This is a genomic window from Nitrobacter sp. CN101 (genome assembly GCF_055390255.1).
The window spans coordinates 3372227-3428578 of sequence record NZ_AP038833.1; the positions used below are offsets into that span (position 1 = coordinate 3372227).

Annotated in this window: 47 protein-coding genes, 11 pseudogenes and 3 other annotated features (2 of these 61 only partly in view); of the genes and pseudogenes, 27 read left to right on the forward strand and 31 right to left on the reverse strand. The window is 57.3% G+C overall.

The genetic code is table 11. The annotated features are described in order from the left end of the window. From murD to rsmH, 7 genes are all read right to left on the reverse strand, one after another. Positions 1–337, reverse strand: partial view of a UDP-N-acetylmuramoyl-L-alanine--D-glutamate ligase gene (gene murD / locus ACZ5IL_RS16900; protein ID WP_464593294.1) — the start only. Its footprint begins 1064 nt before the window's first position; the window shows 337 of its 1401 coding nt (coding positions 1–337); its start codon is at positions 335–337; the stop codon falls past the left edge of the window. Positions 338–416: 79 nt separating this feature from the next. Beyond that, complete coding sequence (gene mraY / locus ACZ5IL_RS16905) at positions 417–1523, reverse strand: phospho-N-acetylmuramoyl-pentapeptide-transferase (protein ID WP_464593296.1); 1107 nt, start codon at positions 1521–1523, stop codon at positions 417–419. 11 nt (positions 1524–1534) lie between these two features. After that, positions 1535–2974: a UDP-N-acetylmuramoylalanyl-D-glutamyl-2,6-diaminopimelate--D-alanyl-D-alanine ligase gene (locus ACZ5IL_RS16910; RefSeq protein ID WP_464593298.1), complete on the reverse strand. Its 1440-nt coding sequence runs from the start codon at positions 2972–2974 to the stop codon at positions 1535–1537. Further along, positions 2971–4428 carry a UDP-N-acetylmuramoyl-L-alanyl-D-glutamate--2,6-diaminopimelate ligase gene (locus ACZ5IL_RS16915; RefSeq protein WP_464596927.1) on the reverse strand — a complete coding sequence of 486 codons (1458 nt, stop codon included), beginning with the start codon at positions 4426–4428 and terminating at the stop codon, positions 2971–2973. Before ACZ5IL_RS16915 ends, ACZ5IL_RS16910 begins: the two co-directional genes overlap by 4 nt. A 188-nt stretch (positions 4429–4616) precedes the next feature. After that, complete coding sequence (locus tag ACZ5IL_RS16920) at positions 4617–6356, reverse strand: peptidoglycan D,D-transpeptidase FtsI family protein (RefSeq protein WP_464593300.1); 1740 nt, start codon at positions 6354–6356, stop codon at positions 4617–4619. Then, positions 6353–6733, reverse strand: coding sequence for a cell division protein FtsL (gene ftsL, locus ACZ5IL_RS16925; protein WP_425908696.1), 381 nt, complete (start codon positions 6731–6733; stop codon positions 6353–6355). The genes ACZ5IL_RS16920 and ftsL overlap by 4 nt, the downstream gene beginning before the upstream one ends. A 3-nt stretch (positions 6734–6736) precedes the next feature. Continuing rightward, positions 6737–7735 carry a 16S rRNA (cytosine(1402)-N(4))-methyltransferase RsmH gene (gene rsmH / locus ACZ5IL_RS16930; protein WP_464593303.1) on the reverse strand — a complete coding sequence of 333 codons (999 nt, stop codon included), beginning with the start codon at positions 7733–7735 and terminating at the stop codon, positions 6737–6739. Positions 7736–8256: 521 nt separating this feature from the next. Between rsmH and ACZ5IL_RS16935 the strand changes: the two genes are divergently transcribed. Then, positions 8257–9105, forward strand: coding sequence for an N-acetylmuramoyl-L-alanine amidase (locus tag ACZ5IL_RS16935; RefSeq protein ID WP_464593305.1), 849 nt, complete (start codon positions 8257–8259; stop codon positions 9103–9105). Between the two features lie 352 nt (positions 9106–9457). Here ACZ5IL_RS16935 and ACZ5IL_RS16940 read toward each other — a convergent pair whose 3' ends face one another. Beyond that, a complete protein-coding gene (locus ACZ5IL_RS16940) occupies positions 9458–10018 on the reverse strand; it encodes a hypothetical protein (RefSeq protein WP_464593307.1) in 561 nt (186 codons plus the stop codon). A 479-nt stretch (positions 10019–10497) separates the two neighbouring features. Here ACZ5IL_RS16940 and ACZ5IL_RS16945 point away from each other — a divergent pair, with 479 nt between their 5' ends. Beyond that, positions 10498–10740 (forward strand): CsbD family protein, encoded by a 243-nt coding sequence (locus ACZ5IL_RS16945; protein ID WP_079446179.1) that lies wholly within the window; start codon positions 10498–10500, stop codon positions 10738–10740. A 282-nt stretch (positions 10741–11022) separates the two neighbouring features. Here the strand turns inward: ACZ5IL_RS16945 and ACZ5IL_RS16950 are convergent, their stop codons facing one another. Beyond that, the gene (locus ACZ5IL_RS16950; protein WP_464593309.1) at positions 11023–11223 is read right to left on the reverse strand and encodes a hypothetical protein; all 201 of its coding nucleotides are present in this window, start codon (positions 11221–11223) and stop codon (positions 11023–11025) included. A 331-nt stretch (positions 11224–11554) separates the two neighbouring features. On the opposite strand from ACZ5IL_RS16950, the gene ACZ5IL_RS16955 reads away from it, so the two are divergent. From ACZ5IL_RS16955 to ACZ5IL_RS16965, 3 genes are all read left to right on the forward strand, one after another. Beyond that, on the forward strand, positions 11555–11944 hold the full coding sequence (locus ACZ5IL_RS16955) for a hypothetical protein (protein WP_464593311.1): 390 nt from the start codon (positions 11555–11557) through the stop codon (positions 11942–11944). 728 nt (positions 11945–12672) lie between these two features. Continuing rightward, complete coding sequence (locus ACZ5IL_RS16960) at positions 12673–12894, forward strand: hypothetical protein (protein ID WP_464596928.1); 222 nt, start codon at positions 12673–12675, stop codon at positions 12892–12894. Between the two features lie 451 nt (positions 12895–13345). Then, positions 13346–15268 carry an ABC transporter ATP-binding protein/permease gene (locus ACZ5IL_RS16965; protein ID WP_464593313.1) on the forward strand — a complete coding sequence of 641 codons (1923 nt, stop codon included), beginning with the start codon at positions 13346–13348 and terminating at the stop codon, positions 15266–15268. A gap of 131 nt (positions 15269–15399) precedes the next feature. Here ACZ5IL_RS16965 and ACZ5IL_RS16970 read toward each other — a convergent pair whose 3' ends face one another. Further along, positions 15400–15525: a hypothetical protein gene (locus ACZ5IL_RS16970; RefSeq protein WP_464593315.1), complete on the reverse strand. Its 126-nt coding sequence runs from the start codon at positions 15523–15525 to the stop codon at positions 15400–15402. 185 nt (positions 15526–15710) lie between these two features. Here ACZ5IL_RS16970 and ACZ5IL_RS16975 point away from each other — a divergent pair, with 185 nt between their 5' ends. Further along, entirely contained in the window at positions 15711–15863 is a 153-nt protein-coding gene (locus ACZ5IL_RS16975; protein ID WP_464593317.1) for an aa3-type cytochrome c oxidase subunit IV, read from the forward strand. A gap of 509 nt (positions 15864–16372) precedes the next feature. Here the strand turns inward: ACZ5IL_RS16975 and ACZ5IL_RS16980 are convergent. The 4 genes and pseudogenes from ACZ5IL_RS16980 to ACZ5IL_RS16995 form a co-directional block, all read right to left on the reverse strand. Continuing rightward, a protein-coding gene (locus ACZ5IL_RS16980) for an IS3 family transposase (RefSeq protein WP_464593319.1) occupies positions 16373–17541 on the reverse strand; the annotation gives its coding sequence in 2 pieces (ribosomal slippage) (positions 16373–17277 and positions 17277–17541; 1170 coding nt in all). A gap of 54 nt (positions 17542–17595) precedes the next feature. After that, positions 17596–18308: pseudogene (locus ACZ5IL_RS16985) on the reverse strand (IS3 family transposase); the annotation flags it as partial. Next, positions 17911–18027: a sequence feature (AL1L pseudoknot), on the reverse strand. It overlaps the preceding pseudogene by 117 nt. 543 nt (positions 18309–18851) lie before the next feature. Next, entirely contained in the window at positions 18852–19271 is a 420-nt protein-coding gene (locus tag ACZ5IL_RS16990) for a hypothetical protein (protein WP_464593321.1), read from the reverse strand. 31 nt (positions 19272–19302) lie between these two features. Next, positions 19303–20076 (reverse strand): hypothetical protein, encoded by a 774-nt coding sequence (locus ACZ5IL_RS16995; RefSeq protein WP_464593322.1) that lies wholly within the window; start codon positions 20074–20076, stop codon positions 19303–19305. A 521-nt stretch (positions 20077–20597) separates the two neighbouring features. Here ACZ5IL_RS16995 and ACZ5IL_RS17000 point away from each other — a divergent pair. The 3 genes and pseudogenes from ACZ5IL_RS17000 to ACZ5IL_RS17010 all read left to right on the forward strand — a co-directional run. Then, positions 20598–22883 carry a P-loop NTPase gene (locus ACZ5IL_RS17000; protein WP_464593323.1) on the forward strand — a complete coding sequence of 762 codons (2286 nt, stop codon included), beginning with the start codon at positions 20598–20600 and terminating at the stop codon, positions 22881–22883. A gap of 123 nt (positions 22884–23006) precedes the next feature. Continuing rightward, the gene (locus tag ACZ5IL_RS17005; RefSeq protein WP_464593324.1) at positions 23007–24200 is read left to right on the forward strand and encodes a polysaccharide biosynthesis/export family protein; all 1194 of its coding nucleotides are present in this window, start codon (positions 23007–23009) and stop codon (positions 24198–24200) included. Between the two features lie 157 nt (positions 24201–24357). Further along, a pseudogene (locus ACZ5IL_RS17010) lies at positions 24358–24489 on the forward strand (IS3 family transposase); the annotation flags it as partial. Between the two features lie 43 nt (positions 24490–24532). On the opposite strand, the pseudogene ACZ5IL_RS17015 reads toward ACZ5IL_RS17010, so the two are convergent. Continuing rightward, positions 24533–25758 (reverse strand): annotated as a pseudogene (locus tag ACZ5IL_RS17015) (IS3 family transposase). Further along, positions 25361–25477 (reverse strand) — a sequence feature (AL1L pseudoknot). Its footprint overlaps the pseudogene before it by 117 nt. A 116-nt stretch (positions 25759–25874) precedes the next feature. Here ACZ5IL_RS17015 and ACZ5IL_RS17020 point away from each other — a divergent pair. Next, positions 25875–26652 (forward strand): annotated as a pseudogene (locus ACZ5IL_RS17020) (IS3 family transposase); the annotation flags it as partial. Here the strand turns inward: ACZ5IL_RS17020 and ACZ5IL_RS17025 are convergent. Beyond that, a pseudogene (locus ACZ5IL_RS17025) lies at positions 26637–27657 on the reverse strand (IS3 family transposase); the annotation flags it as partial. The pseudogenes ACZ5IL_RS17020 and ACZ5IL_RS17025 overlap by 16 nt on opposite strands. A gap of 81 nt (positions 27658–27738) precedes the next feature. Between ACZ5IL_RS17025 and ACZ5IL_RS17030 the strand changes: the two are divergent. Both ACZ5IL_RS17030 and ACZ5IL_RS17035 read left to right on the forward strand, forming a co-directional pair. Beyond that, positions 27739–27891 (forward strand): annotated as a pseudogene (locus tag ACZ5IL_RS17030) (IS630 family transposase); the annotation flags it as partial. A gap of 15 nt (positions 27892–27906) precedes the next feature. Then, a pseudogene (locus tag ACZ5IL_RS17035) lies at positions 27907–28332 on the forward strand (DUF1269 domain-containing protein). 16 nt (positions 28333–28348) lie between these two features. On the opposite strand, the gene ACZ5IL_RS17040 reads toward ACZ5IL_RS17035, so the two are convergent. Next, on the reverse strand, positions 28349–28873 hold the full coding sequence (locus ACZ5IL_RS17040) for a Bax inhibitor-1/YccA family protein (protein WP_464596929.1): 525 nt from the start codon (positions 28871–28873) through the stop codon (positions 28349–28351). Positions 28874–28910: 37 nt separating this feature from the next. Then, a pseudogene (locus tag ACZ5IL_RS17045) lies at positions 28911–29618 on the reverse strand (helix-turn-helix domain-containing protein); the annotation flags it as partial. Positions 29619–29726: 108 nt separating this feature from the next. Between ACZ5IL_RS17045 and ACZ5IL_RS17050 the strand changes: the two are divergent. The 3 genes and pseudogenes from ACZ5IL_RS17050 to ACZ5IL_RS17060 form a co-directional block, all read left to right on the forward strand. Then, positions 29727–29900 (forward strand): annotated as a pseudogene (locus tag ACZ5IL_RS17050) (helix-turn-helix transcriptional regulator); the annotation flags it as partial. Between the two features lie 129 nt (positions 29901–30029). Further along, the gene (locus ACZ5IL_RS17055; protein WP_464596980.1) at positions 30030–30860 is read left to right on the forward strand and encodes an ImmA/IrrE family metallo-endopeptidase; all 831 of its coding nucleotides are present in this window, start codon (positions 30030–30032) and stop codon (positions 30858–30860) included. A 3-nt stretch (positions 30861–30863) separates the two neighbouring features. Continuing rightward, positions 30864–31355 carry a hypothetical protein gene (locus tag ACZ5IL_RS17060; RefSeq protein ID WP_464592539.1) on the forward strand — a complete coding sequence of 164 codons (492 nt, stop codon included), beginning with the start codon at positions 30864–30866 and terminating at the stop codon, positions 31353–31355. Here ACZ5IL_RS17060 and ACZ5IL_RS17065 read toward each other — a convergent pair. Further along, complete coding sequence (locus ACZ5IL_RS17065; protein ID WP_464592537.1) at positions 31352–31573, reverse strand: hypothetical protein; 222 nt, start codon at positions 31571–31573, stop codon at positions 31352–31354. The genes ACZ5IL_RS17060 and ACZ5IL_RS17065 overlap by 4 nt on opposite strands. 125 nt (positions 31574–31698) lie before the next feature. Here ACZ5IL_RS17065 and ACZ5IL_RS17070 point away from each other — a divergent pair, with 125 nt between their 5' ends. Continuing rightward, positions 31699–33267, forward strand: coding sequence for an undecaprenyl-phosphate glucose phosphotransferase (locus ACZ5IL_RS17070; protein WP_464593326.1), 1569 nt, complete (start codon positions 31699–31701; stop codon positions 33265–33267). 16 nt (positions 33268–33283) lie between these two features. Here the strand turns inward: ACZ5IL_RS17070 and ACZ5IL_RS17075 are convergent. From ACZ5IL_RS17075 to ACZ5IL_RS17090, 4 genes and pseudogenes are all read right to left on the reverse strand, one after another. Then, positions 33284–34038, reverse strand: a protein-coding gene (locus tag ACZ5IL_RS17075) for an IS5 family transposase (protein WP_464592345.1) whose coding sequence is annotated in 2 segments (ribosomal slippage) — positions 33284–33720 and positions 33720–34038 — 756 coding nt in all. Because the reading frame shifts where the segments join, the coding sequence is not laid out codon by codon here. Positions 34039–34298: 260 nt separating this feature from the next. Further along, positions 34299–34679, reverse strand: a complete 381-nt coding sequence (locus ACZ5IL_RS17080; protein WP_464596930.1) for an H-NS histone family protein — start codon at positions 34677–34679, stop codon at positions 34299–34301. A 287-nt stretch (positions 34680–34966) separates the two neighbouring features. Next, positions 34967–36135, reverse strand: a protein-coding gene (locus ACZ5IL_RS17085) for an IS3 family transposase (protein WP_464593328.1) whose coding sequence is annotated in 2 segments (ribosomal slippage) — positions 34967–35871 and positions 35871–36135 — 1170 coding nt in all. Because the reading frame shifts where the segments join, the coding sequence is not laid out codon by codon here. 550 nt (positions 36136–36685) lie between these two features. After that, positions 36686–37723 (reverse strand): annotated as a pseudogene (locus tag ACZ5IL_RS17090) (IS3 family transposase); the annotation flags it as partial. Between the two features lie 65 nt (positions 37724–37788). Here ACZ5IL_RS17090 and ACZ5IL_RS17095 point away from each other — a divergent pair. Beyond that, on the forward strand, positions 37789–38811 hold the full coding sequence (locus tag ACZ5IL_RS17095; protein WP_464591995.1) for an IS110 family RNA-guided transposase: 1023 nt from the start codon (positions 37789–37791) through the stop codon (positions 38809–38811). Between the two features lie 360 nt (positions 38812–39171). On the opposite strand, the pseudogene ACZ5IL_RS17100 reads toward ACZ5IL_RS17095, so the two are convergent. From ACZ5IL_RS17100 to rfbA, 3 genes and pseudogenes are all read right to left on the reverse strand, one after another. Next, a pseudogene (locus tag ACZ5IL_RS17100) lies at positions 39172–40397 on the reverse strand (IS3 family transposase). Continuing rightward, positions 40000–40116 (reverse strand) — a sequence feature (AL1L pseudoknot). Its footprint overlaps the pseudogene before it by 117 nt. Before the next feature lie 170 nt (positions 40398–40567). After that, positions 40568–41635, reverse strand: coding sequence for a dTDP-glucose 4,6-dehydratase (rfbB, locus tag ACZ5IL_RS17105; RefSeq protein WP_464593330.1), 1068 nt, complete (start codon positions 41633–41635; stop codon positions 40568–40570). 12 nt (positions 41636–41647) lie between these two features. After that, positions 41648–42532, reverse strand: a complete 885-nt coding sequence (gene rfbA, locus ACZ5IL_RS17110) for a glucose-1-phosphate thymidylyltransferase RfbA (protein ID WP_464593332.1) — start codon at positions 42530–42532, stop codon at positions 41648–41650. Between the two features lie 106 nt (positions 42533–42638). Here rfbA and rfbC point away from each other — a divergent pair, with 106 nt between their 5' ends. Together rfbC and rfbD are read left to right on the forward strand one after the other, a co-directional pair. Next, complete coding sequence (rfbC, locus tag ACZ5IL_RS17115) at positions 42639–43193, forward strand: dTDP-4-dehydrorhamnose 3,5-epimerase (RefSeq protein WP_464593334.1); 555 nt, start codon at positions 42639–42641, stop codon at positions 43191–43193. A gap of 141 nt (positions 43194–43334) precedes the next feature. Next, a complete protein-coding gene (gene rfbD, locus ACZ5IL_RS17120; RefSeq protein ID WP_464593336.1) occupies positions 43335–44297 on the forward strand; it encodes a dTDP-4-dehydrorhamnose reductase in 963 nt (320 codons plus the stop codon). A 246-nt stretch (positions 44298–44543) separates the two neighbouring features. Here rfbD and ACZ5IL_RS17125 read toward each other — a convergent pair whose 3' ends face one another. Together ACZ5IL_RS17125 and ACZ5IL_RS17130 are read right to left on the reverse strand one after the other, a co-directional pair. Then, complete coding sequence (locus tag ACZ5IL_RS17125; RefSeq protein WP_464593338.1) at positions 44544–44930, reverse strand: hypothetical protein; 387 nt, start codon at positions 44928–44930, stop codon at positions 44544–44546. Positions 44931–45271: 341 nt separating this feature from the next. Beyond that, on the reverse strand, positions 45272–45523 hold the full coding sequence (locus ACZ5IL_RS17130; RefSeq protein ID WP_464593340.1) for a hypothetical protein: 252 nt from the start codon (positions 45521–45523) through the stop codon (positions 45272–45274). A gap of 907 nt (positions 45524–46430) precedes the next feature. Between ACZ5IL_RS17130 and ACZ5IL_RS17135 the strand changes: the two genes are divergently transcribed. From ACZ5IL_RS17135 to ACZ5IL_RS17150, 4 genes are all read left to right on the forward strand, one after another. Next, a protein-coding gene (locus ACZ5IL_RS17135; protein WP_464593342.1) for an IS3 family transposase occupies positions 46431–47599 on the forward strand; the annotation gives its coding sequence in 2 pieces (ribosomal slippage) (positions 46431–46695 and positions 46695–47599; 1170 coding nt in all). 197 nt (positions 47600–47796) lie between these two features. Then, positions 47797–47961 carry a helix-turn-helix transcriptional regulator gene (locus tag ACZ5IL_RS17140; protein ID WP_464596931.1) on the forward strand — a complete coding sequence of 55 codons (165 nt, stop codon included), beginning with the start codon at positions 47797–47799 and terminating at the stop codon, positions 47959–47961. A gap of 170 nt (positions 47962–48131) precedes the next feature. Then, the gene (locus ACZ5IL_RS17145; protein ID WP_464593344.1) at positions 48132–48425 is read left to right on the forward strand and encodes a hypothetical protein; all 294 of its coding nucleotides are present in this window, start codon (positions 48132–48134) and stop codon (positions 48423–48425) included. Then, a complete protein-coding gene (locus tag ACZ5IL_RS17150) occupies positions 48415–50601 on the forward strand; it encodes an AAA family ATPase (protein WP_464593346.1) in 2187 nt (728 codons plus the stop codon). The genes ACZ5IL_RS17145 and ACZ5IL_RS17150 overlap by 11 nt, the downstream gene beginning before the upstream one ends. Before the next feature lie 143 nt (positions 50602–50744). Here the strand turns inward: ACZ5IL_RS17150 and ACZ5IL_RS17155 are convergent, their stop codons facing one another. Continuing rightward, complete coding sequence (locus tag ACZ5IL_RS17155; RefSeq protein ID WP_464593348.1) at positions 50745–51140, reverse strand: H-NS histone family protein; 396 nt, start codon at positions 51138–51140, stop codon at positions 50745–50747. 1651 nt (positions 51141–52791) lie between these two features. Between ACZ5IL_RS17155 and ACZ5IL_RS17160 the strand changes: the two genes are divergently transcribed. The 4 genes from ACZ5IL_RS17160 (at position 52792) to ACZ5IL_RS17175 (ending at position 54873) form a co-directional block, all read left to right on the forward strand. After that, positions 52792–53352, forward strand: a complete 561-nt coding sequence (locus ACZ5IL_RS17160; protein ID WP_464593350.1) for a hypothetical protein — start codon at positions 52792–52794, stop codon at positions 53350–53352. A gap of 151 nt (positions 53353–53503) precedes the next feature. Then, complete coding sequence (locus tag ACZ5IL_RS17165) at positions 53504–53689, forward strand: helix-turn-helix domain-containing protein (protein ID WP_464593352.1); 186 nt, start codon at positions 53504–53506, stop codon at positions 53687–53689. After that, positions 53686–54165, forward strand: a complete 480-nt coding sequence (locus ACZ5IL_RS17170) for a hypothetical protein (protein WP_464593354.1) — start codon at positions 53686–53688, stop codon at positions 54163–54165. The genes ACZ5IL_RS17165 and ACZ5IL_RS17170 overlap by 4 nt, the downstream gene beginning before the upstream one ends. Before the next feature lie 117 nt (positions 54166–54282). Beyond that, a complete protein-coding gene (locus tag ACZ5IL_RS17175) occupies positions 54283–54873 on the forward strand; it encodes a hypothetical protein (protein WP_464593356.1) in 591 nt (196 codons plus the stop codon). 441 nt (positions 54874–55314) lie between these two features. Here the strand turns inward: ACZ5IL_RS17175 and ACZ5IL_RS17180 are convergent, their stop codons facing one another. Continuing rightward, on the reverse strand, positions 55315–55755 hold the full coding sequence (locus ACZ5IL_RS17180; protein WP_464593358.1) for a universal stress protein: 441 nt from the start codon (positions 55753–55755) through the stop codon (positions 55315–55317). Between the two features lie 536 nt (positions 55756–56291). Next, a protein-coding gene (locus ACZ5IL_RS17185) for a hypothetical protein (RefSeq protein ID WP_464593360.1) crosses the window boundary here: on the reverse strand, positions 56292–56352 show its 3' end. Its footprint extends 203 nt past the window's final position; the window shows 61 of its 264 coding nt (coding positions 204–264); its start codon lies off the right edge, out of view; its stop codon occupies positions 56292–56294.

Consider the following 56352-nt stretch of genomic DNA (forward strand, 5'->3'; position numbering starts at 1 on the left):
CAGGGGCATGGCGCTTCCGCTCACGGCAGAACAGTTCGATGTCGCCGATCACCTCGACACCCGCCTGTCGCGCCGCAAGCACGCTCCAGTGCGGCGCCGGATGGGTCAGCGGCACGCCGGGCGCAAGCACCAGCGCGGCAAAATTCGTCCACAATACGTTTCGCAGATCCGCGGTGACGAAACCAGCCTTTGCCGCCTTCGCAAGATTGTCGACGTTGTCGTCGCTCGCAATCACTTCAGCGCCGCCGGCCTTCAGCGCGTGGCAGCTTGCAAGACCCGAGCCGCCGAGGCCAAACACCGCGACCGTCTTGCCGGCAAAGAAAGTGATGGGGATCATGGCGAGGCGCTCCACACACCGCATACCTGTTCCCTCCCCCCTTGTCGGGTCGAGACGAGCGAAGCGCGCATATCCATCATCACCGCAGCTTGAGCGTCGAAAGGCCGGCAAGCGCCAGCATCACCGAGATGATCCAGAACCGGATCACGATCTGCGGCTCGGTCCAGCCGAGCTGCTCGAAGTGGTGGTGGATCGGCGCCATTTTGAAGATGCGCTTGCCGGTGAGCTTGAACGACATGACCTGCACGATCACCGACACCGCTTCCAGCACGAACAGGCCGCCAATCACGGCCAGCACGATTTCATGCTTCACCGCCACCGCGATCGAGCCGAGCATGCCGCCGAGCGCCAGCGAACCGGTATCACCCATGAAGATCGACGCCGGCGGGGCGTTGAACCAAAGGAAGCCGAGACCGGCCCCGAGCACCGCGCCGCACAGCACTGCCAGTTCGCCCGCCCCCGCGATGTAGTTGATCTGAAGATAGTCGGCGAAGACCGCGTTGCCGGCGAGATAGGCGATCATGGCGAAGCTCGCTGCCGCAATCATGACCGGCACGATGGCGAGACCGTCGAGGCCGTCGGTGAGATTCACCGCGTTGCCGGCTCCGACGATGATGAATGCACCAAAGGCGAGAAAGAACCAGCCGAGGTCCAGCGCCACGTCCTTGAAGAACGGGATCACCAGCGCCGTCGAGAACGGCTCGCGGCCGAGCCGGGTCAGCGCATAGCACGCGGCCAGCGCGATCAACAGTTCGAGCAGCAGGCGGGTGCGCCCAGAGAATCCGGCGTGGGTCTGCTTCGTCACCTTCAGGTAATCGTCATAGAAGCCGATGAAGCCGAAACCGAGCGTCACCGCGAGCACAATCCAGACATACGGATTGAGGGGGTTGGCCCACAGCACGGTCGACACGACAAGTCCCGACAGGATCATCAGGCCGCCCATGGTCGGCGTGCCCTTTTTGCTGACGAGGTGCGACTGCGGCCCGTCGGTGCGGATCGGCTGTCCCTTGCCCTGACGCAGGCGAAGATTGTCGATAATCCAGGGGCCGAACAGAAACACGAACAACGCGCCCGTCACCATCGCGCCGCCGGTGCGGAAGGTGATGTAGCGGAAGACGTTCAGCAGCGGCTTGAAAATGCCGAGCCCCGGAACCGTGTTAGAAAGATCGATCAGCCAGTAAAACATTTTATGAAACCCTAAACCGCGACTCCGTCGTGCGCGGCGTTGTCGGGAAATCGCTTTTCAAGCGCTGTTATAATCAATTTCATTCGCGATCCGAGCGAGCCCTTGACCATGATGACGTCGCCGACGCGGATCGCCGCCACCACCTGCGATTCGAGCGCGGCCGAGTTCTCTGCATAACCGCCCCGCTTGCCGGAGGAAAGCGCGTCCCACAGGTTGCGCATCAGAGGGCCGCAGCAAAAAATCATGTCGACCGCATTGGCATTGATCGCCTCGGTCAGGCTACGATGCAGGTCCGCACTTTTGGGACCGAGCTCCAGCATATCGCCCAGCACGGCGATGCGGCGACCCTGCGTCCCGACACCGGTCCCGCCAAGCACGCCCAGCGCCGCAGCCATCGAAGCAGGATTGGCGTTATAGCTTTCGTCAATCAGGGTCGCCTCCCCGCCCGGCACGGTCAGCGCATGGCGCACGCCGCGCCCCGCGGCCGGCTGCGCCTGCGATAGCGCAAGCCCCGCAAGCGCAAGATCGGCGCCCGCCAGTGACGCCGCCGCCAGCACCGCCAGCGAATTCATCGCCATGTGACGGCCGGGCATACCGAGCTTATAGGTCAGCTCATGGCCGAGAATTTTGGCGTGCACAGCGGAGCACGCCGGATGCAACGCCACGTCGAGCAGGCGAGCGTCGGCCTTCTCGTCCGAGCCAAACGAGACGATGTTCGCGATGCCGAGTTTCTTTGCACGTCTTTGTAGCCGCGCGAACTGAGCGTTGTCCCGATTGAGCACGACAGCGCCGCGCGGCTCGACGCCTTCGAAAATTTCCGCCTTGGCGTCGGCGATCGCCTCTATGCCGGAGAAGAACTCGAGATGCACCGGCTCGACCGTGGTGATGACCGCAACATGCGGCCGCACCATCTTCACCAGCGGCTCGATCTCGCCAGCGTGATTCATCCCGATCTCGAAGATGGCGAAACGCACATCCGCCGGGCAGCGCGCCAACGTCAGCGGTACGCCCCAGTGATTGTTGAACGAAGCCACCGAGGCATGTGTCTTGCCCTGCGCGCCAAGGACGCTCCGCAACGCCTCCTTGGTCGAAGTCTTGCCGACAGATCCCGTCACCGCGATCACCTGCGCTGAAAGTCGCGCGCGCGAGGCCCGCGCCAGATCGCACAAGCCGGCAAGCACGTCCTCGACGATCAGCAGGGGCGCATCGGCGGCGAATTTATCGCGCTGCGCGGCCTCAACCACCGCCAGCGCCGCACCCGCCTTCAAGGCGGCATCGACAAAAGCGTGACCGTCGTGCACGTCACCCTTGATCGCGAAATAGGCCTCGCCCGGCGCGATAGTTCGGCTGTCGATGGAGATTCCGGTAATCACCGCCGGCAAAGCCCCGCGCCTCTCGGCCCGCATCGCCGTAACCATCGCGTCCAAAGTCCACAATGCGCGCGCGCTCATGTCTGCCTCGATGTCAGTGCCGCGATAGCCGCCTCGTGGTCGCTGAACGGCAGCACGCGATCACCCACGATCTGTCCGGTCTCGTGACCCTTGCCGGCAATCAGCAAGGCGTCGCCCGGCTGCAGCCCCGCAATCGCAGCACGGATCGCTTCGGCTCGATCGCCGATCTCGCGGGCGCCCGTGGCGGCGGCGAGGATCGCGGCGCGGATCGCGGCGGGATTTTCGCTGCGCGGATTATCGTCGGTCACGATAACCACATCCGCGTTATCGGCGGCGATTGCGCCCATCAGCGGACGCTTGCCTGCATCACGATCACCGCCCGCTCCGAACACCACCACGAGCTTGCGCTGGGCATAGGGCCGCAACGCCTGCAACGCCTTCGCCAGCGCATCCGGTTTGTGGGCGTAATCAACAAAGACCGGAGCACCATTGCGCTCACCGACCAGTTCAAGCCGTCCCCTGGCGCCTTCGAGATACTCGAGCGCCGCAAATACTCCATCCACGTCGCCACCGCTCCCGATGACGAGACCGGCCGACACCAGCGCATTCTCGATCTGGAACTCTCCGACCAGAGGCAAACGTATGACACGCTCGCGTCCGGCGTGCTCGAGAGTCACTCGTTGCGCAAAGCCCTCGATAGTGGCCGCGACCAGACGAATGCCGATGTGCGCACCGTCCCCGCGACGGCCGACACGCATCACCGGCACGTTGCGCGCGCTCGCCGCTTCGATCACGATAACCGAACAGTCATGATCCGCGGAAATCACCGCAACCCCGTCCGGCTCGACCAGCTCGCGGAACAGCCGCAGCTTTGTATCGAGATAGTGCGCGACGGTCGGATGATAGTCCATGTGATCGCGTGACAGATTGGTGAAACCTGCGGCACGCACCCGCACGCCATCGAGTCGATATTGATCAAGACCATGCGAGGACGCTTCCAGCGCAAGATGCGTCACGCCTTCGCTCACGAGCTGATCCAGCTCCCGATGCAACTCGATCGGATCGGGCGTCGTCACAGAGCCGTAGACCGTGCGCGACGGTGCGACCACGCCGATGGTGCCGATGCTCGCCGACGAATAGCCGAGCCGCTGCCAGATCTGCCGCGTGAATGCCGCGACCGAGGTTTTGCCGCTGGTCCCGGTAACGGCGGCAATGGTTGTGGGCTGCTGCTTGTAAAATTTAGCGGCGGCCAGCGCCAGCGCGCGCCGCGGATTCGGCGTTGCGATGAACGGGACGCGCCCGGACGCGTGCGCGTGGTCGCCGACCACTGCAACGGCGCCCGACGCGATCGCGACATCGATGAACCGCGCGCCATCTGTCTTCGTACCGGCAAGCGCGAAGAAAAGGTCTCCGGGCTTCACCGCACGGCTATCCACCGCGAGACCCGTGACGGCAAGCTCGCCAGTCGGCGCGTCCATGGTGGCGTCGTCACCGAAAAGGTCGCGAAGTTTCATGGTCTCCCAGCCCGGTGATTCAACTCTAACATCCCATTTCAGCGAGTTTCCGGCAAACGTCAGAATCATCAAAGTACCACCGGCGAATATCAAATTGCCGGTGTGCTTTTTAAGTCCGAAGTTTGCTGCCGGGCGCGCTGAAAATGAGGCGAACTTCCAATTCGGGACGCCGGAAAGGCCCGGTCGTCCTATTGCGTCGCACGGGATGCCGCAAGAATGAGGCGCTCGGACGGCGGCAAATCGAACCGCGGTTGCACGCCCAGGATCGGAGCGATGCGGGCGATGACCTTGCCCCCGGTCGGAACCGCGTTCCATCCCGAGGTGATGAAGCCATGCGTTTCTTTGAGCGGCTGCGGCTCATCCAACATCACGAGAAGCTGGTATTGTGGATTGTCCGCGGGCAGGATCGCGGTGAAGGCATTGAGCACGCGCTTCTTGGCGTAGCGACCGTTGATCACCTTCTCGGCGGTACCGGTCTTGCCGCCGACATAGTAGCCCTTGACGTCGGCCTTCCTTGCGGTTCCGATCTCGGCGTTCAGTCGCAGCAAGAAGCGCATCTTGTCGCTGGTTTCCTGCTTGATGACGCGCTTGGCGACCGCTCTTGCTTCCTGTTCGGTGCGCTTGAGGAATGTGGGCGGAATCAACCAGCCACCATTGACCAGCGCATCGATCCCCATCACCGCCTGCAACGGAGCCACCGCCATGCCGTGCCCGAAAGCGATGGTGACGGTGTTCAACTCGCCCCACTTGCGCGGCAGGATCGGCGACGCGCTTTCCGGCAACTCGGTACGCAGGCGATCCATCTGGCCCATCTTGCGCAGGAACGCCTTGTGCGCCTCGACGCCTTGCGCCAGCGCGATCCGCGCCGCGCCGATATTGGATGAGTAGGTGAACACTTCCTTCATGTTGATGAAGCGGCCGAGCCGATGGTCATCATGAATCGCGAAGCGGCCGAAATGCAATGGCGCACGCGCGTCCCACATCGAATTCAGATCGTACTTGCCGGAATCGAGCGCCATCGCCAGCGTGAACGCCTTGAAGGTCGATCCCATTTCGTACACGCCCGTTGTCAGACGGTTGATACGATCGGGATCGTGCGCCTCTTTCGGATTGTTGGGATCGAAGTCCGGCAAGGAGACCATCGCGACGATCTCACCGGTTCGCACGTTGGAGACGATACCCGAGGCGGCCTTGGCTTGATAGTGCTCCTTGGCATTCATAAGCTCGTCGCGCAACGCGTGCTCGACACGCAGGTCGATCGACAATTCCACCGGCTGCTGCAGGCGGTCGGTGGCGAAGCCGGCGCGGTGCAGGTCCGCGAGCCCGTTGCTGTCGAGCCACTTCTCCATCCCGGCAATGCCCTGGTTATCGATGTTGACGAGCCCGATCAGGTGCGCAACCTCCCGCCCGCTTGGATAGACGCGTTTATTCTCGCGCAGGAAGCCGATCCCAGGAATTCCGAGACCATGAATGTCCTTTTGCTGGGCAGGGGTGATTTCGCGTTTCAACCAGACAAAACCCTTACGGGTGCCAAGACGCTGTCGAACCTCGGCGGTCTCCAGATCTGGCAGCGTCGCCGTCAGCAACTCGACCGCCTCGTCCCTGTCGATGATGCGTCGCGGTTCGCCAAACAAGCTCGGCGCCTTGATATCGGTGGCAAGAGCCTGGCCGTTACGATCGATGATATCGGGTCGCGCTGTGGCGATCGCGTCCTGCGAGGCGGCACGATGCCCTCCCCGGTCGTCCGGAAATGTTGCAAACATGACAAGACGCGTTGCGATTACCGTATAGATCAGCCCAAATAAGATGATGACGAAGCCGACGCGCACCCGCGCCTTGGCGGCGCGATCGACGTTCTGCCCATAGAGCAGGTTACGGATCACGCGCTGACTCCAAGACGCCGACGGAAGCCTGTTTTGACCACTCACTGCGGGGCCTCCTGCAACGGCAGAGAACCGGTGACGACGTCGGGATCGATGATCTCGATCATGGCACCGATCGGATCGGACGTGCCGGGCGGCACCAGGCTCGGCGGTCGCTCCGGCAGGTTCTTCAAAGAATCGAACTGTCTGGTTTCAATCGGCTTCAATTTCAGATGTCGTTCGGCCAAAATTTGCAGACGCCGTGGCGCATCGAGCTTTGCCCATTCCGCGCGCAGGACCGCGATGGCCTCGCGCTGCTCGCGCACCTGAGCCTGAAGCCGCGACACACGCTCAGTACGGGCGGTCGAATCCATCTTGATGCGATAAACATACGATGCCGCATAGATAAGCGCGCAGACGACGAGGAAATGGATGATTCGCACCTATCAGCCTCCCCGCATCACGTTTGCAAGCGATGGCCAGGCCGGACGCTCAGCGCCGTCATCGATTGCCGCCGCATCGGTGCGTTCGGCAGCGCGCAGCCTGGCCGAGCGCGCGCGCGGATTGGCGTGCATTTCTTCTTCACCCGGCGTCAGCGGACGTTTGGTTAGAATGGCAAAGCTGAGTGACGCCCGTTCGATTTCCGGCCGATGCCGCGAACCGCCGCCCGTCTTGCCGCGCCTGACCAGGAAATTCTTGACGATACGGTCCTCAAGGGAATGAAAGGACACCACAGCAAGCCGGCCACCCGGCTTTAGTACGCGTTCCGCCGCGCCTAGCGCCGCGATCAGTTCGTCGAGCTCCTCGTTGACGAAAATCCGCAGAGCCTGGAACGTCCGCGTCGCGGGATGAATCTCATGCGGCTTTGCGCGAACCACCTTCGACACGATATCGGCCAGCGTCCGTGTGGTCGCGATTGGCGCGAGCCGTCGTGCCGTGACGATGGCGCGGGCGACGGCGCGCGAGCGACGCTCCTCGCCGAAGATATAGATGATATTGGCGAGATCGGTCTCGGACGCGCGCGCCACCACGTCGGCGGCAGTTGGCCCTTGCCCACTCATGCGCATGTCGAGCGGACCGTCGAGACGAAAGGAGAAGCCTCGATTGGCCTCGTCGAGCTGCATCGAGGATACGCCGACGTCCATGACGATGCCGTCGACAGCGGCTGTGCCCTGCGCCGCGCAGACCGCGGCGAGATTGGAGAAGCGGTCCTCGACCAGCGTCAGCCTGCCGCCGGACTCCTCCACCAGACCGAAGCCGCCAGCAATGGCGGTACGATCGCGATCGATTCCGATCACGCGGGTATCTGCAGCTGCTAGAATGGCGCGTGAATAGCCTCCGGCGCCGAACGTTGCATCGACATAGACGCCGCCGTCCCGCGGCGCCAGCATGGCAACGGCCTCGCAGCCGAGCACAGGCACATGACGGATGGGCGGCGCCGTCATGATCGGGCCTCCGTCCGCAAATGTCTCGTTCTCGCCGCGTGTGTGCCCATCCGACTCCGACCGTCCGGAATTCCGCCTTTTCCGGTCCTGGAGCCAGCTCACCACCGTAAAACCGCTCGGACCGACCCCCAATCGCTTCTCCACAAGGAGATGAGCTGACAAACCCGGGCTTCCGCATGGAATTTGAAGGGTTGCCATGGGGATTTCGAACGCAAATGGGACCTCGGCCGTCCCGATGCCGGTTCGGCTCTTCACCACTTAGTAACGGCGTTTAGCGTTAAGAAAGCGTTGATAGCCTACACGGCAATCGAGCTATCCCTTCCCTGTGGTGGCCCTGGGTGCTGCAGCACCCACACAGTTAACGGAAAAGCCAAAGCCGTTAACAGGAAAAAGCGAAAAGGAGTCACGCATTCGATTGCATGCCGCATGACGCCTCCGGATAATGATCCTAATGATTCGTCGACAAATCGGGCACGCGCTCCCGTTTTCCGCGATTTCTAATGCCTGTTTTGGATCGTTGCATGTTCGCGTCCGTCAGTCTTGACTTAAAACGCCGACGCCCTCTCCCGATCCCCAAGGCTATCGCTGGAATGCCGACCTTCGTCCCTGACTCATCCCTCGTCTCCGACACGGTGCCATCCTTAAACTTTGGCGACCGCGCCAAAGGGCGGCGGCCGGATATGATCGTGTTGCACTATACCGGGATGCCCGACGTTGAGGGCGCGCTGGCGCGGCTATGCACGTCAGGAACCGAGGTGTCCGCACACTACGTCGTGCTTGAGGACGGTCGCGTTGTGCAATGCGTTCAGGAAGCGAAGCGGGCCTGGCACGCCGGTGTCTCCTCGTGGGCGGGCGAAGAGGACATCAACTCCTGCTCGATCGGTATCGAGATCGTCAACCGCGGCCACGACTGGGGCTATCCGGCCTTCCCGCTACGACAAATCGCCGCTGTCATTGCGCTATGTCGCGGCATCATTCATCGAAGGGATATCCTGGCTCATCGCATTGTCGGCCATTCGGACGTCGCACCTGCGCGCAAGAAGGATCCTGGCGAAAAATTTCCATGGCATTCGCTGGCGGATTCGGGCGTCGGCCATTGGGTCCGGCCGGCGCCAATCGTGGCCGGCGACGTACTGAAGACCGGTAGCGAGGGCGAGAGCGTCCGCGCGCTACAGCAATCGTTGGCGCGGTACGGTTACGGCATCAAGGCAAGCGGCAAATTCGATAACCCGACCATGGAAGTGGTCACAGCTTTTCAGCGCCACTTCCGGCCTGAAAAGGTTGACGGCGTCGCCGATCAATCGACGTTGACCACGCTGCGAGCGCTGCTTGAAAGCCTGCCCGTCGCGACGTCCCAGGACATCAGCTAAAAGCCGGAGCCACCGGCGGCGCGCAGATTTCAAACCGCGCGCTTGAGAGCGTATTCGAACCCCGCCCGACAAGGCTGTTGAGCGCTGTCATCGATTCCAGCGTTGCGGGTTCCACCTATCAACGTTTCGTGGGGCGTGCATCATAGCGATGGAAAAGCCAGCGGAAGAGTCGTACCATTTCTTTCAATGGCGCACGCCGGGTGACAACCGGCCGCGACGGGGATGATGGACGTAGCCTATTTTGCCGGTTTCAGGCTGCGGCACCAACGCATTGGCACGCGTTTTGTCTAACCCGTTCCCGGCGTGTGCAACCTCCCTTTTGACCCTCCCGCTGGATCGCAGGGGCATTGCGTCAGGCGGGCAGATCCGCGACGAATTCGGGCACCTCAAGACCAGAGTCGGCAAAGAAGGACATAACCGCCGTCTTCGACCAATATTGCTCGATGAGCAATCTGGCGAAACGTTCCTTTTCTCGCGAGAACCTTGTCATGAGTGTATCGATGCTGTCCGGTTTCTTGCCAAACAGCTCGTCATTCCACGGCTCCTCGTTGAAAAAATCCTGCTCGAGGACCATTCGTTCCGGTACGTCCTGGCCCTCCGCCTCACCGCGCCGGGCGAGCACGGCTTCCGATACTTCGGTGATCAGGGAAAACAGTCGCGCCTGTTCAACGAGCATATCCTGAGTCGGAAAAACATTGTCCACCAGCAGGCCGGGAACGAAGTCTCGCGCCAGGGAAGTCGCCAGTTGCATCCAGGCGTCCTCCGGCGTGCGCGCTGCAATCTTGTAGAAGTCGAACAATTCCGTCCACCGGCCACGCAATTCCTCAACCTGGCAGGCATACCAACGCGACCAGACGGAGAGCTGGCCAAGCCCACCATGAGCTTTTTGGGCAGCGTCAATCCGCGCCAGCAATGCCAGGTCAACCCGCATAGGATCCCTCAACCGTTCCGGAAAATCAGGCGCACGGTATTCCTCAACGTCGTGCGTGAATTCGGTCGAGTCAGGATCGGGGAAAGACGTTCTGTATGTTCCGCTTCCAGCTTTCTGTCCCATGCGAACGCCTCCTCATATGCAGCCTGATCAACCACAGACGACATCCCGGCGCTTTCAACGCGCAGAACGTGAAACCGCGAATTCAACCAGACAGCTACAGATTGCCGTTCGAGTCCGTCCCGGACAAGTCAACAACAGCGGCGTATCGGGAATTTGCGCCGGCGCATTGCCATCAAGGCATAGGCGGCACAGCCCTATTCTACTCTGCTCCTAAAATTCCTTGGAAAAACCGGCCATGCAGCGGTCCATGTGCGACCATTCGTCCTTCGCAGCGGCGGAACGAAGTTCGAGTTTTTTAGTTTTTCCCTTTCGCGGTAATCGCGCGAAAGGAGGGAACTATGGACTGGGACCGGATTGAACAAAACTGGGATCAGGTCAAGTACAAGGTCAGAGATCAGTGGGGTAAATTCACTTTCGACGACCTCTGGGAAATCTCCGGCCATCGCGAGCAACTCGAAAAGAAACTGAAGGAGCGCTACGGGTACCAGGACGACTTCGCAAAAAAACAAGTCGATAACTGGTATGCGAAGGCGCAGTCCTGGCCTGACACAAAAGAACCGCCGCGCTGGCAGGGATATTAGAATCCCTTTCCGGCGAAGTGGACGAGACTTTATCCCGGCTAAGTGGAAATCCGGTTTAGCCGGGAGAATACTCGAATTAGTAGCTAGCGCGTGTCCCGAGCGCAAACCGGACAATCCACTGTTCGGATGCGCGCTGGTCGTTGTTTTGCGTCTTCGATTCCTTCGGAGTGCATCGTCCGATTTCCAACGCTCGACCTGAAGCGGACTGCAAGGCGTCAACCGCCTCTGAAGATATTCTGCATCTCGTCACACATCACAGCTCCGGCGGCGCGTCTGATGGCCTTACTTCGGCCGCTGCATTTTTGGCGAGTTCGCCCATGCATCGATTCTTGCTGCCGTGTTGGCACTCTCGATTTTCTTGACTATCTTTTCTCGCTCTATGCCGTCTGGGGCTTCGTCGGCTCTTTGTCGCGATTCCGCAAGGAAATCAAAGAGACGGTCCTGAAAAGGCTTGGTCTGTTTGTAACGGCGCCGATGAGTCATGGCTTGCTCTCCTTTCGCTTTTCCAGGAGGTTGGACGTGCCATGAACGCCGGGGGCCGCGTGCATTGACGCCTGTCAATGTGCGGCGGGCCTTATGGTTCCAAACGCTCAAGGGACTGCGGGACAAGCCGCGCTTATGACGACGAGCAATGGTTCCGCTCACCGCTGTTACTGGCCCCAGCCTTATGGTAAGCTGCGGCGCGGTAGAAATTGCGGGCCACTCCTCGAGTCGATCGTGCAAATCACGCACGCCGTATTTGAGGATCCCTGTTCGCAGGTCAGCCAGCGCTAAAACTTGTTATTCTCTACGAGACAAGAGCACTCAAGAAACAATGAACCTCATGCTGACCGGCGTATTTGGCCTTATCGGGCTTGTTCTGAGCTATGGATTTTTTGTTCCAGAGCTCTCTGCATTTCGGCTCTTAGCACCTGTTGGAGTTATGGTGGGATATCAGGCTGGCCAACTTGTTGGCCGGCTCGTCAGGCCACGACCCAAAAGGTTTCTCATTCTAAGCGTCGGCGTATTGTTTTGTTTTTACTTTGCGTTTGCCTACGTCCAGTTGGGAAGGGCCGACCAGTCGGATATCGTGAACTTGAGCGTGCTATTCAGCTTGTCTTTCTTCTGGCTGGGATTTTTCTTGCCTTTCACACGCGCCCCGAACGAAGTGAAGATCCTGCTGTCTAAGGCAGTTGAAGCATTCGGAAGGCGCTCTCGAGATTAGAAGATCAGACAACGCTGACCGGACGAATCTTTAATTCAAAGATTTACTCGCAAGACATGTTCGTGCGATTGAATCACGACTCGTGCTTTAGCACGCGAGCGCCAGCCCATTAGGGACCGGCCACTCGCGCGAGTTCTTAATTGCCTAAGTGATTTGTGCGGATTTTGATGCTTTCGTCCCCACCATTTTCAACCTTCTTGTCGAGTTCTTTCCGTCTCTCGTCGGTCAGCTCCTGCATCGTTTTGCCGGTCTTTTCTTCGCGTCCAGCTCAAGCGTTCCACCCGAAATATTGTTGACGCCGGTAGCATCTGACATATCGCTCTCTGCTGTTCGCGTTGGGAAATAACCCATGCCTCGGGCATGCGTTCCGACGAAGCCGCCATTCCTTCGTGAAGGTTTTTCATCTCACGCGTGATTCATCTTCCAGCCAGAAGAATACGGCTTCCGCTACGCACATCTCGGTTGTGCGTCGGCGCAGGAGCAACTTAGGTTTCGACGGCGATACAAAGATCAATACGTCTCATCGAGACGCAAGTTCGGATGGTGGCGCATCTACAAGAAGATTATCTTTGGATCTGGAAATTGCGTTGCCGTATCGCGGATGCGGGCCGTGTCCAGGTGTGGACGAAGGAACGACTGACCAGTTCGGATGGAACATGCTCTTCGCTCGCGAGTTGTGGGATAGCGCCGGGCAAACGGCCGAGAAAGAGGACTCCACAATGCGAAGGATGCTTTTGATTGCCTCGCTCATGCTTACAAGCACATATTGTTTTGCTCAGGGCGCGCAACATACGGGCACGCCGCAGGAGCAAAAGGCATGCTCCCGAGACGCCTCCCGCTTTTGCCGAAAGCTGCTGGGTGATGACATGGCCGTTCAACAGTGTCTTCAGCAGCATCGGGCGAAACTTAGCCAAAAATGCCAGAAAGTCTTTCAAAGCCACGGCATGTAAACTTCAAATGCGTATCGCCGACTGTTGGTCAGGCTAACCAATCGAAATCCGAGAGACCAGACGAGATGGGCGCGAGGAGATCGCCCTTCCGGTTGATTCATTGCAGACGGACAGAAAGTGTTTCACCAAGGAAGACCCGCCGGGCAGGCGGGCTAAAGAGACGGTGTCTGGAGAATGCTGATGGGGGGTGAGCGTTGCGGGTACCGCATATCCCGCTCTAGCGGTGCTTTCTATTTCTGACCAGACGCAAACCTCCCTCGATCAAGGGAGGTTAGCTAATGATCGAAAAACTAATCCTGAACATGAGATCAAGCTGCGCACATGGCTGCGGACGACCGTAGCTTGTCGGGTGCGTTTCCTTTTGCGAGCAGACCCCATCTGAGCGTCATCCCGACCGGGCGCGGTACGCCACAGACACTGACGATACCCGTATAACCGAGGTCGTGAGCGAATGCCGAAGCCGCCGATCCTTGAAGTTGTCGCGGAGACCGGACAACCAGTTGAGCCTCCGCCTCCGGAAATCTTGGAGCCAAACGCGGATCTCTCGCCGGAAGAAATTGAGCAGGCACGCAGGGACTATCTGCTCACGCGATTCTGGATCAGCGCCAAAGGATTTTGGGGTGCCAATGGCGGCGAGCTGGCATGGGTGTTGTCTCTCGGCCTGATCGCCTTGATTATTACAAATGTCGCATTTCAATATGCCATCAACGTCTGGAATCGCGCGATCTTTGACGCCATCGAGAAGCGCGACTCCGCCACGGTTTATTATTTAACGGGGGTATTCTTCCCGCTCGCGATCGGCAGTGTGGCGCTCGGTGTTTTTCAGGTGTTCGCACGCATGGGCATCCAGCGCCGCTGGCGCGCGTGGCTGACCGATTCAGTGGTGTCGCGGTGGCTAACCAACGGCCGCTACTATCAACTCAATCTTGTCGGCGGCGATCACGAAAACCCGGAATATCGCATCGCCGAGGATCTGCGAGTCGCCACCGACGCGCCGGTGGATTTCGCCTCTGGCGTGATATCCGCCTTACTCTCGGCTGCAACCTTTATTGTCGTGCTCTGGACTATCGGTGGCGCTCTGACCCTGACAGTTGGCGGGTCGACATTTACCGTACCAGGCTTCCTGGTGGTGGCGGCGGTGATCTATGCCGGAGTAACCAGCAGTTCGATGGTTTACATCGGACGTCACTTCGTCGCTGTTTCGGAGAGTAAAAACCAGGCCGAAGCCGAATATCGCTACGCGTTGACGCGCGTTCGCGAGAACGGTGAAAGCATCGCCCTGTTGGGTGGCGAGGAGGAAGAGCGCAGCGGAATCGACAGAACGTTCGCCAGCGTCATCAAGCAATGGGCGCTCCTCTGCGGTCAGCACATGCGCACCACCATCGTATCGCAGGGATCGAGCCTGATCGCTCCGGTCATCCCGCTGTTGCTATGCGCGCCGAAATTCCTCGATGGCAGCATGACGCTAGGACAAGTGATGCAGGCCGCATCGGCCTTCACCATCGTGCAAAGCGCGTTCGGCTGGCTTGTCGACAATTATCCCCGTCTGGCTGACTGGAATGCCTGCGCGCGGCGGATTGCGTCGCTGATGATGTCGATCGACGGGCTGGACCGGGCCGAGCGTGGCGACGGCGTCGGCCGCATTCAGCGCGGCGAGACCGAGAACGACGCGATGCTCAGCCTTAACGACTTGTCCGTGACGCTAGACAACGGCACCGCCGTGGTGGGAGAAGCGGAAGTGATCATCGAGGCCGGCGAGCGCGTGCTGGTGGCGGGCGAGTCCGGGACCGGCAAAAGCACGTTGGTGCGTGCTATCGCTGGTCTTTGGCCATGGGGTGGCGGCAGTGTCAGTTTCCATCCAGACCGCCGGTTATTCATGCTCCCGCAAAAGCCGTACGTGCCGTCTGGAACGTTACGTCGCGCTGCCGCCTACCCCGCTGCTGCGGAAGACTGGACTCTCGAACAAATTGGCACTGCTCTGGACAAAGTAGGACTTGCTCACCTCAAGGAGCGACTTGAGGAGGAGGCACCCTGGGACCAGACGTTGTCGGGGGGCGAAAAGCAACGGCTCGCCTTCGCCCGGCTGTTCTTGCATAACCCCGATATTGTCGTGCTGGACGAAGCAACATCCGCGCTCGACGCTAAGAGCCAGGACAAGATGATGGACCTCCTCAATAAGGAACTCCCTAATGCCACCGTCGTCAGCGTGGCGCATCGCGTCGAACTCGAAGCCTTTCATACGCGAAAAATCGTTCTGGAGCGAGGCAAGGGTGGCGCGAAGCTAGTCAGCGATATTGACCTCATTCCGCGCAAGGGAAAACGCCGCCTGCTGGGTCGTTTCCTGCGCCAGCGTCACCGCAAGCTATCCCGCTGAGGTGGATACACTGCGAAGTTCTCCAAAGGCTGCCCAGGTTGACCGTAGCGCCAACAACGCGCCTGCCATTCGCAACGAACTATTGTTTAGGCGGTCCGGCTGAGGACAGCTGACTTCGACGAACACCTTCCTCACGCGACGAAAAGGCTGATCAAATGGATCATCAGCTTTGCCGCACAGACCGCGATGCCGAAATCCGTCACCATCAGCAAAAATTGTCTCTCATGTTCATCCAATTCTGAGAAGATTCTGCGCATTGGAGATCCTCCTCCCCGCGCAAAACATTCTCTATCGCTGGTTTGTTCCAATCTCGCATACTGCGCCGTGCCACGCCGCCTTCCACCCCAACGCCTCACATGATCGTGACACGCCGAAGGATCGACGGCGGTAGAGATTGCGCTAATCTCTCAATGCAAGCTCAACGTGCCTTGGGAGACTTGAAATGTCAGACCATAGCGAGATTGTGTACTCAACGTCGGATGGAATGGACTATCCGGCTCATGAGCGGCAGTACAAAGCGTTCATTAAGGTAGGGACGACCGCCACAGCGGCCGTAGCTACCATTGTCGTGTTGATGGCGATCTTCCTCACTTGATTGTGCGATCACCGCTCTAAAGGCCGGCATTTCTGCCGGCCTTCTTCTTCGCCGCCGCGGACCAATCACGCACGAGAGAAGCGCCTCCCCCGCCTGAGCCGTATTGGATTGTCCGGACGCATAACAGCGCGGGTGTTAGAATGGTTCGAATGATCATCGAATTGCCTTGTGAAGCCCGTTGATAGTTTTAGGGTGAACTTCCGTGTTGGCGGTTTAAAACCGATCCGGTGCGGCCCCGGCGCGCCGCTTCCCAGGACCGCGCGTCGGGGGACTTGATCTCAGGCGAGATTTGTTGCGGATCAACCCGCCGGAGCTTCAACCGCCGAAGTGATTCACTGGACCGATGTTTTGTCCTCTCTCCTTCCATCAGGCTCAGGCATCGGAAACTTCGTGCGTGTCCGGTTGATCAACACATCCATGATCGACGGCGACGGTTTCACCCAGCGCAATTCATCGCGGAGCCTGTCCAGCGCATTGGCCTGCCCCTATGAGGTGGTCCGGTTTCAGTCTTAATGCATAATCGGCTTTTCGGCCATTGCTTGCGCTGCTGGCGGAAGCGATCCGGCTGGCTTTGAAGGCCAGGCGATGGCCTCTGGCGCCGGCGGTTTATATCCGAGCGATGAGTGTGGTCGCTCGGTGTTGTAGTAGCGCCGCCATGCCTCGATGATGACCTTGGCCTCGGCGAGGCTGTAGAAGATCTCACTGTTGAGCAGTTCGTCGCGAAGCTTCGAGTTGAAGCTCTCGCAGTAGCCGTTCTCCCAAGGGCTTCCGGGCTCGATGAACGCGGTCTTGGCGCCGACAGCTGCAATCCACTCTCGCACTGCCTTGGCGATGAACTCCGGCCCGTTATCAGAACGAACGTGGCCGGGCACGCCGCGTAGGATGAACAGGTCCGACAAGACGTCGATGACGTCGGTCGAGTTGAGCTTGCGATCAATCCGGATCGCCAGACATTCTCTGGTGAACTCGTCGATGATGTTGAGCATGCGGAACTTCCTGCCATTGTGGGTCCGGCCCTCGACGAAGTCATAGGACCAAACATGGTTTGGATGCTCGGGCCGAAGCCGGACGCACGATCCGTCATTCAGCCAGAGTCTGCCTCTCTTCGGTTGTTTCTGAGGAACCTTCAGCCCCTCCCGCCGCCAGATACGCGCGACACGCTTGGCATTCACCGTCCAACCCTCGGACCGCAGCATCGCCGTGATCCTGCGATAGCCATAGCGGCCGTAGCGTAAGGCCAGACTGATGATGTCGGTCGTCAATGCCTCTTCATCCGGTCGGCTTTGCGGTTTCTTGCGCTGGGTCGAGCGATGCTGGCCCAGAACCTTGCAGGCAAAGCGCTCCGAGACGGAGAACTTCACCATGACATGGTCGACGCAGCGGCGACGGCGGGAAGGGCTCAGAAGTTTCCCGAGGCAGCCTCTTTCAGGATCAGCTTCTCGAGCGTCAGGTCCGACACTGCCTTGCGCAGCCGGTCGTTCTCTTTCTCAAGCTCTTTCAAGCGCTTTACCTGATCGCCCTTCAGGCCACCAAACTCCTTGCGCCACCGGTAATACGTGAACTGCGTCACGCCGATCGAACGAACCGCTTCGCCAACCGATCTGCCTTGTGAAAGCAAAACATCGACCTGGCGCAGCTTCGCGACGATCTCTTCCGCCTTGTGCTTCTTCTGGGGCATTCCAATGTCCTCTCTAACGGCTAATAGCCTAATTCAGGGAGGACCACTTTTCAGGGGGCAGACCACATGGAATTGGCGGTTCACATGGTCCTGCGGGCAAGCCGCGGCCTTGTCCTGCATCGTTGTGCGGACTGGTTTGCCGCGGATCACGCCCTGGAGGCCGAGGTCGGCCATCAGGCGCTCGACCGTACAACGCGCGACAACGACGCCTTCGCGGTTGAGCTGCCGCCAGACCTTCCGTGCGCCGTAGACTTCGAAGTTCTCGGCGAAGACACGTTCGATCTCCGGCTTCAACACCAAATCCCGGTGCGCCCGAACCGATAACTTCGAAGGATCAACCCTCTTGGCGACGTGGTCATGGTAGGTCGAGGGGGCAATCGGCAGAACCTTGCAGATCGGCTCGACCCCATAGACCTCGCGATGATCGTCAATAAACGCGATCATGTCTTTGACCGGCGGTCAGGCTCCGCCTGGGCAAAATACGCGGATGCCTTGCGCAGGATCTCATTGGCTTGCCGGAGTTCACGGTTCTCGCGCTCCAAAGACTTCATCTTGGCGGTCATGTCCGTCGATGCGCCAGGACGCTTGCCGGTGTCGACCTCCGACTTCTTCACCCAGTCGTTCAATGTCTGGCCTGTGCAGCCGATCTTCGCGGCAACCGAGGTAATCGCAGCCCATCGCGACTGACGCTCATGCTCGTGATCAAGGACCAGTCGGACAGCGCGGTTGCGGACCTCAGGCGAAAACTTGTTGGTCGTCTTACTCATGGTGGCTCCATCCTCTCAAGAGTTGGAGCCTCCGGCAAACCCAGGGCGGTTCAGTCCGTCTCCGTGATCGACGGACTCTACCCAATTCTGGAGGAAGTTCAGGGTCTCAGGTCACATACCTTTTAATTCAACCATCGACGCACGATGACGATCGCAAGACCAAAAGCGACGGCTAGAAAAAAACCCAAAAAAATTTGCTTGTCGTCTTCTGTAGAAAGTTGGCTTTTTATGAAGGTAGCCATGCGCTGAAGCGTGCACATCATAGGTACTCCCGAGCCATTTATTATAATTCATCTCAGCAAAGCGCGAACCGGCTTTGGGCGCGCAGGCCCTCGGCGGTCGACAACTCCCGACCTCACTCGGGGATTCCGATACCCGATAACACCCCTACCAAAGTTGATCTGACCGTGGAGTCTCCCAGCTCTCGCTCGCGAGCTTGCCGTCGTGTGGTTTACCGATGAGCGCAAGTGAGACAGTCCGCGGCCATACTTGGTCCTTCCCTCGTAAGGCCGCCTCAATGTGGCGGAATTACCTTGGCAACTCTCACTTCGGCTCCTGCGTACCCATTTCGGCCCAGGGAATTTGCTCATTTTCACATGAAGTCATCACGACGAACACGGGTGGAATCCGCGAGACCCAGCCTAGCTCTCGAAGAAATCTGAACCAAAAATAATCTGCTAATGTTCGGCGAATTGGTTGTGCCTGATATTCAACGCCGCGGAAAACATAGAAGATACGATCGCTCGCCGTACTTGCTTTACGAACGAGCTCCGCTTCGTGTCCTAACGGAGAAACTCTTGCGATTCGCAAACGGCAGGTCTCGTTTCTTGCTTCGATAACCGGCATGGTCTCGATGCTCTCGTCAGTCATGCGAACATCGAACTTCTGATCTTTCAGAAACTTGACGACTGCCTCGTGTGTCTCACCTAAATTCTCCGGCCGGACCACGATCTTCCACGTCATTGTTGGTATCAGTACCAACATGATCGACCACTTAAAGGCGGATGACAGAATCATGCCGAATGCCCGCGAGGCTGATCGATACAATCAAACCCAACATGACGACGCTTAACAATACTTCAACTGCCGGGCTATGGAGCATCAAATAAAATGAGCCGTTGACGCCCATGAGGCTCATGCGAAGTACATTAGCGGCAAAAGCGGAAAAGCATACCAGCAGGCACCAGAGGATATCCTGGGAACGCCACTTGTGCCGCATGAATTGGCTAATGGTGACCCAACAAAGCAGCGCCAGCGACACATTAGCGAGAGAGGAGCATGACGGAAAAATAGCAAGCGAACCTGAATGATCGGCAAATTCAACGAGGTTTCCGGTGCGTTCCGTACCGAGCACCCACCCAACGAAGATAGCGTCGATCTCCAGTATATATTTGGCAAACAAATTGAAGATGAGCCGACTCCAAAACATCGGCACAGCGACAGCCAGAAGAACAATGGCTCCCCGACGGAACGAATCCGCCGGCCGTCCAAAAATCAAGATATACAAGCTCAATATCGTCACCGCGAGCCAACTCGCGGCGCCAAGCGGCAGGACTATCAAGAGCAAAAGGACCGCCGACAAAATCAGGTCGGTCTTTTGTACCTTCCCTGTACGATCAGTCAGAACCAACGACACGCCGACAAAGCAGGCAACCCACACTATGATGCTGACGTCAAAATTATCGACAGCCGCATTGAGCCACCCATGGGAATAAATTGATTTTACTATTCGCGCCGTCAGTCCATTGGCACATGCAATTATGTACAAGCTTGCAAACAGTTCGCTACGATCAATGCTCTCCGTTCTGATTCTATTTCTGACACTTCGCAGCATCGGACAACTAACTGTTTAGAGATAAGCCACTGACGCTTGATAGTCGACCGGACGACGTTTCGACGAGCTCGTCGACTTGGGCCTAATGCACACCCGAAACGCGGATCACCTTGGCAAGGCGACGTCCTTCAAGGAGCGCCACCCTAAACGATGTCCAGCTCGGACGATACCATGGTTTTGTATTAATTATTCTAAAGACACCTATTAAACATTATAAAGAGAGACCAGACAAAGCCTGAAATCCCGTACCTCAACTTAAGGAGCTTTTGCTGTACGCAAGGGATTCACGATAATATCAGTTAATTTTGCATTTTGATTTGGACGACTGGCTGTTTTTCAGTTTTTTTAATATATATTGAATGTCCGTCAGTCTCTGGCCTGAGCGCGATCAAGAACCGATCCATAGGTAAAATCGTATGTTACAAAGCACTCAGTCTTCAGCGGACGGAACACAGGTGACATATCGAGATAGCGAGGTCATGCCGCCGCCGGGCGGGAACAGTATCGCGGATACCTTCAACTTCGTCAAAGGTCTCGTCCAGCGCCGGTATACGTTAGTTATATATACAACCGCTATATCGCTGGTACTGGGCGCGCTTTATCTAGTGGTTACTCCGCCGACCTATACGGCCCACGCTCGACTGCTGGTGGGAAATCCAAATGTTCCGTTCGTCCAACAGCTATCGCTTGGAGCGGAGCGCTCACTCGATCGCACTCTGATAGATACAGAACTTCAGATTCTCAGATCGCGAAACATCATCGCTTCGGCCATACAACAATCTAAGTTGGATGATGGCAAACCGAAACACAAAGAAGGGCCTCCATCGGAGGGCATGATTGAAGCCTTCCAAAAATCCCTCTCTGCAACGCGAATCGATAACAGCAACGTAATCGATATCGGTTTTAGTTGGAGCAGCGCGGAAAAAGCGGCCGAAATTGCGAACGCACTTGCGAACGCCTACATCGGCGACCAACTTAACGCCAGATTCGAAGCCAACAAGACAGCGGCGCTCTGGCTTCAACAACGGCTGCATGCGTTGGGAGAGGAGGCGGAAAGCGCGGAACGCGCGGTCAACGCTTATAAGTCAAAGAATAACATTGTAACGTCTACGGAAGGTAAGCCAATTGACGAACAACGGATCGCGGAGCTGAATGGCCGGCTGGCCGCTGCTCGAGCTCAAACGACCGAGGCCACCGTGCACCTTGATCGTTACGAAAGCGCGCTAAAGCACAATCCTGAAACCTTAGATTCCATTGGGAAAATGGATGCTGCCGGATCCGACCTCCTTGCCAGTCCGATCATTACCACGCTTCGCCAGCAGTATCTTGATACGCAGCGACGCGAGAATGAATATGCTATTAGGTTCGGAAGGGATCATCTGACTGTCATAAATTTGCGGAACCGTATGCGAGAGATCCGCAAATCCATTCAGGATGAAGTGCGTCGTCTCGCGGAGACCACCAAAAACGATCAAGCAGCCGCGGAGCAACGTCAGAAAGAAATCGAAAAGCAACTGACCGAAGCGGTGGCCCTTTCGCGATCGACTAATGCTGCTGGGGTAACCCTACACGAGCTACAGACTAAAGCAAAAGAATATCGCAATCTCTACAATACATTCCTACAGCGCTACATGGGATCAATTCAGCAGCAGTCCTTTCCCACCTCCGAAGCGCGCCTGATTTATGCTGCGTCACCTCCACCCCATAAGAGCAAACCGAAAACGCTCGTCGTCTTAGCGCTGAGCCTTTTTGGGGGAATTGCCTTTGGCTCTGGTTTGGCACTCCTGAGGGAATTGATGGATCGTGTCTTCCGGACACCAACCCAATTGGAAGATAATTTGGGCCTACCGTGCTTTGCAGTGATTCCGCAGCTCACAGAATCACTAGATTACCAACCGCCCACCATCTCACGAGCCGGCCAGGAACAAGATTGCAGGACCTTGTCGAAGACCTCATCGCCGCACTGGGCAGTGGCGAATATGCCCTTGTCGAGGTTTGCCGAATCCATAAGGTCCGTCAAGCTGGGGATTGATCTGAGCCGCAGCCACTCTTCCAATAGAGTTATTGGCGTAACGTCCACACAGCCCGGCGAGGGCAAATCCACGATTGCTGCTTGTTTGGCTCAACTCATAGGTCAAAGCGGGCAAAGCGTGGTCCTCGTCGATTGCGACCTCAAAAATCCGTCCCTATCGAAGGCACTGGCGCCCAACGCAACAATCGGCGTCATAGATGTCCTTTCTGGAATGGAGCCAATTGAGCGCGTTGTATGGACGGATGCCGAGACAAGTTTAGCTTTTATACCAGCGGTGACAGAGCGCGCCGTGCTGCACAGCAGTGAAGTGCTTAGCGCCGACCCAATGCACCTCCTGGTCGAGAAATTGTGCGTTACCTATAATTACGTAATCATCGACCTCCCGCCGCTGGCCCCCATCGTCGACGCCCGAGCAAGTTCGGCGGTGGTCGACTGTTTCATTCATGTCGTGGAGTGGGGCCAAACCAAGATCGACGTCGTAAAGCATGCACTCCATGCTGCTCCAAACGTTTATGAGAAGGTCATCGGCACCGTCTTAAACAAGACCGACATGAAAGAAATGGCCAGCTATAACGGTTCGCGGAGCGACTATTACAGCGAGAGCCATTACACACATTACGGTGTGAGCGACAGCCCATCGCAACAGAGTGAGCGACACCCCATCGCACAGTCCATTTTGAAGTTGTTGCAGACAAGCCACAACTCTTGAGTTTCGAGCGCCGTAGCTTAATCTTTTTCTGTTTTCAATCCACATAAATGCGATGATCCTAGGGAATCATTTTGGGGCGCCTTGAGCCTGACGATGCGAAATTTTGCGCGGACTTCGGTTCTTTTGGCGCTTCTGGTGAGTGGATGTTCAACCGTCCCCGCCAGCGGCCCGCAAGGTATTGACGTCGAAAAGCAGTCGGAAGGAGGCGTGCCGGTAAGCCTGCCGTACGCCTCGGTAGATGTGACTCCTTCAGTCGTAAAAATTTTGGGAGAGTATACTCCGAGACTGTCGAACGCTTTCGCTAACAAGACCCCGCCGAAGGCATTTCGCTTTGGTGTCGGCGATATGGTCAGCGTGACGATCTTCGAGGCTGCGGCCGGCGGACTTTTTACGGCCGAGACGGGAGTTCGCGCGGGTAATTTCGTTACCATTCCCAATCAAGCCGTAGATCAGCACGGAAACATTACGGTGCCATATGCTGGTGCCGTTCCCGCGAAAGGACGTACGCCCCCAGAAATCGGAGCCTCCATCGTCGATCGCCTGAAGGCCCGAGCTTTAGAGCCTCAAGTCGTCGTCGCCTTAGCACTACAGAACACGTCCCTGATTAGCGTACTGGGTGATGTTCGTACGGCGGGACGATTTCCAGCCAATCCCTCTGGCGAACGCATCCTGGATTATGTCGCAAGGGCCGGCGGTCCGGTGAATCAAGGATATGACCTTTGGGTGTCGTTGGAGCGTAACAACCATCGAGCGAGCGTCCCATTTGGTGCGTTGCTTTACGAACCTAGCAACAATATCTATGTGCTGCCGAACGACATTATTTATCTTTTCACCCAACCACAGACCTTCCTTGCATTCGGTGCCACGGGGCAGCAGGGCCAGTTCAAGTTTGAGGCATGGCGCCTCTCGCTCGCAGAAGCCCTCGGCAAGAATCAAGGCTTGAACGATAATCGTGCCGATCCCAGCTTCCTATTCCTCTACAGAGGGGAAACACGGGAAGTCGCCACCCGGCTCGGAATTGATTGCAAGCGCTTCGAAGGACCGATCATCCCTGTAATCTATCATGTCAATTTGCGTGACCCTTCAGGGTATTTCCTCGCGCAAAATTTCGAGATGCGGAACAAGGATATTGTCTATACGTCCAATGCCTCGATGGTCGAAACGACGAAGTTCCTGACCTTCCTGCGGACAGTTATGGCAACGGCTAACGATCCGGTACTCTATGCTACCAACGCCAACATCTTGAAGAACGCGCTCGGTGGAACGCCCACCACGGTAATAACGACGCCGACCCCGATCACTCCGGTCGCACGCTAGATCTTTGCAGAATCCCGGCCCTTAGCCATTTGCCCATCGACCTCAGCCGGCCGTGCGGAAAACGACGCCCTTTTGGTTTGTCGTTCTGCCTAGTGGTCTGCCCCCTGAAAAGTGGTCCTCCCTGACTTAGGCTATTCGCCGTTAGAGAGGATTTGGAATGCCCCAGAAGAAGCACAAGGCGGAAGAGATCGTCGCGAAGCTGCGCCAGGTCGATGTTTTGTTGGCGCAAGGTCGATCGGTTGGCGAAGCGGTTCGTTCGATCGGCGTGACGCAGTTCACGTATTACCGGGTGGTGAACCGCCCCGGGTTTGCCGGAGGCTATTTCGTTTGAGTCACGCCGCCAGTTTCTGCTCATTGAGCATAGCGTAGTAACGTTCCTCAGCTTCGGCCGGCGGGATGTTGCCGATTGGCTCCAGCAGCCGGCGATTGTTGAACCAGTCGACCCAGGTCAGCGTCGCGAACTCGACGGCTTCGAAACTCCGCCAAGGTCCACGTCTGTGGATGACCTCAGCCTTGTAGAGCCCATTGATCGTTTCGGCGAGCGCATTGTCGTAGCTGTCGCCGACGCTGCCGACGGAAGGCTCGATGCCCGCCTCAGCAAGGCGCTCGGTGTATCGAATACTGACGTATTGCGAACCCCTGTCGGAATGGTGCACCAGGCCACCACGTGCTGGTCGCCGTTCGTGAAGCGCTTGTTCCAGCGCGTCGAGCACGAAGCTTGCATACGCCGTTCGGGAGACGCGCCAGCCGACGATGCGACGAGCGTAGGCGTCGATCACAAAAGCGACGTAGATGAACCCGCTCCAAGTACTCACATAGGTGAAGTCGGAGAGCCAGAGCATATTGGGCGCCGGCGCATGGAATTGGCGGTTCACATGGTCCTGCGGGCAAGCCGCGGCCTTGTCCTGCATCGTTGTGCGGACTGGTTTGCCGCGGATCACGCCCTGGAGGCCGAGGTCGGCCATCAGGCGCTCGACCGTACAACGCGCGACAACGACGCCTTCGCGGTTGAGCTGCCGCCAGACCTTCCGTGCGCCGTAGACTTCGAAGTTCTCGGCGAAGACACGTTCGATCTCCGGCTTCAACACCAAATCCCGGTGCGCCCGAACCGATAACTTCGAAGGATCAACCCTCTTGGCGACGTGGTCATGGTAGGTCGAGGGGGCAATCGGCAGAACCTTGCAGATCGGCTCGACCCCATAGACCTCGCGATGATCGTCAATAAACGCGATCATGTCTTTGACCGGCGGTCAGGCTCCGCCTGGGCAAAATACGCGGATGCCTTGCGCAGGATCTCATTGGCTTGCCGGAGTTCACGGTTCTCGCGCTCCAAAGACTTCATCTTGGCGGTCATGTCCGTCGATGCGCCAGGACGCTTGCCGGTGTCGACCTCCGACTTCTTCACCCAGTCGTTCAATGTCTGGCCTGTGCAGCCGATCTTCGCGGCAACCGAGGTAATCGCAGCCCATCGCGACTGACGCTCATGCTCGTGATCAAGGACCAGTCGGACAGCGCGGTTGCGGACCTCAGGCGAAAACTTGTTGGTCGTCTTACTCATGGTGGCTCCATCCTCTCAAGAGTTGGAGCCTCCGCCAAACCCGGGGCGGTTCAGTGGCGCAAGGAGTTTGGTGGCCTGAAGGGCGACCAGGTGAAACTCCTCAAGGAGCTTGAAAAAGAGAACGACCGGATGAAGAGGCCTTGACGACCGACATCATCCGTCTGGCCTCACGCTACGGCCGCTATGGCTATCGCAGGATCCACTGCGATGCTGCGGTCCGAGGGTTGGACGGTGAATGCCAAGCGTGTCGCGCGTATCTGGCGGCGGGAGGGGCTGAAGGTTCCTCAGAAACAACCGAAGAGAGGCAGACTCTGGCTGAATGACGGATCGTGCGTCCGGCTTCGGCCCGAGTATCCAAACCATGTTTGGTCCTATGACTTCGTCGAGGGCCGGACCCACAATGGCAGGAAGTTCCGCATGCTCAACATCATCGACGAGTTCACCCGAGAATGTCTGGCGATCCGGATTGATCGCAAGCTCAACTCGACCAACGTCATCGACGTCTTGTCGGACCTGTTCATCCTACGCGGCGTGCCCGGCCACGTTCGTTCTGATAACGGGCCGGAGTTCATCGCCAAGGCAGTGCGGGAGTGGATTGCAGCTGTCGGCGCCAAGACCGCGTTCATCGAGCTCGGAAGCCCTTGGGAAAACGGCTACTGCGAGAGCTTCAACTCGAAGCTTCGCGACGAACTGCTCAACGGTGAGATCTTCTACAGCCTCGCCGAGGCCAAGGTCATCATCGAGGCATGGCGGCGCTACTACAACACCGAGCGACCACACTCATCGCTCGGATACAAACCGCCGGCACCGGCAATCCTATGGTCGTCCAAGCCACCCCGATCGCCTCCGCCAGCCGCGCGCAAACAATGGCCGAAAAGCCGATCATTGTTATAGTGGCACCTCCATTCCTCGATCCGTTCGATAGCGTCGGCCATCGACAGGAACCATGAGGCATTCAGGCACTCCGCCCGGACGCGACCGTTGAAGGCTTCGCAAAACGCATTGTCCGTTGGCTTTCCGGGTCTCGAGAAGTCGATCTCGACGCCATTGTGATAGGCCCACTGGTCGAGCATCTTGCCGGCGAACTCGGGGCCATTGTCGCAGCGAAGGGTCTTTGGCTTGCCGCGCTCCCTTGCCAGCCGCTCAAGAACCTCGACGACCTGGAAGGCCCTGAAGTTCGTTCTCGGAACGATCGCAAGTGATTCTCGGGTGTGGCAATCGACAACGGTCAAAAGCCGGAACGGGCGGCCGTTGAACAACGCATCCGACATGAAGTCCATCGCCCAGCAGTGGTTCACGGCGGCGATCTTTGGCCGATCGGAACGATAGCGCCAGGCCCGTTTGCGCTTCGGCGTTTTTATCCTGATCGACAGGCCTTCTTCGCGATACAGCCGGTAAGTGCGTTTGTGGTTCAAGCGATAGCCCTCGCGCAGCAGCAGGACGTGGAGACGCCGATAGCCGTAGTGCACCCGGCTGGCCGCCAGGTCCTTAAGCCGAATGCGCAGCTCGGTTTGCGGATCGCCGCGCGACTTGTAGCGTTGTGAAGAGCGATGAAAGCCGGTCGCTTTGCAGGCCCGTCGTTCGCCAATATCGTAGACCTTCTGCAGATGGAATACGACCTCACGTCGGACGGCGGGCCTCACCATTTTTTTCGCAGGACGTCCTGCAACATCGCCTTGTCCAGCGTCAGATCCGCCACCACACGCTTCAGCTTCGCGTTCTCGTCCTCAAAGCTGCTTCAGCCGCCGGATCTCGCTCACGCCCATGCCGGCATAGACTTTGATAAAATGTCGGCTCCGAGACCCCCATCTTCCGGCAAATCTCCTCGATCGTCGTCCCGCTCTCTGCCTGCCTCAACGCAAAGGCAATCTGTTCCTCCGAAAACCGCTTCCGTTTCATGGCATCCGACCTCCGTGGGGTTCAGAATGCCCGAAAAAATTGCCTTCAACATGAACCAGCTTCGTGGGTCAGGATCATTACGAGCAGGTCTTCGCCAAGCTCAAGACCCTGCTCCGAAAGGCGGCTGAGCGAACCGTCGAAGCCACATGGAGGCGCAGCGGCGCCTTATTGGATCGCTTCACCCCGCAGGAATGCGCCAACTACATCGCCAACGCCGGATACGCTTCGACATGAAACAATCATGCTCTAGTGGCGATCGTCTATCCATCGGAGGCCAAGGACGTGCGTCAACGGCCCATCAAATTGCAGAAGGGGTATCTGATCTCCATCAATGACGCCGTCATCGCCGTAAAAACCGATTCCGGCGACATAAGCTCAACCAGTTCGTCAACACTACGGCGATGGGTGCGGTCTCGGGAAGTTTCTGGTCGGCGTGCTCCTCGTCAACCCGATCATCGGCGCCGCGTCTGGCGCGTTGACGGACTTCGGCATCAACGATGCCTCCCCGGCAACGCCGCCCTGTTCGTGCTGATCAAAAACATGACGGCGGAGAAGGTGTGCTCAAGGAAATCCAGAACGCCGGTGGCGGCGGGCTGAAGACGTCCCTGGACGTAACCAAAGGAGAAGGTCCTGCGCGACGCGCTGACCAGTGCAACCGACCGGTCGGCGACCTGAACGATCGACTCGCTTGTCAGCGTCGGCCTCCGGCGAGGCGCAGCAGCATCATGAACAAGTTGATGAAGTTGAGGTAGAGTGACAGGGCAGCGATGACGGACTTGCGGCCAGCCGCGGTCTCGTCATCCCTGCGGTCATACATCGCCCTTATCCGCTGCGTATCGTACGCGGTCAGGCCGGCGAAAACGCCAACGCCAATGACCGAGATCAGCCAATCGAGTCGGCTCGACCCCAGGAAGATGTTGACCAGGCTCGCGATGATCACGCCGACCAGGCCCATGAATAGGAAGGTGCCGAACCCGGACAGGTCGCGTCTGGTGGTATAGCCAAAGAAGCTGAGTGCACCGAACATCGCCGCCGCGACGAAGAAGACCCGTGTGACCGAGGCACTGGTGTAGATGTGCAGCAGCGTCGAGAGCGACACGCCGACCATGCCGGCATAGACGAAGAACAGAAGCCGTGCGGTAGAGGCCGACAGCGTATTGATGCGCGCGCTGATGAAAAACACCAGTAGGAGCGGCGTTAAGATGAAGACCCACATCAGCGGATTTTGCAGCAAAGCGTCACCCGTGAGCTGATAGGGCAACCGCGTAGGCGTGGTTTTCGACCTTCTTGGAAAAGCCGTTGGTTAGGCGAGTAAACCGCCGCATGTGCATGCGGATCGTCAGATTGCTGCGCTCGACATATGACGTTGAGACGTGCGCCGGATCGGGCGCGCCCTCGATAAGCTCTTTGCGGGACCCGGTGCATTCAGCAGGGCTGTAACGGCCCTTGAAACTTTCTGGCGAAGCTCCGTAAATCTTTACAAGCTGGGCGTAGTCGATGTCCCCGCCGAAGGCACCTTCAACCGCCTCCAAATAAGCCTTGTGACCGTCCGATGTAAGTTGGACTCGATTGGCGAGGCGCGCCCGCAGATCGTCCATGAACCACATGGCGCATTCGCCATCCCGGCCGCCAACAAAATAGGAAACGATCATCTTGGAGTCGGCGTCGAGCGCCGTCCAAGTCCATGTATCGCCAGCCTGCTCTGGGGCGGCCTTGGCCTTCGCGACGTTCTTCTGCTTGGCGTAGGTGAAGGACCAGATTTCATCGACCTGAATGCGCCGGGCGGCGACGTTGCGCACGTTCGCGTCATGGTAGGCCATGCAGGCGCGGCCAGCGTCGCAAAGGAGCTTGGCAACAGTGTTCTTGCTGGCCCCGATCACGCGGGTGATTGCGCGGATCGACTGCCCTTCGCAGAGAAGGTGAAGGATACGGGTGCGATCTTCGGGGGTTAGCTTGTTCATGCATCCAAACTGACCAACTCAAACACATAAGTCAAGCATAAAAGGTCAATTTGATTTTTGGCGCAAGTTTTCCTTGAGCTGCGCTTCGCCCCGGTCTATCGTAGGAGAATGAAAGACTACAAAACCCCCGGCCAACTAATCTCCGACCTTCTCGATAAGCGGGGATGGACCAAGCGTGCGCTGGCGGTCGTCCTCGAAAAGGACGAGAGTACGATAAACAAGATTGTCTCTGGCAAGGGCGCGGTGACGACGGAAACGGCGTTGGCGTTGGAGGACCTATTCGGCACGCCGGCCGAGACATTTCTCGACCTCCAGAAGAAATATGATCTTGCCGTCGCCAGGATCGTAACCAAGCCAGATCTCGGTCGCGCGACCAGGGCGGCCATCTTTGGAGACCTACCTGTCGCTGCAATGTGCAAACGGGGATGGCTCGGCACAGATGATCCGCAAGACGTTCCAAGAGTTGAGGCCGGGCTAAAAGCATTTTTCGGCGTCAAGAATCTTGATGAGATTGTGGCTTTGCCGCACGCAGCAAAAAAGACGGATGCAGACTCTCCGCCGACATATTCGCAGATCGCTTGGTTCCATCGCGTGCAAGTGATCGCCCATGAATTGCTCGTGCCGAAATACTCTCCGGCCGCGCTGAAAGCGGCCATTCGAAAATTACACGCGCTGACGGTCGCCCCCGAAGAAGTTCGGAACGCCGCTCGTATTTTGGCAGAGTGCGGTGTCCGGTTGGTCATCGTTGAGAGCCTGCCTTCGGCCAAAATCGATGGCGTATGCTTTTGGCTCGACGAGCATTCGCCTGTCGTCGGCCTGTCATTGCGGCATGACCGCATCGACAACTTTTGGTTCGTGCTGAGGCACGAATTGGAACATGTCCTTCAGGGACATGGATTGCAGGCTTTTGTGCTCGACTCCGAACTAGAAGGGGAAAAGGCCGGGGCCGGCCCGAATGTTCCCGAAGAAGAAAGGATCGCAAATACGGCTGCTCAGGATTTTTGCGTTCCCAAGTCAAAGATGGATGCCTTCGTTTCGAGGAAAGCACCTTTATTCTCTGAAAGTGATCTGTTGGCGTTCGCAAAAATGTTGCGCGTCCATCCGGGGATCGTGGCCGGTCAGCTTCAACATCGCACCGGCCGATATGACAGATTCCGGCAGCATCTAAAGAGTATTCGCGTTCACCTCGGTTCCACCGTCGCAATTGACGGATGGGGCGATATTTATCCTCTTGGAGCATGAACAATGGCAAAGGTCGCGGACCGACAAAAATTCATCCGCTATTGGATGGATACCACTGGCGAAACCGAAATCGACATGACGGCTGTCGCCAAACTGGCAATCAAAATGGGCTGGAAAGCGCCTCCGCCCGTCACGGAAGAAGACCGGCTTGCTCAGCAATTCAAGGAAGCCGCTCGACAGGACATTCGGCACGACCGCAAAACGGGGCGCCCGTACCGGGGTTACCACGCTGTCCCGAAATATGACGCGACCGGGCAGCTCCACTTCTCATACATCGATATCGATGAACCGAAGACCAAACCAGATAGCTTCCGAAAGGCTTGCGTCATGAGGCGTGAGCAATCAGTCGGCGACGTGGTTCAACTGCGGCTTGACCAGCTTCACTGGAATGATACGCGCCCATCCGACCAACAAGTCGAACTGCTGCCGGCAGACATGGAATTCGACGTAGAATTGAAACTCGCCGGCATGGATACTGAAGACGACGCAGCTTAGCCTTTTTTCCAACGTGCTTGGGCGGCGGCGCTGGCGATCTCCGATCGCTGCTTGGGGGTCAGAGCGTTAGCCCGAGCCGGGCCGCCAGCAGTTCCCGCGTTCTTGGCTCTCGCGACTTTGGGCGTATCGACCTTCGCCGACGCTTCACCGGTCGCCGCATCGATGATGAACTTGGCGAGCTGGTTCGGGTCGCGCGGACGTTTGGGGTGCTTCACCATACCCTCTATATGGCATAGCCGGCGCGGCCTTTCCATGACGGTCAAGACCCGCCAATTTCAAACTGACCCACTACCGAAATTTTCGGGAAGGATCAGTAGAGAGGCCACCTTAACAAAACGTTGACTTGCCAACCGATTTAATTTTTAATATTAAATTAATTGAAAAGTACGCCAAGTTGTTTAATTTTTTGAGTTATTTAATTGGTTTCTTATCCATGAACTTTGTTAACCGACAGAAAGTTGGGGTCGCAGAAGCGGGAGAAGTAGCGACCCGCGACTTGAAACGGATTTTCTTAGACAAAGCTCGCAAATGGCCGATCCGCTATGAATGGATAGAGACGGCGACGATCGGCTTCGATGTGGCGATAATTGTCTCGGCCAGCTACTGCGCAAGCCTTTTCTATCAGTTGAAAGAGGGCTTGCAAATAGAACTGGAGCAACCCGCTGGTTCGGCGACATTAGTAGCGGTTCTGTTCTGTCTCCTGCTGAAATGTCAGGGCCAATACAAGCCCACTGAACTGCTTATCTGGCGGCGTCAGATCCGTCTAATTTTTCTAGCTTGGGCGGGTGTGTTCTTACTACTGGCGGGCATCGTCTTTGCCCTGAAAATTGGCAGCGAAATCTCGCGAGCAACGAACATTCTGTTTGCGGCGTTTGGCATTATCGGCCTGATTGCCAACCGGACAATTATCCGAGAATTGCTGAAAAAGGGACTCTCCGACCATAAATTCTCTGGCCGCAAGGTGGCCTTAATTGTTGACTCTACGCAACGGCATGACCCCATTAGCCGAAGGTTATGCAAAGTCGGCCTGGATGTAAGCACCACATTTGCCCTGCCTCCGAGAGGCGCAGGCTCGAGCCTACGGCTAAAGCTCGCTAAAGAGGTCGTAGAGCATATTCGGGGCTCGGATATTGAAGAAGTGATCGTTACCGCGGATCTGAACCGTTGGTCGGAGGTTCGAGCATTTGCAAACGAATTGAGATTGTTGCCTTTCCCGGTCACGATTGTCCCCACCGGAGCGGCCAAAGAGATTTTCGACAGACCACGTTGCGACCTTGGCGGCATGACTCGCGTGGAATTGCAGCGCGGTCCATTAACCCGCCCCGAGCACTGGGCAAAACGCGCCATCGATTTAATCGGAGCAGGCACGGTGTTAGTGCTCTTGGCGCCCCTGCTCGTCATGGTCGCGGTGCTAATAAGGCTGGATTCGCCCGGTCCGGTTCTCTTCAGACAGCATCGCCTTGGTTTTAACGGACGCGGTTTTAAAATTTGCAAATTCAGAACGATGTCGACCCTTGAAGACGGCTTTTCAGCAGTTCAAGCGCGTCCCGTCGACGATCGGGTCACTCGTGTCGGCAGATGGCTTCGAAAGACGAGCATCGACGAGTTGCCCCAACTATTCAACGTCCTAGGCGGTAGCATGTCGCTCGTAGGACCGAGGCCTCACGCTGTCGCCCACGACAACCACTTTGATAAGCTTGTCAGGAATTATGCATTCCGCCAACGCGTAAAACCGGGGCTAACCGGATGGGCGCAGATCCATGGATATCGAGGCCCTACTCCCACAACCGAGCATATCGAGCGACGCGTGAATTACGATCTTTGGTACATCGATAATTGGCGGCTGGGACTAGATTTTGTGATTCTGATGCAAACACCCTTGGAAGTTCTGCGAGGCAGAAACGCCTATTAGGCTCAGGACTCATTGATCAGAGCCAAAAGATGACGGCTGCAGCGATGCAGATGGCAGACATGAAGGTATGTGAGCATCGATCGTAGCGGGTGTGGATGCGGCGCCAGTCCTTGAGCCTGCCGAACGCATTTTCGATCTTGTGTCGTTGGCGATAGAGCATGCGGTCATGTTCGATCGGCTTTGCGCGGCTGGCCTTCGATGGGATGCAGGCCGTGATGCCGCGGGCCGCGAGCGGCTGGCGGAACCAGTTGGCGTCGTAGCCCTTGTCGCCAAGCAACTGCTTCCCGGGCGGCAGCGCATCGATCATCAAGGCCGCCCCCTTATAATCGCTCATCTGGCCTTCGCTGAGCAGCATGATGACAGGGCGTCCCTGACCGTCGCAGACGGCGTGCAGCTTGGAGTTCAAGCCGCCCTTCGTGCGCCCGATACATCGGGGAACAGGTCCTTTTTTAAAAGGCTGGCGGCGGTGCGATGCGCCTTCAGATGCGTCGCATCGATCATCAGGAGAGAGGGCTTGCCACCTTTGCGTGCCAGCTCGGCAAAGATATTGTTGAACACGCCGAGCCGGCTCCAGCGCACGAACCGGTTATAGATCGTCTTATGCGGACCATAGCCGGGCGGCGCATCGCGCCAGCGCAGACCGTTTCTGATGACGAAGACGATGCCGCTGATCACCCGTCGATCGTCAACCCTCGCAATCCCGTGCGACAGCGGAAAATACGGCTCAATCCGGCGCATCTGAGCCTCCGACAGCAACAACAAATCGGCCATGGCGATGTCCCCCAAACATCGCCATTGAATCAACCCGCCAGTCCTCTCGCAACAGATTTAATGGGTCCTGAGCCTAGCTCATCTCCGTTCAACTAACGACAGAATGATACTACCGCTTGCGCAATATGGTCGAGCAGTAGCTCGGCCGGATAATGGTTACGGAGCTTTACGCTTTTGCAGCACGAGAAGGTCCGAATTCGCAGGCTTCCAAATTTGCGGGCGAATGGACGGATGGCGTCAAGCTCGCACACAAGAAAGCCTCAAGCTCTCTGTCTCTCCAGAGAAACGTTTGCGTCGACGATCCGAAACTCCTCGATCCGTCGTCCATTTTCTGTGGCAACCACTAGCCAACGCGGTAACTTGCCCCGACCCGCCCATGTTTCGGTAGGACGTTGAGGATTGCGGTATTTGGGGAGAACACGGGGATACTTCCGTCGTCTCTTGGCAACTTGCTTAGATTCGTCATCAGTCTGCTCCCCGGGCGCGTCCATTCCTCGATGAAGTACAGCCAAACGCTTTTCCAGCTCGCGTTTTTCTGCCCGGATCCGAGCTGTAAGTATACTGCCTATCTCTTCATGCAACGACCAGAGTTCATCAAGAGTCATCAATTCCAATGCACTCGGAGTGAATTTGCTAGGCATCTGCGCAGTCAATATACTTCTCCCCCATGCTTAGGCCGAGCTTTATCTACCCTATCACAACGCGCCTTTATTCGTGAAACGTCTCCATCGTTCACCCAACTCAACAAAAGGTTTTTAGTTCGATACGCTACGTCTTGTGGTTGAAATGTAAATGCAGATTAATCGGAAACGCAAGGACTAATCGATTCGAACATTTCGGACTGATAGTATAAAAAAATAAAGGCGCCAAAGAGACGCGGTGGAGGTGCCAGGGTGGCCTGCCCCTATGAGGTGGTCCGGTTTCAGTCTTAATGCATAATCGGCTTTTCGGCCATTGCTTGCGCTGCTGGCGGAAGCGATCCGGCTGGCTTTGAAGGCCAGGCGATGGCCTCTGGCGCCGGCGGTTTATATCCGAGCGATGAGTGTGGTCGCTCGGTGTTGTAGTAGCGCCGCCATGCCTCGATGATGACCTTGGCCTCGGCGAGGCTGTAGAAGATCTCACTGTTGAGCAGTTCGTCGCGAAGCTTCAAGTTGAAGCTCTCGCAGTAGCCGTTCTCCCAAGGGCTTCCGGGCTCGATGAACGCGGTCTTGGCGCCGACAGCTGCAATCCACTCTCGCACTGCCTTGGCGATGAACTCCGGCCCGTTATCAGAACGAACGTGGCCGGGCACGCCGCGTAGGATGAACAGGTCCGACAAGACGTCGATGACGTCGGTCGAGTTGAGCTTGCGATCAATCCGGATCGCCAGACATTCTCTGGTGAACTCGTCGATGATGTTGAGCATGCGGAACTTCCTGCCATTGTGGGTCCGGCCCTCGACGAAGTCATAGGACCAAACATGGTTTGGATGCTCGGGCCGAAGCCGGACGCACGATCCGTCATTCAGCCAGAGTCTGCCTCTCTTCGGTTGTTTCTGAGGAACCTTCAGCCCCTCCCGCCGCCAGATACGCGCGACACGCTTGGCATTCACCGTCCAACCCTCGGACCGCAGCATCGCCGTGATCCTGCGATAGCCATAGCGGCCGTAGCGTGAGGCCAGACTGATGATGTCGGTCGTCAATGCCTCTTCATCCGGTCGGCTTTGCGGTTTCTTGCGCTGGGTCGAGCGATGCTGGCCCAGAACCTTGCAGGCAAAGCGCTCCGAGACGGAGAACTTCACCATGACATGGTCGACGCAGCGGCGACGGCGGGAAGGGCTCAGAAGTTTCCCGAGGCAGCCTCTTTCAGGATCAGCTTCTCGAGCGTCAGGTCCGACACTGCCTTGCGCAGCCGGTCGTTCTCTTTCTCAAGCTCTTTCAAGCGCTTTACCTGATCGCCCTTCAGGCCACCAAACTCCTTGCGCCACCGGTAATACGTGAACTGCGTCACGCCGATCGAACGAACCGCTTCGCCAACCGATCTGCCTTGTGAAAGCAAAACATCGACCTGGCGCAGCTTCGCGACGATCTCTTCCGCCTTGTGCTTCTTCTGGGGCATTCCAATGTCCTCTCTAACGGCTAATAGCCTAATTCAGGGAGGACCACTTTTCAGGGGGCAGACCACAGGGCATCGGCGACCGCATCGGACTTCGATACAGTAGGACTATCGTTGATGATCGATCGGTGCTGATTCGCGAGCGATGACTGCACACATAGCTACCCGGCCACATTTGCTTGGCGTGTCAATTTCTCGCCGGTCGATTGCTGCGTCTAGGATATCTCAGCCTGTTAGGCACCAGCACGGTGGTGGCTGCCGTGGCCGAAAACAACTCATCGAGAGCCTTCCCAGAAGTCACGCAGCAATTTCTGGGCAATCAGTATATTCCAGCGAGCAGCCCCTTCCCTTTGGCTTGGGCCCCTCGAAGCCGAACCTCCGGGCCTGCAACATCTGGTTCGGCCCCAATAGATCTTCCACACCAGTTCATGGCACCTTACAAAGCTAAAAGCAGCCGAAAGGCCACCTTCAGACTCTGGGAAACGCGACTAAGCGCGCTGAAAATGTTCCGATACGCATTGGCCTGCCCCTATGAGGTGGTCCGGTTTCAGTCTTAATGCATGATCGGCTTTTCGGCCATTGTTTGCGCGGCTGGCGGAGGCGATCGGGGTGGCTTGGACGACCATAGGATTGCCGGTGCCGGCGGTTTGTATCCGAGCGATGAGTGTGGTCGCTCGGTGTTGTAGTAGCGCCGCCATGCCTCGATGATGACCTTGGCCTCGGCGAGGCTGTAGAAGATCTCACCGTTGAGCAGTTCGTCGCGAAGCTTCGAGTTGAAGCTCTCGCAGTAGCCGTTTTCCCAAGGGCTTCCGAGCTCGATGAACGCGGTCTTGGCGCCGACAGCTGCAATCCACTCCCGCACTGCCTTGGCGATGAACTCCGGCCCGTTATCAGAACGAACGTGGCCGGGCACGCCGCGTAGGATGAACAGGTCCGACAAGACGTCGATGACGTTGGTCGAGTTGAGCTTGCGATCAATCCGGATCGCCAGACATTCTCGGGTGAACTCGTCGATGATGTTGAGCATGCGGAACTTCCTGCCATTGTGGGTCCGGCCCTCGACGAAGTCATAGGACCAAACATGGTTTGGATACTCGGGCCGAAGCCGGACGCACGATCCGTCATTCAGCCAGAGGCTGCCTCTCTTCGGTTGTTTCTGAGGAACCTTCAGCCCCTCCCGCCGCCAGATACGCGCGACACGCTTGGCATTCACCGTCCAACCCTCGGACCGCAGCATCGCCGTGGATCCTGCGATAGCCATAGCGGCCGTAGCGTGAGGCCAGACGGATGATGTCGGTCGTCAAGGCCTCTTCATCCGGTCGGCTTTGCGGCTTCTTGCGCTGGGTCGAGCGATGCTGGCCGAGAGCCTTGCAGGCAAAGCGCTCCGAGACGGAGAACTTCACCATGACATGGTCGACGCAGCGGCGACGGCGGGAGGGGCTCAGAAGTTTCCCGAGGCAGCCTCTTTCAGGATCAGCTTCTCCAGCGTCAGGTCCGACACAGCCTTGCGCAGCCGGTCGTTCTCTTTTTCAAGCTCCTTGAGGAGTTTCACCTGGTCGCCCTTCAGGCCACCAAACTCCTTGCGCCACCTAATGGGATGGACGGCTCTCCCTCCACCATTCAGGCTGAGAGCCTGCAACGGGAAGGAGAGCTGCAATGGCCGTCGAGACGCTCGGTATCGATATCGCCAAGAACGTGTTTCAACTTCACGGGGTCAATCATCATGGCTGCGTCGTGCTGAAGCGGCGGGTGATGCGCGATCAGCTTCTCGACATTGTCGCGCAAGTCGAGCGCTGCACGATCGTGGTCGAAGCCTGCACCTGCACCGGCGCGTTCTGCTGGGCGCGCAAGTTCGAGGCGCTAGGCCACCAGGTCAAGATCATCAGCCCGCAATATGTGAAGCCCTTTGTGCGCCGGCAGAAGAACGACGGCAACGATGCCGAAGCCATCTGCACCGCCGCACGCCAACCGCACATTCCGCTCGTCCCAAAGAAGACGGTCGAGCAGCAGGACATCCAGGCCCTGCATCGCTCTCGCCAGCGCATGGTCAATCATCGCACCGCCGTGGTCAGCCAAATCCGAGGTCCCTTGCTCGATCGAGGCTTCGCCATTGCCAAGAGCATTACCCGCGCCCGGCGGTTGGTTCCGGAGATCCTGTCAGATCTGGAGAACGAACTGACGCCGCTGGCGCGGGAGGCAATCGCTGAACTGCATGACCTGTTCCGAGATCTCGACCGCCGCATCGCGATCTTCGACAAGAAGATCGATGCGGTTTTCCGCGGCAGCGAGCGTTGCCAGCGCATCGCGACGATCAAAGGTGTTGGACCTAAGACCGCCACGGCAATTGTCGCTGCCATCGGGGACGGCTCGGAATTCAAGAACGGCCGTCATCTTGCCGCCTGGATCGGTCTCGTGCCGCGGCAATTCTCCAGTGGCGATCGCACCACGTTAATGGGCATTTCCAAGCGCGGGAGCCAGCATCTGCGCAGCTTGCTCGTTCACGGCGCCAGAGCTGTGGTCCGGACGGCGCCATCCAAGACAGACCTCAATAACCAATGGGTCAATCAGCTTCGGGAGCGGCGCGGCTTCAACCGTGCCACGGTGGCAGTCGCCAACAAGAATGCACGAATTATCTGGGCTGTGCTTCAAACCGGCGAACCGTACCGCGCCGCTTTCTGAGGACCCGCCTGGAGATTGCGAGACGACGGAGAAATGAGATGCACAGGTCGGACCGGCGCGCCAAGAGCCTGACTTTTATCGAGGCCTTCGTGGCCTACCAGCTGTAAAGGCGGGCGCGAGCGGATTCCCCATTTGGGCGCCCTGGATCACTTCGGGTGACGCCGGATAGATGTTTGCAACGGGCCATGCAGATCAGTTCAAAATCGACTTGCAATGGGAGAGCCGTCCATAGAGATAATACGTGAACTGCGTCACGCCGATCGAATGAACCGCTTCGCCAACCGATCGACCTTGCGCCAACAAAACATCGACCTGGCGGAGTGAACCGCCCCGGGCTTGCCGGAGGCTATTTCGTTTGAGTCACGCCGCCAGTTTCTGCTCATTGAGCATAGCGTAGTAACGTTCCTCAGCTTCGGCCGGCGGGATGTTGCCGATTGGCTCCAGCAGCCGGCGATTGTTGAACCAGTCGACCCAGGTCAGCGTCGCGAACTCGACGGCTTCGAAACTCCGCCAAGGTCCACGTCTGTGGATGACCTCAGCCTTGTAGAGCCCATTGATCGTTTCGGCGAGCGCATTGTCGTAGCTGTCGCCGACGCTGCCGACGGAAGGCTCGATGCCCGCCTCAGCAAGGCGCTCGGTGTATCGAATACTGACGTATTGCGAACCCCTGTCGGAATGGTGCACCAGGCCACCACGTGCTGGTCGCCGTTCGTGAAGCGCTTGTTCCAGCGCGTCGAGCACGAAGCTTGCATACGCCGTTCGGGAGACGCGCCAGCCGACGATGCGACGAGCGTAGGCGTCGATCACAAAAGCGACGTAGATGAACCCGCTCCAAGTACTCACATAGGTGAAGTCGGAGAGCCAGAGCATATTGGGCGCCGGCGCATGGAATTGGCGGTTCACATGGTCCTGCGGGCAAGCCGCGGCCTTGTCCTGCATCGTTGTGCGGACTGGTTTGCCGCGGATCACGCCCTGGAGGCCGAGGTCGGCCATCAGGCGCTCGACCGTACAACGCGCGACAACGACGCCTTCGCGGTTGAGCTGCCGCCAGACCTTCCGTGCGCCGTAGACTTCGAAGTTCTCGGCGAAGACACGTTCGATCTCCGGCTTCAACACCAAATCCCGGTGCGCCCGAACCGATAACTTCGAAGGATCAACCCTCTTGGCGACGTGGTCATGGTAGGTCGAGGGGGCAATCGGCAGAACCTTGCAGATCGGCTCGACCCCATAGACCTCGCGATGATCGTCAATAAACGCGATCATGTCTTTGACCGGCGGTCAGGCTCCGCCTGGGCAAAATACGCGGATGCCTTGCGCAGGATCTCATTGGCTTGCCGGAGTTCACGGTTCTCGCGCTCCAAAGACTTCATCTTGGCGGTCATGTCCGTCGATGCGCCAGGACGCTTGCCGGTGTCGACCTCCGACTTCTTCACCCAGTCGTTCAATGTCTGGCCTGTGCAGCCGATCTTCGCGGTAACCGAGGTAATCGCAGCCCATCGCGACTGACGCTCATGCTCGTGATCAAGGACCAGTCGGACAGCGCGGTTGCGGACCTCAGGCGAAAACTTGTTGGTCGTCTTACTCATGGTGGCTCCATCCTCTCAAGAGTTGGAGCCTCCGGCAAACCCAGGGCGGTTCACAGCTTCGCGACGATCTCTTCCGCCTTGTGCTTCTTCTGGGGCATTCCAAATCCTCTCTAACGGCGAATGCCTAAGTCAGGGAGGACCACTTTTCAGGGGGCAGACCACGCATAGTGTTATTGACCAAGTCCGACGCGGGTTGAAACGTAACCTCGTGCAAGAATAGCCTGCCACCAATGCTTCTGGTCTATGTACCAGCGAACCGTACTTTCAATTCCACTTTCGAAATTTTTCTCAGCTTTCCAGCCAAGTTCGCGCTCTATCTTGGAAGCATCAATGGCATAGCGGCGATCATGCCCAGGTCGATCGGCAACAAATGAGATCGAATCGTGCCGAGAGCCAGCCGGATGTGGTGAAAGCTCGTCCAATAAATCGCAAATGGCCTTCACCACCTGCAAATTTGTTCGCTCATTGCATCCCCCAATATTGTAGGTCTGCCCGACCAAGCCACGCTCAAGTATGAGCGTAAGAGCCTTCGCGTGGTCTTCAACAAAGAGCCAGTCACGGACGTTCCGCCCGTCGCCATAAACAGGCAGTTTCTCGCCTGCCAGTCCTTTGATGATCGCATGAGGAATCAGTTTTTCGGGGAAATGGTAAGGACCATAATTGTTCGAACAATTGGTAAGGAGTGTCGGTAGCCCATAAGTTTCATGCCACGCCCGAATCAAATGGTCCGACGAAGCCTTGCTTGCCGAGTAAGGCGAGTTCGGAGCGTAGGGTGAAGCTTCTGAAAAGTAACCGCTTTCCCCGAGTGAACCGAAAACTTCATCCGTGGAGACGTGCAGAAAGCGAAATCCTTCGCGCTGTGCACCCGTCAGTCCGCGATAATAACGCAGCGCCTCCTGCAGCAAAGAAAACGTGCCGACGACGTTGGTCTGTATGAACTCACCTGGGCCATCAATCGATCGATCGACATGGCTTTCCGCGGCCAGGTTCATCACTGCGTCAGGTTGGAACTTTGAAAAAAGCTGTCGCAACAACGGCGCGTTGCAAATGTCCGCCCGTTCAAACGCGTAACGTGAGTTGCTGACGCCATTCGGGATATTGCTAAGATTCGCCGCATAAGTCAGCTTGTCGAGATTGACGACGTTTGCTTGCGTATCGGCGAGAAGATGTCGGCACACCGCTGAGCCAATGAAGCCAGCGCCGCCGGTCACGAAAATCGTCGCTCCTTCGAATCGCATAACGTGCTCCTGCTAGTATTGGTCCGTCTCAAAGTTACGATAAACGGACATTAAATATTCGCCGTAGCTGCTTTTCGCGCATTTGCTGGCCGCGCGACCGAACTGCTCCAGAGAAATATAACCCTGACGGAGCGCGATCTCCTCGGGGCAGGCGATGCGTAAGCCCTGGCGTTGCTCCAGGATCTGGACAAAGTGGCTGGCCTCGACCAGCGAGGAATGCGTCCCGGTATCGAGCCAGGCGAATCCGCGGCCCAAAACCTCGACAAAGAGATCGCCGCGTTCCATGTAGGCTGAATTAACGTCTGTAATCTCGATTTCACCGCGGGCGGAAGGCACGATCCTGCCGGCAATGTCGACGACGTCGTTGTCATAAAAATAAAGTCCGGTCACCGCGACGTTGGATTTCGGTTTCCTCGGCTTTTCCTCGATCGAGAGGGCGCGGCCAGAAGCATCAAGCTCGACCACACCGTACTGATCGGGATTGTTGACAACATTGCCGAATATTGTGGCCCCCACCCTTCTGGCCGATGCCTTGGTAAGAAGCTCGGGCAAGCCATGTCCGTAGAATATATTATCGCCCAGGACCAAAGCGACCGCATCTGATCCGATAAAATCGCGTCCAACGATGAAGGCGTCAGCTAACCCTCGGGGATGATCCTGAGCGGCATATGAGAACCTCAATCCCAAATCGGTGCCGTCGCCGAGTAAACGTTGAAATAGCATTTGATCTTGAGGCGTGGTAATCAGTAGAATCTCACGGATTCCAGCGAACATCAGCACCGAAAGCGGATAGTAAATCATCGGCTTGTCGAACACCGGAAGCAGTTGCTTGGAGACGACAGTCGTAACCGGAAAGAGACGGGAGCCGGTTCCGCCGGCCAGTATGATGCCTTTCATGGGCCCTCAAAGGGGTTAAACGAAGAGTTAGCAACCAACGCCGCCGACGGCACAAGCTCGATATATATACGTAGTTAATTGGCCACACTCGAAAAATATTCTTTAAATGAACGTCATAACTACAACGATCCCCGAAGTACTGATTATCGAGCCGACCCTTGTCGGCGACTCCAGAGGCTTCTTTCTGGAAACTTATCAACTGGAAAGATACGCCGCACATGGGATTTCGCGGCCCTTCGTGCAGGACAATTTATCACGGTCTTGCCGTGACGTGCTGCGGGGGCTTCATTTTCAGAACCCGATGAGCCAGGGCAAGCTCGTTAGCGTCGCCAGAGGACGCGTTTTGGATGTTGCCGTGGATGTCCGGCATGGCAGCCCGACCTTCGGCCGGCATGTTGCCGTGGAACTCGATGATGAAAATCGTCGTCAGCTTTGGGTACCGCGCGGCTTTGCTCACGGGTTTGTTGTGCTATCGGACACAGCCGACTTCTCCTACAAGTGCGATAACAGTTACAGTCCGAAGGACGAAATTGTCGTGCGCTGGAACGATCCCGAACTGGCGATAGCCTGGGGGATCGACAACCCTTCTCTTTCTGCGCGCGACTCCGCCGCCCCGCTGCTCAAGGACATCTCTCGTCTTCCGCGCTACGGGGAAGTCTGAGACCAGGATCGCGGCTGATGTTATGATTTCGACCTTCAACTGAATAACCGGAGTGCCCGGCATTCAAATCGACCCCGCAACGTCGTTGCTACGTTTTCAATTCCAGCTTTCGCCAACCGGCTCTGCCATGGAAGGCGGCTGTTGGATATCGCAGGGCGTATCGAAAAACATGGATCGAAGTGCTGCGACATGCGAATTTTACTTACAGGGACAACTGGACAAGTCGGCAGCGCCTTGCTCGCGATCCTAAGGGACAAGCACGAAGTGATTGCTCCTTCACGGTCGACATTTGATTTTACCGCGCCGCAAAGTCTTGGTTATGCTCTCGACAAATTTGCTCCCGACTTGATCATCAACCCAGCTGCCTATACCGCTGTCGATCGCGCTGAAGAAGAGCCGGAACTAGCCTTCAAGATCAATCGAGATGCGCCGCGTTTCATAGCGTATTGGGCGGCCGCACGTAACGTTCCATTGATACACTTCTCGACGGATTACGTATTCAATGGAAAGGGCGATCAGCCGTCACGAGAAAATAGTCCCACCTATCCGCTTTCGGTATACGGCAGGAGCAAACTAGCCGGCGAAGATGCAATCCGCGAAGCAGCGGGACCACATTTGATCGTCCGGACATCGTGGGTGTATGCCGCGCGCGGCAGTAATTTTCTCAGAACAATTGCGCGCTTAGCACGCGAACGTGAGGAACTGAGAATTGTTGCAGATCAGGTCGGTGCGCCAACTTCGGCACGCGTCATTGCGAACGTGGTAGAGCAACTGACTGCAATGGAGCCGTCCGACCTATGTCGTGGCTTTACGAAGGCGGAAGGTGTTACCAATATCGTGACTGCCGGCGAGACTAGCTGGCACGGTTTTGCCGCTTCGATTGTTGAGGGACTGCGATCTCGTAATGTCGCTCTTGCCGTGAAATTGATCTTACCTCTACGGACGGAAGACTATCCCACTAAAGCCAAGCGGCCGCTAAACTCGCGCCTTGACCTGACCAGAATGCAGGAAGTGTTCGGCATTACACCGCCAACATGGCAAGAGGCCCTTGAACCGGAGTTAGACGAACTTGCTAGTGAAATGCAGACGACCGACATTAGATAACGCCGTCGTTTGCTGTTACGCCAACCGAGGCCTATCGCGGCGATTGAACCTGACTCTCATCGGATCACGGATCGCGCCGAACTCCCTCCCGCCAGGTTTCGTTTATGATCGTATTGGTGTCGCTGACGCATTGCTTCGCCGATCTGGATCTGGCTGGCATTCGATACGCCCAGGCCACTCCACGATGGAACGCCGTGCCATGATGCACACTGCGGTGTGTGCGAGCGCAATGCATGCCAGATGAGGTCATTTAGTAAGATCTTGGGGAGCTAATTTCAGTTCCGGAAAGCGTGTGATCAACGCTGTCTGGAGAAACTTCAGATGTCCAATCTGGGTTTCGAGGTCTGTTAATCGGCGCTCTCCATTCTTGATTTCGGCACCCAATAGATCTTGAAATTTACTGTCGATTGCATCGCGTTCAAGATACTCGTCAGTCCCGGTTCCGAAAGTCACAGCCGCACGCGCGAGGGTGTCTTCAATCCGTCGACCCAAACCGATGCGTTCAGCCTCTGCAAATTCGATCGCACTTTCTATCGCCTCGGCGATTAGCCTGAGGCGCGCTTGGTCGGAATCGATATTGCGGGCAGCAGAACGCGTTCTAAAAAACTTTTGAGCACGCGCTAGTAGAAACATGGGTGATCTCAGGAAAGAAAAAAGATCCAATAATTGTAATGGCTACGACTGGTAAAACCTAGGGTATCTCTTGTGACAATTTCGCGGACACCAGTATGTCGTCACAGGACCACCTTTATCTCGATCCTGTGATAATAGTGCCGCTTCCCAATAGTCGCCCCCCCCCGCGTCGGCAAATCATGCCAACATCCCCAGCGCGTCATCCAGAGAAGCGCATTCAAGGTTTGCGCATTGGTGCCGGGTCGCGCTTGTCTTTCACTGCACCAGTACGCGAAACTATTCCATTGGTCGCATCGAAGCGCATCGTGAAGTTGATCTAACCCGAAGCCAATTATTGGGCTCTAGTCAGCTTTATGACGGCCTTTAATCAGCCGGTACACGCCATATGCGACTAAGAGTACTGGAAATCCAGCAGCACCCACCAATGGGCCAGGAGCACCGTGAACACCTCCATTCTTCCAATTGCCGGGAAAGCCGCCCTGAAAGATCCATATATCGGGCGATAAACCACCATTGTAATAAATGTATCCGGTGGTTGCTATGCCGAACAGAGCCAAAGAGAAAAGGATAGCTTTGAGAATAACAGAAAGCATGGCTTATGTTCCAGACACGTTTAGCACGATAAATTAAACTGTACCTTAACCAGATAAAAAGATAAACTGTTGTTGTCCACCACGTGGGGACGAACTTCTTTAAATGTCAGTTTGTTAAGTTAATTCGGCTCTCTTCCCGACCCCATAGGGCCGGATTTTTTGCTATCGCATAGGTCCCTGGCGGTCGGCGACAGACCGGAGCTGAAAATAGAACCGCGTCGTACATGGCCAGTGGAACGCAAGCCGGATACCTCCGCAGCGATCGGCCTATAAACTTTCGGCCTATAAAACCCTGACGTCTGGGAGGCGGGCGAGCTGCCGCTCGGGGGCGGTTGGGCGCGTAGACGGTGGATGTCATTATCCCGCCAGTAAACTTTTAAGTCAGCTTGAACCTTCAATTCGCTGCAAAAACTAACTATTGGCGGCAGTATTCCACCCGCGATGAAGGAAATAACGTACATGTCTCCGGAACAGCAGTTTGCGACGATTAGCCTTCGCACAACAAATTTAATGAAAGAATTGCATCAACTGAACCTCCTGCGGAACAAGGTCCATAGGGCGAATCTGTCGGCCATACGAAGTCGGAACGCTGATATCAAAGAACGGGGGGAGGAACGTCACGATCAAGATTGCAGCGAGCGCCGCGCTAACGTCGTCGCTGCTGGGACGGCTCTAGTAATTGCGGGTTCTATGTGATGCTCGGACTTGAGGTGACCCATGAGGTGCCGGAGTCCTGTTTGATTTGGTGAACGCTCTGAAGCGTAATCGGAGCGCTGTGAGGCTGCAGTAGCATTTCGAGAGGCTGCCGCCGATCAGCGGACCCGGGCGGGCGACCCAAACACTGGTCTGCCCCCTGAAAAGTGGTCCTCCCTGAATTAGGCTATTAGCCGTTAGAGAGGACATTGGAATGCCCCAGAAGAAGCACAAGGCGGAAGAGATCGTCGCGAAGCTGCGCCAGGTCGATGTTTTGCTTTCACAAGGCAGATCGGTTGGCGAAGCGGTTCGTTCGATCGGCGTGACGCAGTTCACGTATTACCGGTGGCGCAAGGAGTTTGGTGGCCTGAAGGGCGATCAGGTAAAGCGCTTGAAAGAGCTTGAGAAAGAGAACGACCGGCTGCGCAAGGCAGTGTCGGACCTGACGCTCGAGAAGCTGATCCTGAAAGAGGCTGCCTCGGGAAACTTCTGAGCCCTTCCCGCCGTCGCCGCTGCGTCGACCATGTCATGGTGAAGTTCTCCGTCTCGGAGCGCTTTGCCTGCAAGGTTCTGGGCCAGCATCGCTCGACCCAGCGCAAGAAACCGCAAAGCCGACCGGATGAAGAGGCATTGACGACCGACATCATCAGTCTGGCCTCACGCTACGGCCGCTATGGCTATCGCAGGATCACGGCGATGCTGCGGTCCGAGGGTTGGACGGTGAATGCCAAGCGTGTCGCGCGTATCTGGCGGCGGGAGGGGCTGAAGGTTCCTCAGAAACAACCGAAGAGAGGCAGACTCTGGCTGAATGACGGATCGTGCGTCCGGCTTCGGCCCGAGCATCCAAACCATGTTTGGTCCTATGACTTCGTCGAGGGCCGGACCCACAATGGCAGGAAGTTCCGCATGCTCAACATCATCGACGAGTTCACCAGAGAATGTCTGGCGATCCGGATTGATCGCAAGCTCAACTCGACCGACGTCATCGACGTCTTGTCGGACCTGTTCATCCTACGCGGCGTGCCCGGCCACGTTCGTTCTGATAACGGGCCGGAGTTCATCGCCAAGGCAGTGCGAGAGTGGATTGCAGCTGTCGGCGCCAAGACCGCGTTCATCGAGCCCGGAAGCCCTTGGGAGAACGGCTACTGCGAGAGCTTCAACTCGAAGCTTCGCGACGAACTGCTCAACAGTGAGATCTTCTACAGCCTCGCCGAGGCCAAGGTCATCATCGAGGCATGGCGGCGCTACTACAACACCGAGCGACCACACTCATCGCTCGGATATAAACCGCCGGCGCCAGAGGCCATCGCCTGGCCTTCAAAGCCAGCCGGATCGCTTCCGCCAGCAGCGCAAGCAATGGCCGAAAAGCCGATTATGCATTAAGACTGAAACCGGACCACCTCATAGGGGCAGGCCAACTTCGCAGCATTTCTGAGGCGGGAATTGCAGTTTCGTCAACGAAGGTATGGAGGCTGCTGAGGCAGAGACACTTTGTCGAGCGACTAAAGTAGCCTGTTCAGCACCATGCACCGGTGTTTCCTTCCATGCAGCCTAGAAAGTAGAAGCCAATGGCAAAATGGATGACTCAAGATGAACTTTGCGCCGAATGGCGCGTATCGAGGACAACGCTTCAGCGATACCGGCGCGAGGGCACCGGCCCCGCGTTTTACCGAATCCCCGCTGGGATTCGGTACCTGCGTTCTGACGTGGAAGCGTGGCTCGCTGCTCGCCGCGTAGCCGCATAACCCCGCAACAAAAAAGGCCGCAAGCGTGCCACCGCTGCGACCTTTGAATTTGGAGACTTCCTGAAGTGCCTCACATTACCAACGCGCCCCGCGCGCAGCAAGATATTTGTAACAACCATCAACCTCGCGCAAAGCGTTCCCGCGACCTTCTTTCATCGGAAGAAGCAAGCATGTTCGCGCAACATCCGAACGCGCGATACCTTTTCAAGTGGGAAGTGATCAATCCGAAAACGGATCACTTTCTGTTTGAAGTCGTGACGCGTTCCGGTGGGCGGCTCACCGGAGATACTTGGGACCTGGTATTCCGTCTGGAAAACTATTCCGTTGGCGATGTGGTCGCCCGATTGCGCAAGGCTATCCGGCGCATGGCACTTCGCTGCCCGACGCGAATCTCAGTTCACGCCCCCGATATGGTGTGGGCACCATCGGGGTTTCGCCAATGGTCGCAGCGCCATGCGCGATAGCGAGTTTGAAGAAGTCGCGCTGGCGTTGATCGGCAATGGTTACTCGCCACTGCCGATCATGCCGGGCTCAAAGTCACCTGGCGAGCGCAGTCCCGATGGCGGTTGGCGCTCAATGTCCCGATGGCAAAAGTGGTGTTACGAGCCAGTACCAGTGACTCGCGTGGAAGCCTGGCTCAGGATGGTCGGCGATAGCGAGGTCGGAATCGGCGTCGCTTGCGGGCAGGGATTGATCTGCATCGACATCGATCAAGAGTTCTTGCTTGATCCTGTGCTCGCGATCCTGCCTTCGTCTCCGGTGCAGAAGAAGGGTCGCAAGGGCGTCTCTCTGTTCTACCGTGGCGACACCGAGAAGATTAGGTCGCGCAACTATCGCACCGACGAGCGCGTTGGTTTGTGCGATCTGCTCGCCGAAGGCAAGCAAACGGTTTTGCCTCCATCGATCCACCCTGACACCAACGAACCTTACTTCTGGTGGGGCGACCTCACGCTCGTTGACGTGACGCTGTCCGAGCTTCCGGAACTTCCGAACGACATCGCCGATCGCCTCGCGGAAGTCCTGAAGCCGTTCGGGTATGATCCGGAAGCCGAGAGGCCGGTGCTGGTACGGAGCGACACGCCAGCACGCAGCGCCGGCGGCGCAAGGGCGAGCAGCATCTATCGTCAGGCCAATGACGATGCGCTCGCGAATCTCGATTGCTGGGTGCCCGAGCTCCATCTTTACAGGTGGCGGCGAAAGCCTGGCGGCTATGAGGCCGTCGCGCATTGGCGATCATCCAGCACCGGGCGGGCACTAGAGCTTCGCAAGCGGAATCTTTCCATCGTCCGTAGGGGCATCGAAGACTTTGGAAGCGGCGAGAAATTCACGCCAATCGATCTGGTCGTGAAGGCGCGAGGCTGTGACGCGGATACCGCGCTGGGTTGGCTGCTCGAACACCTGCCGGACGACGAACCGAAAATCGTTCTGGTCAATGGACCGAAGACGCTTGAGCGCATTCGCGCGCGGGAAGCCGCTGTGCTGGAGCCTGAGCAATTGTCGGCGGTCCAAAAGGCTAAGCCAACCACCGCCCGCAGGCATGAAAAGTTCCGCGTGACGATGTTCGATGACATCGAGGACAACGCAAAAAAGGAATGGGTTGTGGAAGGCTTCATCGCCGCCGGGGAGTTTACCTATGCGGTCGGAAAGCCCTCAGCGGGCAAGAGCGCCATTTTCACGGATGCAGCCTGTCATGTCGGCGCTGGCATGGAGTGGCACGGCCGCCCGGTCAAGAAAGGCCTGGTAGTTTATCTCGCGGCAGAGCGTGGCCCGACCACGCGCCGTCGCATGATGGCGTTCCGCAAACACCATGGAGTGTCCGGGGTTCCGGTGGCCATTATTGAGGGGAAGGCCGATCTCACGAACGGCGTGGCGGACGCGGTGGCCTTGGCCGAACGTATCGTGGAGTTAGGCAACAACTTGGGTCTGCCCCCGGTCTGGATCATTGTGGACACCCTGTCCCGTACCTTCGGCGGTGCAGATCAGAATAAGTCCCAGGACATGGGCAAGTTTGTCCGGGCTGTCGATACGATCATTGAGAAGACCGGAGCCCATGTCACCGTCATTCATCATACCCCTTGGGAGCAGGAACGGGCCAAGGGCGCAATCGACCTGGACGGCGCGGTGGATGCCTCATTCCTGGTGAGGAATAACAACGGTCGCTACATGCTGCGCTGCGATGGCGGAAACGATCAGGAAGAGGGCCTGATTGCGGCTTACACCATGAAGTCAGTCGTGGTCGGAACCGACGAGAACGGGAAAGTCACGGATGCGCCGGTTGTCATTCGGGATGAGGCCGCAACTGATTCCGACGATGGCGATATCAAGTTGAGCAGCAAAAAACCGCCGCTCGCTGTCCGGTTGTTTGAAACCGCGATCAGGGAGAAGGGAGAGGCTAATCCCGTCGATGGGCGGATTGCGGTTCACAAGTCCGACTTGAGGGAAATTCTCCTCCGTGAGAAGGGCAAGGGATCGAACGCCACGAAGGAATCAAAGGAGGCCATGGTTCGCAGCCTCATTGCCAGTATCCGGAAAAGGGCGGCAGACGAAATCGGTGAATATTTCTACCCGAAGGCCGCGAACGACAACATTAAGTTTCAGAGAACCGGTGAAGCGAATAGCGAACACCGAACCCCCCTCTAAAGAGGGGGTTCGGTTCGGTTCGCCTATTCGCTTGGGGCACACCCCGAACAAAAATACAGCGAACATGTTCGCGAACATATTCGCCAGAGGTGTTCGCTGCCACGTGTGAACCTTCAGGAACACATCGCCGCTGGTTACCTAAATCAGGCTGACCGCCTTGGGCGACCTTTTGTTTTGGTAGCCACCACCTTGCGCGTGGTGGCGCGTCTGATTGACATCGGCCGGACGATCCGAAAGTCATCGAGCTTTTTCCCGGACCTGAGTTCTGCAGTCAGCCAGCGTGGTTGTTTTCCGCGACCGGACCAAGTTTCTGACGGCCGGGCAGGGTTTCTGAACTTCGGAAAAACCTGCGGGTACGGACGCCGCGCGTGGTGGGTCACCTTTTCACTTCTGGGGGGTATGTTCTGACCGAGCGCGCGCAATTTCTGCTTAAGTTCTTCCCGTTCGGAAGATATCTTGCGCGCAAGCAGCGAAACGACCAGCTCGTGAAGCGACCAAAGCTCACCGACAGACATAGAATTGAGATCATGACGGGTCATTGTCTAAACTCGAATGATTACTCCCTATCGCCGCGGGGGATTGGCCGTCTGCAGAATGCCAGGCTTGTCGGTTGTATTGCCTGACGGTGGTGACAGTTGCAGCCACGGCGGCGAAGGCAAAAGCCATCGCGAGGGCAGTAAGCACGATACGCGGGGCCATGCGGCACTCCCGTTTTTTCGGGATCGTCGCGACTTATTTAGTCACCGTCAGGGGCGCTTCAATGGTCAGAACGCCTACTCTCAACGACGTTCGTGCTACAGCTAACGGTTGCGCCCCTCGCGCGCCAAGTATGTAGAGTAAGGCGAACAGACAAAGCCCGCTCAAGTCCTTGCAAGACGAGTGGGTGATATCAGTGATCGGTGCAGAATGAACCTCGCTGACCGGGCGATGGCAAGAGCTAAGCTTGCAACTTGCTCATATCGTCTTATTGAGGGCATGCCTGTCATCTGTAGATTTGACAGATCGGCAATAGAATCGTGCAGGAGAAAAAATGAAATTCGGTTTGTCGTTGATCGTGCTCTTCGCATTCTATGGACCCGTCGTCGCGCAGGTGAGCGATTGCCAGTCAATACAAAAGGCGAAAGATCGCCTGGCTTGCTATGATAGGGCCTCACCGCCGGTAAGTCGGAGCAAGTCGTCCACCAAGCACAACACCGATATACCCCAAGATGGGCAAGACGATCTTCTTGGGGTTGAAAACTCGCGGGTCGGTAAAAAGATAGGTAGTATCTGTAGAGGATGCTGAGCCCCCATGCTGGTTGGTCGGGGTGTGTGAGCCGAACGTGCCTTACCAACCGACTCAGCCGCAACCCCGACCACATGGCAGGCATCCGTTGATCTAGATCAACAAGGAGCCTTTGCACGTTCAGTCCTCTTGAGTTTGCGGCCCGCGCGGTTCTCAGGAGACTCGACGATGACACGGCAGCTCTTCTTCGCGATCACGATCTTGGCTACCGGCGTGCTCCTCAACTCACCATCAGGCGCGAACCAGAGGCAGTGTCAGGAAAGGGGAATACATTGCATAGTAAAATGCGACGACCCGACGGGAGGCGCTGGCGACTTGGGAGGCCATCAGAACAAATGTTTGCAATACTGCAGCCGGCAGTTGGATCGATGTATGACACGCAATGCGACGATCCCGCGCTAATGCAGCCTATGTTCTCGAACGCGGGTTGAGGGACGAATGCTCGCACGGCGAAGGATTGAAGCCGATCAAGACCAAGAGCAGCGCGGATCGGAAGGGATCGAAAGCGAAGCGTTTTAAATCGCTCGATTTCAGTCGAACGCGCGATGCGGAGCGACCGGACCATGCCCGCAGCCATGATCCGCGACCACGCGGTGACGGTCGTGCGCAGCCTTCATCAACCTGAACGCATCTGAATATAATTCTCTCAAACGCACGATTTAAAGAAATTTATTCTATTATTGCGATGCACAAAGGTAAAAAGGTACTTCCAGACGGTACCCGGGTAGCGAGTGACGGGCGATCCCGAGCGTCGTCCAGGTGAAAAAAATAAAAGTAGGTTGTTGTTCTTAACTTGAGCTTTGGCGGCGGCGGTGCGAGCGATTCAGAGTAATTTGAAGTGGGCTGTAGAGCGATAGCTTTTCAAGCGATCCTGCGCGCAGATTCACCAACGCGGGTTCTTGAAAATGCGCCGTCGCTACCGCCCCTATGATCCTCGCGAAGATGGGCCGCTATACCGTTACAAGAACCTTCGGCCCGGCTACCGGCGCGCGGTCACTATGCCGGAGCGTGTCAGCCCTCATGTGAAGCTGGTCTTCGCAGAGCTAGCTCGGCAACAGCGGACCTATGACGAACTAGAAGCCGCCAGTGGGGTGCGAAGGCCAACCGTCAAGCAATGGCGTCGTAAGAACGCACCTAGCCTTGAGTCTCTCGAAGCGGTGCTGAACAGCCTTGGATTCCACTTTGTCGCTGTGCCTGCTCATGTGGAAATGCTCCCGCCGGCCGTTGCCGCAAAGGCCGCTGAACTCGCAGCGTTCGCGAAGATGGAATTGGGCGAGGTTTGGAGCGCTGCCGTACAGATCGCCGCGCTTCAACTTGCTTCAACCGCCGAGGGCGAACGCATCCTTGCCGCGCTTGATGCTGAACGTGCGGCACGCCGCGCCGCGAACGACAATCTGAAGCGCCGTCGCCGCAAGCCCAAGCCCGCAAACGACAACGCCAAGCAATCGTCCGAGAACGCCGCTTAAGGGTATCTCGAATAGGCTGTTTGATTTGGGCGGATCGTTCATTGTGGTGAGCGTCCCGTTGCTCTGACAAAGCAAAAATACAAAGCCCTCGGTGGGTTTCTCCTTGTTCTTCGCCCACCGGCGGCTTTCTCTCCCAAGGATCGAACTTCCTATGTCCAAAGATTCAATGAGTCAGCGAAAGGCCGCTGCTTATCTTGGCATCTCGCCGGCCACGTTGCGTTCATATGTTCGCGCCAATCTTGGTCCGCGCCACGTTGCTCTTCGTGGCATCAAACTTTTTGAGACCGTCGATCTCGATGAATGGCGCAGCGCCCGCACGGTGGAGGGCGCGAAATGACCCTCACCGAAGCCGAGTACAAGCGCCGCGTAACCGATGCCGAGCGCCGCGTAACCGAAGCTAACCGCCGAGTAGCCAATTGCAGCGCCGCCGAACGCCGAGCCGAAGAAGTAGCCGATGCTGAACGACGCGCGGCCAGATTTGAGCAGCTTGCCGCCGAAGCCGAACGCCGCGCAACCGCATCTGGCGCGATCGTTACGCGGCCGTCTCAGCCGAAACCCATCACCGCGCCAGCGCCAGCCGCACGGCATGTTCCAAAGGAAATCCCGGTCATGTCTTCCCGGAAGAAAGCCCTTCTCCGTGATGTAGAAAGCGCTTCAGCGCGGCTCGCGACAGCGAAGCAATCTCTTGACGACGCGAAGCACCTGTACCACGCCGGAATGGCTAGCGATCCCGTCTTTGCGGCACATGTAGTGGCTGGAGCCGAAAGCGAGTGGAGCCGCGCGTGCGCGGCGTACCTGAGCTTCAAGGGCTGAATACGTGCCCCCGCTCCAAAGTGGCACGGTAGCCGCTACCGCGAACGAGCATTCCGCAAATCAACTTTGGCGTCGCGCACTCGCCGCTATCGCCACCTGAAAGAAAGAAAACACACCATGGGTATTCTTCAACGACTCTTTCCCGCCAAGACCGCCATCACGTCGGAAACCATTAAGGCGGAAATCGATTACAGCGAGTCTGAGATCAAGCGCCTCCAGGCGGAGATCGGCCCCAAGCTTGCGTCGATCGCCACGATGACTGACGCCGAACATGTAAAAATGGAAACTGACATTGCGGCAACGAAGCGCGCTATCAAGCGACTCGACTCCCGCATCGCGCTGTTGAACGACCAGCTTCCGGCCATTATCGAAGCCGAAGAAGCGGCTCAGGCCGCAGCAAAGGATGAGGCTCTGCGTAAGCGTGCAGTAGATTGCCGGAATGCGAACACCGTCGAGAGTAAGAAGCTCTTGACTGAGTTTGACAAGCTGGCATCGCAGATGGGGGACATTCTTGCGCGCCTTAACGAGGTCGCCGACGAGACGAATAACGTCAATAAGGCGTTGCGCGAAAACAGGGTCGCTGACAGCGTTGTCAGCTATGACAGTTTGTACCGCAAGCATTCAGCCGGTCACTATGAGTTCCCGTTCTCCGCGATGGTGATCCCCGCCGCCTTCGCTGCTGGCAAGGCTCACTGGCCGAGGTCGTAGCGGGGACCTGCGCACCCCGTCGAAATCGGCGGGGTGGTGGGTAGGCGGTGGCGTCGGCAATGCCGACACCGCTGGTCAGATAGGCAGCAAGGCCGGCGTTACCTTGCGCAGTTCGTATGACGTTAGCGCCCGTAATGGGCACTGGTGGCTTTCAAGCTCATCTCTGCGGCTGCGTCTGCGTTGCGGTATTCGACGAATGCGTGCCGCTCCCAGTGTAAAAGCTGGAAAGGCTGACCAGTAGCACGAGGATTGCACCTCCGATAATCTAGCCTGTTTTGACGCTGCTCATAGTGTTCGTCCTCCATATGAAATATCATTCGGACTACCATGCTGCGCGGGCCGCGCACGGAGCGAGCGAACGCACTGGCGATCTACACCCATATGCCATGGCGGGACGGGGTTGCACGGCGCTGCCCGGACAAGCCAATGCTGCCCCCCGATCTAGTGGACCACAAGAACCGGAATATGCGCAGTAGCAACAACCTCGGTAGTCTGGCTGCCCAAAAGGACCCTCTTGATTCCACGGTACCCATGGGAGGCCATGACGATCAGGTCACACCCCTGCGTTTTCGCAGCATCAACAATAGCTGCGGCCGGTGAGGTATTCGAGATATGAAGTGTTTCGACCGTCAGTCCCATTTCTTCTGCCGCCGCTTTCGCTGCGGAAAGGATAGCTTGTGCATGCCGTGTGTTGGCATCTTTAAGCCGATCCGGCTCCATACCCTCCATACCCCATGCGCTGATAGAAGGAACTGGAAATGGCTCCGTCACAGTGATGATTGTAACCTTGCTGGCGTTTTCGTCGGCCAGCGACAAGCCATGGTCGACACCTTTCTGCGCCAGTTCGGAGCCGTCAGTGGAAATGAGAATGTGAGCGTACATGGGTAGGACCCCTCGCACTCAGAGATTCTGCGACGATCATAGCATCACATCTCATCTCAACAAGCTGCCCGGTTCTGTAACCAGAGGTTTCCAGTGGCTCCAGTTTTTCGCGAGCCTAACCTGAACCTTTTGACGGGTTCGATCGTCTCATTATCGCTGGGGGATTTCAGGGCCCAGTGCGTAAAGACAGCGCCGTCGGCGAACATATTCCGCCGTGCGGCGTTGTGTATTTTGGGAGACCGAAGCATTCAGGAACGAAAACCCGCCGACTGAAAAGTATCGTCGGCGGGTTTCGCAAGGGGCAAGGGGGATTGCAAAAAACCTGCCCGAACCGGTTCATGCGAGGCTCATCAGGCAAAAATTGGGCGACATGTAACAAGCCCACCGGCGAGGGACCGTCGAATCAGCGGCGGTGTGCTTGCCGCCTGGCTTCGTCGGGACGTACATCTGGCCCCGGTCATAAGCGAATCTGCGCACCCCGTCGAAATCGGCGGGGTGCAGGAGGTCTTTGCCCTCGTCTAGCACACCGCCGAGAATCAAGCCGCCGATCGGATCGCGGGGACACCCGCTTTCAGTTCGAGTGTGGCAATCGTTGCC

What these genes read in the sequence shown, in the direction of transcription:
- mraY (WP_464593296.1), bottom strand. Translation starts at nt 1,523, where the DNA reads ATGTTTTACTGGCTGATCGATCTTTCTAACACGGTTCCGGGGCTCGGC.
- ACZ5IL_RS16910 (WP_464593298.1), bottom strand. Translation starts at nt 2,974, where the DNA reads ATGAGCGCGCGCGCATTGTGGACTTTGGACGCGATGGTTACGGCGATG.
- ACZ5IL_RS16915 (WP_464596927.1), bottom strand. Translation starts at nt 4,428, where the DNA reads ATGAAACTTCGCGACCTTTTCGGTGACGACGCCACCATGGACGCGCCG.
- rsmH (WP_464593303.1), bottom strand. Translation starts at nt 7,735, where the DNA reads ATGACGGCGCCGCCCATCCGTCATGTGCCTGTGCTCGGCTGCGAGGCC.
- ACZ5IL_RS16935 (WP_464593305.1), top strand. Translation starts at nt 8,257, where the DNA reads ATGTTCGCGTCCGTCAGTCTTGACTTAAAACGCCGACGCCCTCTCCCG.
- ACZ5IL_RS16945 (WP_079446179.1), top strand. Translation starts at nt 10,498, where the DNA reads ATGGACTGGGACCGGATTGAACAAAACTGGGATCAGGTCAAGTACAAG.
- ACZ5IL_RS16950 (WP_464593309.1), bottom strand. Translation starts at nt 11,223, where the DNA reads ATGACTCATCGGCGCCGTTACAAACAGACCAAGCCTTTTCAGGACCGT.
- ACZ5IL_RS16955 (WP_464593311.1), top strand. Translation starts at nt 11,555, where the DNA reads ATGAACCTCATGCTGACCGGCGTATTTGGCCTTATCGGGCTTGTTCTG.
- ACZ5IL_RS16960 (WP_464596928.1), top strand. Translation starts at nt 12,673, where the DNA reads ATGCTTTTGATTGCCTCGCTCATGCTTACAAGCACATATTGTTTTGCT.
- ACZ5IL_RS16965 (WP_464593313.1), top strand. Translation starts at nt 13,346, where the DNA reads ATGCCGAAGCCGCCGATCCTTGAAGTTGTCGCGGAGACCGGACAACCA.
- ACZ5IL_RS16970 (WP_464593315.1), bottom strand. Translation starts at nt 15,525, where the DNA reads ATGCGCAGAATCTTCTCAGAATTGGATGAACATGAGAGACAATTTTTG.
- ACZ5IL_RS16975 (WP_464593317.1), top strand. Translation starts at nt 15,711, where the DNA reads ATGTCAGACCATAGCGAGATTGTGTACTCAACGTCGGATGGAATGGAC.
- ACZ5IL_RS16990 (WP_464593321.1), bottom strand. Translation starts at nt 19,271, where the DNA reads ATGACGTGGAAGATCGTGGTCCGGCCGGAGAATTTAGGTGAGACACAC.
- ACZ5IL_RS17040 (WP_464596929.1), bottom strand. Translation starts at nt 28,873, where the DNA reads ATGTGGGTCTTCATCTTAACGCCGCTCCTACTGGTGTTTTTCATCAGC.
- ACZ5IL_RS17055 (WP_464596980.1), top strand. Translation starts at nt 30,030, where the DNA reads ATGTGCAAACGGGGATGGCTCGGCACAGATGATCCGCAAGACGTTCCA.
- ACZ5IL_RS17060 (WP_464592539.1), top strand. Translation starts at nt 30,864, where the DNA reads ATGGCAAAGGTCGCGGACCGACAAAAATTCATCCGCTATTGGATGGAT.
- ACZ5IL_RS17065 (WP_464592537.1), bottom strand. Translation starts at nt 31,573, where the DNA reads ATGGTGAAGCACCCCAAACGTCCGCGCGACCCGAACCAGCTCGCCAAG.
- ACZ5IL_RS17080 (WP_464596930.1), bottom strand. Translation starts at nt 34,679, where the DNA reads ATGCCTAGCAAATTCACTCCGAGTGCATTGGAATTGATGACTCTTGAT.
- ACZ5IL_RS17095 (WP_464591995.1), top strand. Translation starts at nt 37,789, where the DNA reads ATGGCCGTCGAGACGCTCGGTATCGATATCGCCAAGAACGTGTTTCAA.
- rfbB (WP_464593330.1), bottom strand. Translation starts at nt 41,635, where the DNA reads ATGCGATTCGAAGGAGCGACGATTTTCGTGACCGGCGGCGCTGGCTTC.
- rfbA (WP_464593332.1), bottom strand. Translation starts at nt 42,532, where the DNA reads ATGAAAGGCATCATACTGGCCGGCGGAACCGGCTCCCGTCTCTTTCCG.
- rfbC (WP_464593334.1), top strand. Translation starts at nt 42,639, where the DNA reads ATGAACGTCATAACTACAACGATCCCCGAAGTACTGATTATCGAGCCG.
- ACZ5IL_RS17125 (WP_464593338.1), bottom strand. Translation starts at nt 44,930, where the DNA reads ATGTTTCTACTAGCGCGTGCTCAAAAGTTTTTTAGAACGCGTTCTGCT.
- ACZ5IL_RS17130 (WP_464593340.1), bottom strand. Translation starts at nt 45,523, where the DNA reads ATGCTTTCTGTTATTCTCAAAGCTATCCTTTTCTCTTTGGCTCTGTTC.
- ACZ5IL_RS17140 (WP_464596931.1), top strand. Translation starts at nt 47,797, where the DNA reads ATGACTCAAGATGAACTTTGCGCCGAATGGCGCGTATCGAGGACAACG.
- ACZ5IL_RS17145 (WP_464593344.1), top strand. Translation starts at nt 48,132, where the DNA reads ATGTTCGCGCAACATCCGAACGCGCGATACCTTTTCAAGTGGGAAGTG.
- ACZ5IL_RS17150 (WP_464593346.1), top strand. Translation starts at nt 48,415, where the DNA reads ATGCGCGATAGCGAGTTTGAAGAAGTCGCGCTGGCGTTGATCGGCAAT.
- ACZ5IL_RS17155 (WP_464593348.1), bottom strand. Translation starts at nt 51,140, where the DNA reads ATGACCCGTCATGATCTCAATTCTATGTCTGTCGGTGAGCTTTGGTCG.
- ACZ5IL_RS17160 (WP_464593350.1), top strand. Translation starts at nt 52,792, where the DNA reads ATGCGCCGTCGCTACCGCCCCTATGATCCTCGCGAAGATGGGCCGCTA.
- ACZ5IL_RS17165 (WP_464593352.1), top strand. Translation starts at nt 53,504, where the DNA reads ATGTCCAAAGATTCAATGAGTCAGCGAAAGGCCGCTGCTTATCTTGGC.
- ACZ5IL_RS17170 (WP_464593354.1), top strand. Translation starts at nt 53,686, where the DNA reads ATGACCCTCACCGAAGCCGAGTACAAGCGCCGCGTAACCGATGCCGAG.
- ACZ5IL_RS17175 (WP_464593356.1), top strand. Translation starts at nt 54,283, where the DNA reads ATGGGTATTCTTCAACGACTCTTTCCCGCCAAGACCGCCATCACGTCG.
- ACZ5IL_RS17180 (WP_464593358.1), bottom strand. Translation starts at nt 55,755, where the DNA reads ATGTACGCTCACATTCTCATTTCCACTGACGGCTCCGAACTGGCGCAG.